Consider the following 57,671-nt stretch of genomic DNA (forward strand, 5'->3'; position numbering starts at 1 on the left):
AAGGTACCAAATCATCATAACTGGGAGGTAAAAGACTTAACTGCGACTGGTTATAGGTCTTAAATACAACTTTAGCTTTCATTACATGAAAATAACAAAAACCTCAAAAAAATCCAACAAAAAAGGCTGCCTTTTCAGACAGCCTCCTTTTAATAAAGGGTGATATGGTTTATTCAATTACCATTACATCAGCCCCACTTACTATTGTTGGATCATTTGATATTTTCATATCATCAATAGCAAAATCATTCCCACTTCTTTCGGTCTGGTCATTTTCCAAACGGAAATCTAGAACTCCATTGCTATCGGCTTTAAGTCTTAAACCAACTTTTAACCATCCTTCAGATTCGTCTGCTGAAATAATTTGTGGATTACTACTTCCATCTACAATTATATCACCAGACTCACCGCCAGTACGTACTACTAATCTTACGTCATTTTCACCTCCTGGGGTTACTGCTAAAATGTTTCTTAAATTGAATGAAACAAAATAGTCTGCTCCAGGACATACATCTTCCATCGTGGTAGCAAGATAAGCAGCCTGATCGGAATCGGGATCACCGTTAAATGCTAACATATTCCCATGGAATGTTTCATTAATCCAGTTGTCATGTACCAAGTTAGGATTAGTTGTCGGTGCGTAAAGTCCTTCTGGCCATAAAGAATTACTCACTATCGGAGCGGCTAAAGTATAATCAGTTCCATCCCAGGCTTTGAAGGCCATTGGATACGACCCATCAAAGTGGTTCGCGTATTTTACTGGTGCAGAAAACAAACATGGTTCTGAATCATCTTGATTAGAACAAGCTCCTTCTCTGAAATGGTAGTAATTGCTGGTTGAATCACCATTGCCATCTACTGAGTAATTTAAATCCCAAACATCGTCCTCATCGAATTCACCAACTCTTATTAATTTCTCACGGTTACCTTGATCATCTAACAACCAAACTTCTCCATAATAAACATCTATTTCATTTGGATCATCAGGTAATTGTACACAAACTGGTTCTGCATATTCATAAGTACCATATTCATCGCTACCTTCCAATAATTCATTTCCAGCTACAAATAATGGTGAACCTTTTGGATCCAGTGAATTTCCGCTATAATTCCATACCTCGAATTCAAATATTGCAGGTGTATGACGTCCGTCTTCATCGCATTCGTTTCCAAATAAACATAGATAAAGGATGTCTACCTCTTCAAAATCAAAGAATAGGTATCCGTATTTATTCACATAATGTTCATCATAACAAAGCACTTGTACATCTACATACTTCTTTTGTCCGTTATTTACGGAGAAAGCATCACTTGGTAAAGCATCATTTACAAAATTTTGATACTCAGCAGGCCCGTATTCTCCGCTTTCACTAGGAGCTAAATATAAAAGGGTATCGTCGGTTAGTTCACTGTCATCACCTCCAGATGCATAAACACCAAAGTAATTGATTCTATAAACCCCTTGTGGTAATTCTAATTCATCATTTGCTCCTTCTCCAGTTAACCAGGATCCATCATCTTGTGGAATTACAGGTACATCAAAATGGGATTTCCCATCTTTTTCATAAACTACATTCCCCGTAGCGCCTTCCAATAATTGAACACGTACAAAAACTTCTGCTTCACCTTCCTCTGGACATTCGGGTAAACCATTGTTGCCGGTACCAGGTGTGACTGATTGCTTAGTTAACATTTCTCGATTAAAATCCTCAAGTAGAGCTGTGAAACCAATTGCCCCCATCTCATCGCCAGCCGGTCCGTCAGGACTGTCTGGGTTGTCTTCCTTACTACAGGAAGTCATTACCATCGCTAATAGAGCGACATAAGCCAAATAAACTTTAAAGTTTTTCATAATAAAAAATTTAGATTAATTAATTAATAAAAGGTTGATTTATAAGCCTGTAAAAGAACCACCCAATGACAGGCTTATGGGTTTAATATGTTTATTATTCAGGTGTGCATATATTTTCGTCATTTACATTTTTTGCTGAGATCACTTCATAAAGTCCTTCGCCAAAGATTTGGCCCGGAAATAAGGGTACTGAACAACTGGTATGGAGATTATGAGTTGTTTCTGCAATTGTAAACTCCAGTTCCGTCCACACTGAAGGGATAGGATGTCCACCGTTTACGGCCTCCCCTGGCAAAAGTATCTCCTGACCTGGACTTACTTCGCCATTAAATATCTCGTAGGGAGCTTCCGGTCCATTATGCACTACAATCAAGCTTGCTGCAGAAGTCCCTAAATATTTTACCGTTAACTGTTTTATTTTACCGCCCTGGTCATTGTCACAAACCACACATGGGGGATCCTGAGGTTCTTCTTCACAAATTCCTTCGTTGGAGGTTACATCATTTAATAATTGGTACTGATCCGTAGTCTCACAACAAGCTTCTCTGAAGTGATAATAATAATGTTCTTGTTCTTGCTTGTATATTTCTGACAAAGCGGTAGCATTAAAACTTCCCTCCCTGATCAAAGTTTCGATATCATTTTCAACCAGCCATATTTTTGCATAAAATTCTTCCCCTTCTTCCAATTCGGGAAGTGGAAAACAAAGAGCATCGGCATAATAATGAGTACCGTTAACATCACTAAAAGATTTTCTTTCATTCTGTGCTACTACTAACAAATCCCCCTGGTCTGATTCTTTCCATACTTTGATTTTAAATTGAGCAGGCAGATGCTTTTGATTTTCATCGCAAACATTCCCATAGGTGCAGAGATAAATTAGATTGGTGGAATTAAAATCGAAGAATAAATATCCGAAAGCGAAAGCATAATGCTCCTCATAACAAAGGACCTCAATGGGCTGATAATATTTTACCCCTGGACGAATTTTAACCTCAATTGGAAGCGGGTTATCCACAAAATTATGATACTGAATACTTTGACTATAGTCCAAATCCCCCTCGGGAACCCGGGGTGCCATATAAATGATATCTTCCTGGTTATTTCCGGGTGCAGTAGCGACAGCAAAGTATTCTATCCTGTATTGTCCCTCTTCAAGTTCAAGGTCTGCAGACTCCTGGGTGAACCAGGCATCTAGATTTCCGTCACTATCCAGATCGGTTCCGTTTGGATTAACTTCTATTTCAATTTTATTGAGGTTAGAATCCCGATACCAGATCCAGGTCTCTCCCTCCTTTACTTTAATGGCTACTCTAACGTATAACGGATTTTCCTCTGAACATTCAGGAATGTCATAAGGGTCCAAAATACTTTGCTTCGTTAGTTGATTTCGGTTAGCCAAATCACTAAGAACACTTCCAAATGATAATTTACCTACATCGGTACTGGCTTCGGTTTCTTTACCTACTTCTTCTTTTGAACAGGAAATAATTAAAAATAAGGCTAGAAAAACAATAAAACTACTGCGTACAAAATTTTTCATCTTAATATAATATTAAGTTAAGCTTCTGAATTGCATCAGAAATATTCTAGTTAGAAAAATGTAGGGGAAAGATCGTAGGGAATTTTCAAGCTGGTAGGAGTTGCTCTCAAATCATAATACTAATTTAGAGTGAGGAAGGGGATGCTCTTATAGGGGTATTCCCGTAAGATTTACCAATTTGATGAAAAATCATTATTAGTCCGATTCCTACAAATTAATGTATAAAATTAGCATAACTAAAGACACTTTCCTTTTATTCTATCAGAGGCCTTAGGAAATATAGATAAAGCGCAAGCATAGTCGATTAACTATTCAGATTCTAAATTAAATAAAAATGCCTGGAATGGAATTTTTATTCTATATCCAGGTTACTTATATGAAATTAGAAATGTTTTAAACTAGGATTAGATACCTATTTTTAAAACAGTCAATGTGCAGCCAAACTTCCGATATTGGCGATATGATCTTTAATTTTATTGTCGCGTTGGTACCAAAAGAATTCACAATCCAAATTGGATTATGGAAAACTCGAAAACATCCCTCATAGGCATATAAGTAATACTATGGTCTGACAAATTAAGAGATGAAGCTTTAATAGAGAAAAGTTAAAGTTGAGAAAATCAAAAAAATAATCCCTGATACTATGTATTCGTTTTTCAGTTTTCTTGTCACCTGTGAATAATTTCTACACACTGTAGAAAACAGTATTCTCATTTTCCACATAAAAAAACCCGGACAGAATGCCCGGGTTGAATCGTGAATGAAGTCGATAATTATACAAAAAACCAATAACCATATTTGATCTCCACTTCTTTCCAGCCCCATTTCGAATTATAATACCATCTATCATAATTTCTAAGAACCGTCAGTCCATTCAAAGTGTAGTATTCTCCGTTAATATAGGTAGGTTTGGCCCCCTCTTCAGGATACATCGCTTTAACCCCTGCGATATCCCCTGATGAAAGTGCCGAACGTTGAACCTGGTAAGTACTTCCATTAGTTCTTGTTATTGTAGGTTCACCATTTGCAGAAAAGGAATAAGGACCATACATCATAATTGATCCAAAATCTAAACTGCTGGTAAATTCATTACCATCAAAGCCACTGGTTTCATAGGTATGAAAATTATGCTCGGTGCCACTTCGGATATTATCGAAATTAATAGTGATATAATTACTACGATCTACCCTACTCTGCTCATGCCACAGGCCTACTGCGTGACCTATTTCGTGAATGGTATTTCCAGTACTACAATATTCTGATAATGTGATGTTCTGTCTTCCTCCAATCATCCCTACATAGGAGGAACAACCAGACCCAGGGGTAAAATAAATATAATTGGACTCTCCTGACCTTTCAACAAATTTCAGGGGAGTATTATTCTCCCAGTGTTGAATCGCGTCATACACCCTGTCTTTATCAGCTAGCGTGGAGTTAATAGCAAAATAAACGGTATTATCCGGCCACATTCCTGAAGTACGGCCGGTACTTTTGTTCTGGGGAATAGCCGCTTTATTTTTATAAATAATAGATTGAGGGGACTTGCTGGTTTTATTTACAGGAATCATTATATCTCCCTGATACACATAATCTCCATTATGTTCTTCTACAGGCATTTTTTGACCAGCGTAATAAACTTGTGAAACGGGGCCCAGCTTGTCTGGAAATGCCATTTCTGATTTTTGATTTAAAATTTCTTCTGGGTTGAGTTGCGTTTCTGCATTTTCATTCTCTGAAATTGGATCTTTACTACATGCCAGAATCGCTAGAACAGGTAGTAACAAAAATTTACTTTTTCGCATAAGTAGGGTTTTACTTTTTAAGTTAAATTATTATAATTTTTAATTCTGGAGTTTGCAAAGGTCATTCCAAAAAAAATGGAATTTAATATCCTAAAATTTTAATAGTCAGATTCCTACAAGGATGAAAGAAAATTAATTTTAAAACGAATTGGGGGATTTTAAAATTAAAACAATCAAAAAATATTTAAGTTCTTAAAGCCTGTATTTTCAGCTGTCTTCGAAAATTTTTGGATTAAAACAATATGCAAAATTTCAGAAACTAGGGACCAACATAATATCTTATTCTTAATTTGTTAAATGTTTTAACAAAAAAAAGCTGTGCGAAATAAATTCGCACAGCCTACTTTGTAACCTTCAAGATTGAGGATTACAAAAACCCAGTGAATTAGTCACCCCCCGGTTATAAAATTACTGGGTTTGCCTTTAATTAAGATCCTGTGGACCTTGAACAAACGTTTGCTGAAAAACGTACAAATACACTTCCTGAAAAATCTGTTCCTATAGCCTCGTCAATATCAACAGCATCGATATTATCAGGAGCTGTCAGACCATATTCATAAACACAGGTGGTCTCCCCACCAAGTTCATCTGCAATTTCCAACCTATAATCTCTCAGATAAAATTCGGTGTTTGAATTAATCAACAAGACATCCCCGTTAACATCAAAAGAGATCAGGCCAAGAGCTACAGTAGGATTATCACTTATAAAAATCGGTATAGGTTGCGAGTTTGATATTTCTACCCATTCATTAAGGTCATTTACATCAGTACCGGCAATATAGACTCTTTCACAATCCCCAGATGATGGTATAGCAGGACATTCAGCCACCTGTTCTCCACAAGTAGGATCTGGATTTCTTACACAACCTTCATTTTCATTGTCATTAAGGATGTCATCTCCATCGATATCAGTATCACAACCATCTGGAGTCCCATCTTCGTCCAGATCTAAACTATCATCAAATCCTGGGCATTGATCTACTCCATTTAATACACCATCATTATCACAGTCATCAGCAGGGTTTTGAGGATCACATTCTCCATTTCCATTTCCCGGATCGCCACTGGCACAATTAAAGAATAAATGGAAATAATCTAGAGTTCCATCTTCACGAACTTTATCGGTAATATCTTCCCAGGACAGGTTGCGTATAATTTCCTTATCGGCTGGGTTTGGATAATTTCCTTCCCAATTGGATAAAGTTGCAATTATTTGAATGTAATTTGTTGTGCTGGTCTCATTATGCATTGGTGCAGGTATGGCAAAGCAGAACGGGTCCGCATAATAAATATCTGCATCATCATCAAAACCGTAATGATCATCTGGAAGAGCCATAGTCTCATATAACACCTTATCCTCACTTCCTCCGGTATATACAACTCTTATATCATAATTGGCAGTAAAATGCCTACCATCTTCATCACAGTAATTTGCAAAAATACATACCTCGTGCAATACTTCCGGAACAAGGTCAAAAAATTGATATCCATATAAATTTACCTCACGATCGTCAAAACATAGTACTTCTATATCCACATATTTTTTAGAACCCGCTCTTATGGTAAAATTGTAAGGAAGCCCCTGATTAACAAAATTTCCATATTCACTTGTTGTTGCAGGTGCTGCCCAAATTAAGGTTGATCCTTCATCCTCTGGGTCTCCGTCATACACTAAAAAGGTAGTAATGGAAACAGTAGCACTTTGGTCATCATCGTTAGCAACTGGAATTTTTAAACCTTCATCATAATCGGTGAAAAAGTTTCCGTCTTCGCTTAAAATTGGAACATTTATATTAATAACACCTTCCAGGTCAGTGCCTGAGTTATGTGTTAATTCTATATGAGCATAGGCCGGTGCTTCAGATGAACAGATGGCCATGCTTTGCTTAACAGCTGCCCGGTTTACAAATTCATTAAGGCTCGCTCCCAGACTTAACTCAGCAAAATCCTCTGAATCTTCATTGTTAATTACAGCACCTTCTTCTTCCTTAGTACATGAAGTCATAAAGAGTGAAAGAACGGCAATTAAAGCCAGATATTTTTTTAAAAGTCTCATAATTAAAGTTTTTTGGATTAAATATTTAGAATGGTTCATAAGAAACTATCAGGAGCATAAGGCTCCTGATAGTTTTTATCATTTTAGTAACACGCTACTGCATGAATAATAATGTAGAAATCCTCACTATAGGTTCTTTCCCAAGTGTAAGTCAAGGTGCCTTGGCTAACCTCATCATTCAGGTTATATTGACCAGGTGCAAAAACAGCATTACCTGATGGCGCAGCTTCACTTAAATTAATATGAAGGTCATCTAAACTCTTACCAGGGTCAAGTGTTATTACTAGAGAAATATCATCTCCGGCTACAGTGATTTCAGCAGTACCAATATGTTCGCCTTTAGAGGTGTCGTTTTGACCTGCTCCTGCCCAAATATCAAAAGTTTCACTAGAACCTTCTACGCTAGTCTGATAATGTTCAGCCCAGCCCCAGCGATTTGCATTTGCTAAGGTATTAAGTGGTGTATCACCTTCCATATAGGCGGTTTCACAAGTGTCACCTCCGGGTTCAGGACATCCATCATTGGATTCTGGACCAGCCTGGTAAGGACATTCATCAATACAGTCATTTAATCCATCACTATCAGCATCACCAGTACAATCTTGAATTGGACATCCTCCATCTAAAGGATCTCCTGCATCTTCTGGACAGGTATCACATCCATCTGGAACCCCGTCCTCATCCATATCATCGGAATCATCATAACCAGGACATATATCCTCTTCATTAGGTATGCAATCTCCATCAGTATCTTCAGGGGTTACTGGACAGTCTTGTGTTGGATCATCCCCACAATTGAAAAAGATATGTTCATAATCTATGGTTTGATTATCACCAAAATAGGCCTGAATATCGTTCCAGCTCAAGTAAATAATCTTAGGCTGTTCTGCTCCGGGAGTTCCGTAATTGTCATCCCAATCTGCTAAAGTAACGGTAACGCGTAAGTAATCATCAGTATCAGCCTCATCATACATAGGAGCGGGTATAGCCAAACATAATGGATCGGCATACCAATCTCCTGTATTATCATCCGCTGTATTTCCAGTAACAGGCGACTTATCTGAGTATAGATTTATCACCTGGTCACCCCTTAGGTAATCAATGTCTAAAGTATAATTGGCGGTATAGTGTCTTCCCGAATCTAGACAATAGTTGGCAAATACACAGAACTCATACAGCTCAATAGGAATAAGATCAAAGAACTGATAACCGTAAAGATTTACATCCCGATCATCAAAACATAAGACTTCTACATCAAGGTATTTTTTCGAACCAGCCCTTAAGTCAAAATCAATTGGTAAGGCATCATTTACAAAGTTCTTATACTCTCCTTCATCAGTAGGAGCTACCCAAATAGGTGAAATACCTTCTCCCGGTTCTTCTGCATATACCATAAATTTAGTCAGGCTTACTGCAGTGGTTGTTTGGTCAGCGGGAATTGGAATTTCTAAATCATCATCGTAATCAGTGAAATAAGTAGTCCCATCAAAAAGAATGGGTACTACGACATCCTCAGTTCCCATTTCGTGGGTCAATACTACCCATGCATACATAGGGGTACCATCAGAACATTCTGGGATTTCCTCTGAAATGGCCTGCCTGTTATCATTGACAAGGTCATTTAGAAGAGCACCTATAGAAATGCTCGCTACCTCCTCATTAACAGAGGGTTCGCTGGGCTCATCTTTACTACAGGATGTAAATAGCATCCCCGCAGCCACGAATGTGGCTAACATTAATTTTAATTTTTTCATCATTTCTATGTTTTAAAGTGAATTAAAAAGGTGCCCCATTCTGGGACACCCTTTAAATTTCTAATACTGGTCAAACTCACCACAGGCAAGTGGTGTCATATCTGATTCATGAAGTACAGCAGTCCTATTGGCTAGGTTAGCTGCGCTTACCTGAGCAGCAGTCAGAGTAAAGGTTCTTGTGTAGAAAAAGTTTCCTTCCCCATCTGCTTCTTCCCAAACACCTCCAGCATAATCAAGGGGCCAAAAAACTGGTCCAAAATCTGCACAAGTAGCATTTTGATGAATGTGCTGTGGAATATCTCCAGGAGTAAGTTCGGTAGCTGCAGTTGTAGCAGTTAACTTATTACCTTCCAACTTCAGGTATGCAAATCCAACGGCGTTAGAATCCCCTAAGTTCTTTAAACAGGCTTTGTAACGTTTAGCCTCAGTTTTAGGATCATCAAATGGTGGAGGGTTATCATCTCCACATCCGTAATTAAAGTGATAGTACTCCATTGTTTCGGCCTCATCATCATTGTAGAACAATTTAATTTCATCATCAGTGATTGGTCCGGAAAGAATTACCTCACCTGCATCGTCTGAGGTATACTCGTCGGTATTATTTAAGGTGATTTCAAAGAAATAAGTATCTGTACCTTCAGTATCTGGTAACCAGAAACATAATGGATCAGCATAGTAGTCGCCGGTACCCTCATCTTCTAAAACATCATTTGATACCTCGGTATAAAGTGGTTCTCCGGATGCTTCGGAACCTTTCCATACAGTTACTGTATAGCCTGCAACATAATGTCTACCATCTTCAGAAGGACAGAAGTTTCCGAACAAACAGAATTTCATAAGTGGTACGGGAACAAGATCAAAGAATTGGTAACCATAAAGATTTACCTCACGGTCATCAAAACACAATACTTCCACATCTACATACTTTTTAGATCCAGCACGTAAATCAAAATTTACTGGTAAGGCATCGTTAACAAAGTTCTCATATTCACTGCCTTCCTTTGGAGCCACCCAAATAGGAATACTCATATCATCCGGCTCCTCAGCATAAACCCAGAAATCGGTTAGGCTTACTGCGGTGGTTGTTTGATCCGCTGGAATTGGAATGGCTAGTTCCTCATCATAATCGGTAAAATAAGTAGTCCCATCAAATTTGATTGGCACCACCACATCTTCTTCTCCTAATTCATGGGTAAGTACTACTCTCGCGTACATTGGCGCATCATCAGAACACACAGGAATACTTTGCTTTAAAGCCGTCTGGTTTCTGATAAAATCATTTAAAACCGCTCCTAACGAAATGGTTGCCATTTCGTCACCCACCTGGGGATCAGTGTCGGTTTCATCCTTGCTACAGGAGGCAAAAAGCATCGCTACTATTGCGATACCTGTAAAGTAATTTTTAAAGTTTTTCATAACGTAAAAGTTTTGGTTAAAAAATATTTAAGAATGGTTAATAAAATATATACACAGTCTTTAAACAAAGAACAATTGTATTCAGTTTTAATAAGCTGGGGGGCTAAAAAAAGTAGAGAAGTGGGGTGACTACTTTTCGATTGAAATTCTAGTATAAATGTAGGTTAATTCTTTCCTAGAAAGCTATGGGGGTTTTCTCCCATATTCAACCTGAAATTGTTTTCTTATACTTTTTGATAATCTATAAGGTCATGACTTATGGCATAGATGATACTTTCCAGAATAGTATCAGAGTTGGTACGCTTAATAATATTGGAGCGGTGTTTTTCTATTGTCTTGGGAGAAATAAATAAAGCTTCAGAGATATCTTTAGTCTTATATCCTTTTATTAGTAATTCAATAATCTCCTTCTCTCTGTTGGTGAATTTAAAATCTGTAAGATGGCTATTTTGTTTAAAACACTCCTCTACATCTTCTGAAGAAGTTCCAATTCCATTAGTAATTACATCTTTTTCTTCCATAAAGTCTATAAACATGACAAACTGGTGTCCAAAATTTCTACTTAGCTTAGAAAATGTAATGCGTGCATTCCTCACTTTATCGTCTCTAAGCATTAAGGAAGTTTTCGTAGCGGCTTTTGTATGTTTCCCCCTGGCAAAATTCCGTAAGCTATCTTTAACCTTTTGTACATTCTCACATTTTATAAAATCAGTCAATTTTAGACCATCACTTTTTGTTAGCCTAAAACTTTGTTTAAAAGCATCATTCATAGCTACAATTTCATTCTGATCTAACAATAAAACCGGTTTTGACATAAGATTGAACATCCCCATAAAAGCATCTTTCCAAAAATTGGAAAGAGAACGATTAGAATAAACCATTTTTATGATTTTTCCACATAGGGATTCCATACTGGGCGAGTATATAAATTCATCTACGACTTTTCTGAATCTGCTTTCGGCTTCAGTCTGAAAACGGGCCTCGGCGTATACCACAAGCCAGGCCTTGGTAAGAAAATGATTAGATTTAAAATTGGCGATATTCTTAAAATTCTTACCTGATCTAAAAGAAGAATAATCTAATAGAATTACATCGGGCAATAGGTTAAGCGCAATGTTAAAACCCGTGTGCAAAGAATTCGAATGGGTTACTTCAAATTGCATACTCAGGCCCTCCTGGATACAATCTACCATACTTTGTTTGCTGGTAATAAGCAATAATTGCTTTTTCTCCGTTATCATACTACAACAATTTTGCGGCTGTTTAGCAGTTAGTTAAAAACGTGGAGTAAGTCCACTCGCCATTGAGGGGATAGATCAAAAACATTGGGCGTAAGGACCGGTGCTTTAATTATATCCCTTAGTAAGCATTATATAATGGGGGCAAAACTGAATGGGGGCAAAAAACAAACTATAATTAGGTTTTCATTCTCCGGGGGGTGGAAACTTGTAAGCATGAAGATTTGGTATTTCAAATATAGGGGATTAACCTTAATTCTTACAAAAAAATATAGTAATATTATACTGACAATCAATCAAATACAACTAGGATGAAAGTGATTATAAAGCCGACGATGGCTATATTTTTCAGATGGTAAAAAATTCATCAAGGGTACATTTATAATTGTGAATTAATTGAACTTCTAGTGGAATCTAAAATGCAATTAATAATAATGCATTTGATTTATAGTATAAAACATAACGCATTGCAGATAAGGCATGGCCTCATCGGAAATTCCTACTATCGATCTTACATTAATATGGTTTAAAATCATATCAGGAGAAATTATAAAAAAGCCATAAGATAACTTTCATCTTAAGCAAAGGCTAATCCTCACAGGAACCAGAGCGATAAAATTTCAATCTTTGCCTTTCTGATAATGCCTTTTATCTGAGTCTTTTGGACCTTAGACGGAAAAAATATCTAATATATTAAGGATGTTGCTAAACAGGGATTGCTATCAAAGGCCCAAACTTAGGAAAATCAATTCTCAAAATTGCCCGTGTATAAACTTATGTAAATAGAGAGGTATTAATTAAAGTCTTGTTACCAGGGACTCCAATCCTGTTAATAAATACTGATTAGAAAAATAACTAATTTGCTATGACTTTTGGATCCAGCTAATAGCTTAAAATTTTAAACCATAATTAACACTAGTAGAAACATCCTTTCTTTTTAGTTAGCAACACTTTAAGTACCTTTGCCCCCTTGATAAAAAATATGGCAAAAAGCGAAGAATATATAGAAGTTTTAGGGGCTCGCGTCCATAATCTCAAAAATATAGATGTTGATATTCCCAGGGAAAAACTGGTAGTCATTACAGGTCTTTCGGGTTCCGGAAAATCTTCCCTGGCTTTTGATACTATATATGCCGAAGGCCAGCGACGGTATATTGAAACCTTTTCTGCTTATGCCCGGCAGTTTCTAGGTGGCCTGGAACGGCCCGATGTGGATAAAATTGAAGGACTCTCCCCGGTGATTGCCATAGAGCAAAAAACAACCAGTAAAAATCCGCGGAGTACCGTTGGCACGATTACCGAAATATATGATTTCCTGCGACTTCTTTTCGCCCGTGCCGGCGATGCTTATAGTTATGAGACCGGTGAGCAAATGGTTAGTTATACCGATAACCAGATAAAAAACCTCATTTTAAAAGACTTCCAGGGCCAAAAGGTAAGTGTACTGGCTCCAGTTGTAAAATCCCGAAAAGGCCATTATCGTGAATTATTTGAGCAGATAGCTAAACAAGGATTTCTCAAAGCTCGCATTGATGGGGAAGTTCGTGATCTGGTTAAAGGATTGAAACTGGATCGGTATAAAATGCACGATATCGAAATTGTTATCGATCGCTTAAAGATTGATGATAAGACCGACGCGCAGAAGCGCCTTGATGAAAGTATTAAGACCGCTATGTACCACGGTAGCGATACCCTTATGATTCTGGACCAGGAAACCAAGAAAGTTCGTTACTTCAGTAGGAATTTAATGTGTCCGACCACGGGAATTTCCTATCCCAATCCTGAACCCAATACCTTCTCCTTTAATTCGCCCAAAGGTGCCTGCTCCAGTTGTAATGGAATTGGTACTTTGTACCAGGTAAATATTGATAAAATTATTCCCGATTATTCTAAATCGATTAAAAATGGAGCATTAGCGCCTCACGGTCCTCAAAAGAAAAACTGGGTTTTTTCTCAATTGGAATTGATTGCTGAAAGATGGGATTTTAAACTAACAGATCCGGTTTCTAAAATTCCGGAGGACGCGATGAAGTTCATTCTTTACGGTGGTAAAGAAACCTTTACCAAAGCATCCAAAAGTCTTGGAATAAACCGTGAGTTCAAGATTAATTTTGAAGGAGTTGCAACTTTTATTGAAACCACCTTTAATAATAATGATTCCACCTCTTTAAGACGCTGGGCAAAGGAATATATGGATAAAGTGGATTGTCCAGATTGTCAGGGAAAAAGACTTAAAAAAGAATCGCTTTATTTTAGAATAAATAATAAAAATATAGCGGAACTTTCTCTGATGGATATTGAAGACCTGGCAAAATGGTTTACTGGTTTAGAGAAAAAACTAAGCGAAAAACAAAACCAGATCGCGGCGGAAGTTATCAAAGAAATAAGGACCAGGATCGGTTTTCTAGTAGATGTTGGCCTGACCTATCTCTCACTAAATAGAGGGTCCAAATCACTTTCAGGCGGTGAAGCGCAGCGTATAAGGCTGGCCACCCAAATTGGCTCCCAACTGGTCGGGGTGCTTTATATTTTAGATGAACCCAGTATTGGATTGCATCAGCGGGATAATGAGAAACTCATTAATTCCCTCCTTTCCTTGCGAGATATTGGGAATTCAGTTATCGTCGTTGAGCACGATAAGGATATGATAGAACGCGCCGATTATGTTATTGACATTGGTCCCAGGGCAGGAAAACACGGGGGGGAGATCATAAGCAAAGGCACCCCTTCAGAATTGAAAACACACGATACTCTTACCGCTTCTTATCTAAACGGCTTGAAAGAAATTGAAATTCCAAAAGAAAGAAGAAAGGGAAATGGGAAGTATATAGAGCTTAAAGGTGCCACAGGCAATAACCTTAAGAATGTTTCGATCAAAATTCCATTGGGAAAAATGATCGCGGTAACCGGGGTTTCGGGAAGTGGAAAATCCACCCTGATCAATGAAACGCTTTATCCTATTATGAATGCCCACTATTTTAATGGCGTTAAAGAACCTAAACCTTATAAAACTATTAAAGGCCTGGATAATGCCGATAAAGTAATAGACATAAACCAAACGCCCATTGGCCGAACTCCAAGATCCAACCCTGCTACTTATACAGGGGTTTTCTCAGAAGTCAGGAGCTTATTTGCAAAAACGCCAGAAGCGCTGATAAGGGGGTATAAACCCGGACGATTCAGTTTCAATGTAAAAGGTGGAAGATGCGAAACCTGCAGAGGCGGGGGCCTTAGAGTTATAGAAATGAATTTCCTTCCCGATGTGTATGTAGAATGTGAAACCTGCCAGGGCAAACGTTTTAACCGGGAGACCCTGGAAATCCGTTACAAGGGAAAATCTATTGCCGATGTTTTAGAAATGACTATTAATGAGGCTACCAGCTTTTTTGAACCCATTCCTAAAATATACAGAAAGCTTAAAACCATCAAGGATGTTGGTTTAGGCTATATTACTTTAGGCCAGCAAAGTACTACACTTTCCGGTGGGGAAGCCCAACGAATTAAACTGGCTACTGAACTGTCCAAACGCGATACCGGCAATACTTTTTATATATTAGACGAACCTACCACCGGATTACATTTTGAAGACATTAGGGTACTGATGGATGTTTTAAACGAATTGACCGATAAAGGAAATACCGTTCTTATTATAGAACATAATATGGATGTGATCAAAATGGCCGATTATATTTTTGACATTGGGCCTGAAGGCGGTAAAAATGGCGGGCAGGTAATCGCAAAAGGAACACCGGAGGAAGTCGCACGATCGAAGAAAAGTTATACTGCTGAATTCCTCAAAAAAGAATTACACTAACAATACTAATAAATAATATGAGGACTAACCTTAAGAATAAAGCCTGGAATGAAATAAAAACAAACGACTCCTGGGCTATCTTTAAAATTATGGGCGAATTTGTAAATGGCTATGAAAAGCTGAGTCAAATTGGTCCCTGCGTTTCAATATTTGGTTCTGCGCGAACAAAACCAGACCAGAAATATTACAAGTTAGCGGAAAAGATTTCAAAAAAAATCGTAGAAAATGGTTATGGTGTGATCACCGGCGGTGGTCCCGGAATTATGGAAGCCGGTAATAAGGGGGCCCATCTTGGGGGCGGCACCTCCGTAGGCTTAAATATAGATTTGCCTTTCGAACAGCACGACAATCCTTATATTGACAACGATAAAAGTTTGGATTTTGATTACTTTTTTGTAAGAAAAGTAATGTTCGTAAAGTATTCTCAGGGCTTTGTAGTAATGCCGGGCGGCTTTGGTACTTTAGATGAACTATTTGAAGCCATCACCCTTATTCAGACCCATAAAATCGACAAATTTCCTATAATTTTAGTGGGAACGGATTTTTGGGGCGGCCTTGTAGACTGGGTCCAAAAAACGCTTCTGGACACCTTTCAAAATATAAGTGGCCCGGATATGGATTTGGTTCAGGTGGTAGATACCGAAGATGAAGTTATTGAAATTTTAAATGAATTCTACGGAGAATATAACCTTAGTCCTAACTTTTAAACAATTCTTAAGCAGGGAAAAAAACTTTGATTATATTTAGCTCAAATTCTGTGTGACGCTAAAAAACTTCCCCTTGAGATTTTATTTTATTTATTTATTTTTTTTTGTGGGAACAGGATGGAGTTTTGCTCAAAACTCCATCACACTGGATGCTCAATTAAACGATAGCACCCATACCTTTACTATTGATCAGCAACTGGTTTATGCCAATTCCAGCAGCGACACACTTACCCAAATCTATCTTAATGACTGGGCGAATGCTTTTAGTGAAAAAAATACACCCCTGGCCAAACGCTTTGCTGAAGAATTTGCACGCCGATTCAGGTTCGCCAAACAGGAAGAACGCGGTGCAACTTATATAGAGAGTATAACCAATTCTCAAAACGACTCTCTCATTTGGGAACGTCCAAAGGGTGCTCAGGATCTTATCAGGATTAAACTTTACGATCCCCTGTTACCCGGAGAAAAATTTACGATACATCTTGATTACCGCGTTAAAATCCCCGTTGATAACTTTACGCGCTATGGAGTTGATTCCGAAAATAATTACAAGCTCCGTTACTGGTATATTACCCCAGGAGTATACCAGGATGGAAAGTGGCAGGTTTACAGCCATAAAAATCTTGATGATCAGTATAACGCATTGCACGATGTGGAGGTCACCCTTACCACCCCGCCCCAATATTATGTTGGCAGTGCTCTAAATTTTGAAAGTGTAAAAACTACCAACGGTACTAAAACCGTGAGGTTAACCGGCAAAAACCAGTTAAACTCCAAGCTCTATTTAACAAACTCCTTTCTTTTTGAATCCCTTAAAACAAAAGAGCACGAGGTGCTTACCAATGTTGAGGATGATGAACTTCAACCGGAAATTAAAAGGATAATCCTTGATAGAATTCTCGATTTTTATAACAAAAAATTAGGCGAATATCCTCATAAGAATATTTTTGTAACCCGTGAAGATTATTTGAATAGTCCTATCTATGGTTTGAATCAATTACCCGGGTTTATCAGGCCGTTCCCGGATGGTTTTCAATACGATATAAAGCAGTTTAAAACCATCACTAATTATCTGCTTAAAAATTCAGTCCACATCAATCCCCGGAAAGAACAATGGGTTCAGGAAGCAATACTTGTTTCTTTAATGATCGATTATGTAAATGAATATTATCCCAAGATGAAGCTCCTTGGAAGTTTAAGTGACATTATAGGAATAAGATGGTTTCACGCGGCTGACCTGGAATTCAATGATCAATACCAGTTTATGTACATGAATATGGCCCGGATGAATCTGGATCAACCTCTTAATTTAGCCCAGGATTCCCTGGTGAAATTCAATAAGAATATTGCCAACGCCTATAAAGCCGGACTAGGTCTTAAGTATCTTGAAGATTATCTCGGTGATGAACCGGTACAAAAGGCGATAAAAGACTTTTATTCGCAGTATAAAATGCAGCCGGCCTCAGCAGAGAATTTTGAACAAATTCTTAAAAGACACGCCACTAAAGATATCTCGTGGTTTTTTGAGGATTATGTGGAATCAAATAATAAGATAGACTTCACTATTAAAAATTTAATTAAATCCAAGGATTCCCTAAAGGTTACCATAAAAAACAAAACAAAGACCAACTTTCCGGTTTCCTTGTATGGTCTGAAAGATGGCGAAATTGTTTTCAAGAAATGGATAGAAAACATTGACAACACCAAAACCATTGAAATTGCAAGACAGGATGTTGAAAGACTGGCACTAAATTATGAGCAAAAAATTCCTGAATTCAACCAGCGGGATAATTATAAGGCTGTTAGCAAACTTTTTAATAAACCGCTTCAGTTTAGATTATTTCAGGACATAGAAGACCCCCGGTATTCCCAGCTATTCTTTATGCCAGAATTTAGTTATAATTTATATGACGGTATTTCCATTGGTCCCAAACTTTATAATAAAACAGTACTTTCAAAGAATTTCAATTTCAATATTTCTCCTAAATATGGATTTAAAAGTGAAACCATAGTAGGCTCGGCAGCATTTAGCAACACCCACCAGTTTAAAAATAAAGAGCTCTATAAAATCACATACGGGATTGGAGGAACTCGCTATTCATACGGTTACAACCTTTTCTATGAAAAATACACTCCGTTTTTAAACTTTTCTTTCAGGAATAAAGATTTGCGTAATAATGAACGTCAAAACCTGTTGATTAGAAACATCAATGTAAAACGCGATATAGATCCAACTAAAAATTTAGAAGAGCCTAACTACAATGTCTTCAATATTAATTACCGGTATAGCAAACCCCATTTGGTGGATTATTATTCCGCTTCCTTCGATTTTCAGCTGGCTGAGAAATTCAGTAAAATTTCTATGAGCCTGGAATATCGAAAATTGTTTAAAAATAACCGTCAAATCAACCTTCGTTTTTTCAGCGGGACATTTCTTTACAGTGATAATATGGATACCGATTATTTCAGTTTTGCTCTGGATCGCCCTACCGATTACCTATTCGATTATAATTATTATGGAAGAAGTCAGGGATCTGGTTTATTCAGTCAACAAATTATTGTAGCTGAGGGTGGTTTTAAATCGCAGCTACAACCTGAATATGCCAACCAGTGGATTACAACATTAAATGCCAGCACCAATCTCTATAAATGGATTTTCATATATGGGGATGTAGGTCTGGTTAAAAACCAGCATGAAAACGCTGAATTTTTATACGATTCAGGTATTCGGTTGAGCCTGGTGGATGATTATTTTGAATTATTTTTTCCCGTCTACTCTAATTTAGGCTGGGAAGTAACCCAGGATAATTATGATCAAAAAATAAGGTTTATCGTTTCTTTGGATATAAATACTTTAATCAGGCTTTTTACCCGACGTTGGTATTAACAAAGTTTTAAACAGATAATTAATTCTTAGCATTCTGCATTTCAATTACATAAAAATCAATTTTTCCTTTTATTATTGTTATTTCGTTTCGATAATTATAATAAAAATACTTTAAAATACACTTTTCTTAAAATATTTTGATTTTAATGAATTGTGTACAATCGAAGTTTTCGTTACATTTGTTATTATTCAAAATAACGTTCATGCAAAGCGAAATACAAACGAAAGATTCAATTTCATTTGAAGATTTTAAAGCCGAGGTTCTGGCAGATTACGAGATAGCCTTTACCAGCCGTGAATGCAGCCTTTTAGGAAGGCGCGAGGTGCTTACTGGAAAGGCTAAATTCGGAATCTTTGGCGATGGAAAGGAAGTGCCACAACTCGCTATGGCCAAAGCTTTTAAAAATGGCGATTTCAGGTCTGGTTACTATCGGGATCAAACTTTTATGATGGCTATTGATCAGTTGAGCATAGAACAATTCTTTGCCGGTTTATATTCCGACTCCAACCTGGAAAATGAACCGATGTCCGGGGGAAGACAAATGGGAGGTCATTTTACCACCCATAGTCTTAATGAAGACGGAAGCTGGAAAAATTTGATGGAACAGAAAAACTCCAGTGCAGATATCTCCCCTACTGCCGGCCAGATGCCCAGGCTTTTAGGACTGGCACAGGCCTCGAAAATTTATAGACATGTAGAAGGGCTTTCTCCGGAGAAATTTTCAAATAACGGAAATGAGATTGCCTGGGGAACCATCGGAAACGCCAGTACCAGCGAAGGACATTTTTGGGAAACCATCAATGCAGCGGGTGTGCTTCAGGTACCTATGGTGATGAGTGTTTGGGATGACGAGTATGGAATCTCGGTTCATGCAAAACACCAGACGACCAAAGAAAATATTTCTGAGATCCTAAAAGGTTTCCAAAGAGATGAAGAGAATAAGGGTTACGAGATAATTGTGGTCAATGGCTGGGATTATGTAGGGCTGATGGAAGCCTATGAAAAAGCCGAAAAAATAGCCCGAGAAGAACATTCTCCTGTGCTCATTCATGTGGTAGAACTCACACAACCACAAGGCCACTCTACTTCCGGTTCTCACGAACGTTACAAAAACGAACAACGTTTATCCTGGGAACGGGAAAACGATTGCAACGTAAAACTTAGAAAATGGATCATCGAAAACAATATCAGTTCTGACCAGGAGCTGCAGGAGATTGAAAAGGAAATAAAACGCAAGGTTAGAGAAGGAAAAAGAACCGCCTGGAACAATTATTTAGAACCTACAAAAGCCCGGCAAAAACAACTGCTTGCCATACTTTCAAAATTAGCGAAAACCACCGATCAAAAAGACGCGGTTATTAAATTTGCAAAGGAACTTAACGGCAAAAAAGAACCCCTTAAAAGAGATCTTGCCCTTGCGGCCCGGAAGACTTTAAGAGCCATTAGAAAAGAAAATTCTGAAGAAAAATCTAAACTTCTGGAATGGTTCAGCGATTTCGAAAAGGCTATGGCTGAGGATTACAACAGTCATTTATATATGGAATCAACCGATCTTCAATCAGAAGTTTTGCCGCAATATGATCATGATGCCTCCGAAGTTGACGGAAGGATTATTCTACGTGATAACTTCGACCAAATTTTCGAAAATAGGCCTGAAGCCCTGATTTTTGGAGAAGATGCCGGTGAAATAGGAGATGTAAACCAGGGACTGGAAGGATTACAAAAAAAGTATGGAAAACTGCGGGTTGCCGATGTAGGTATTAGAGAGGCTAGCATTCTTGGACAGGGAATTGGAATGGCTATGAGAGGTTTAAGACCTATTGCTGAAATTCAATACCTGGACTATGTCATGTATGCCCTACAGGGAATGAGCGACGATCTGGCCACATTACAATACCGTACTAAAGGAAAACAAAAGGCTCCGCTTATTATAAGAACCCGTGGTCATCGTTTGGAAGGAATCTGGCATAGTGGCTCACAGATGGGTGGAATCCTAAACCTGGTACGCGGAATGTATGTTTTGGTACCCAGAAATATGACCAAAGCTGCAGGATTTTATAATACTTTACTCGAACAGGACACTCCTGCCCTTTTGGTAGAATGCCTAAACGGATACCGCTTAAAAGAAAAAAAACCCAGCAACTTATCAGAACTTAGGACTCCCATCGGAAAAGTGGAAACGGTAAGAGAAGGAAGTGATATTACCTTAGTTTCGTATGGTTCAACCTTAAGAATTGTAGCCCAAACCGCCGAAGAATTAAATGAATTCGGGATTAAGGCCGAGGTGATTGATGTACAATCCTTACTTCCATTTGATTTGGACCACGATATTGTAAAAAGTGTGGAAAAAACTAACCGACTTCTGGTTATAGACGAGGATGTTCCTGGAGGAGCTTCTGCCTTTATTCTAGATAAGGTATTAAACGAGCAAAATGCATGGAGATACCTCGATAGTAAACCACAAACCCTTACTGCGAAAGAACACCGTCCTGCTTATGGCACCGATGGGGATTATTTTAGCAAACCTTCTGCAGAAGACATTTTTGAAAAGGTTTATGCTATTTTTAACGAAGTAAACCCGGAAGAATACCCGGCGATACGGTAAACCTTGTTAATTGTTCAAAGCAAAAATCCCAGGGTAAATTTAGTCCTGGGATTTTTTTTAGTTTTAGCTATAATCCTTAAAGCCAGTTAAACTCACTTATTTTGAAGCCGGTAAAACAATCATCCACACAGCCCTTCTCAAAAAAGCCACAATCAGAAATTAACCCAGCCTGATCAGTATTAAAGAAAACCTCGTGCTGCTCTCTACTGACCTTTAAATATTCCGAAATACAGGTTTCATATAACTGGTCTATAAGCAAAGGCTCAAAACCTTCAGCGTTTCTACCGATTTGATCTCCGGTTTCCGTATAAGACTCTATTTCAACTTCTATCATTTCACCTTCCTCATTGAAGGTCTGCTGGAAATAAAGATATTCCCTTTTGCTAATAAGCCCATCTTTCACACTTAGGACTGTTCGGCTTCCATATCCGGACCAGGAAATAAAACTAGTGGTATAACGGTAGGATTCCCCATTGATAGCTTTAAGTTCAATCCAGGCATCCTTACTGTCGCTAAAGCTGGTTCCGCTCTCCCCCTTTATTTGACGGTATTCATTCTCGTTCTTGGAGCACGAAAACAGAACCAAAATAAATAAAATGCCAAAGGAAAAATTGAAGAATTTCATATAAATCATTTTTTAGTCTATATAAAAGATGACAAAAAGTAGAAAAGGTTGCGTTGCTTTCGAAAATTAATGATCTTATCAATGTATTTTAGCAGTTACATCCAGTTTTTCGAACTTACTTCAGCTTTATACAATACATAATTTACATATGGTAATATATCCTTGGTAACCGCGTAAAACCTAAGGTCACCCCCGGCTGTATGGAAAACCACATTGACCAGGTTTTTTCTTTTATACCAGATGGGTTGGTTTACACTTATGGATTGTATTTTAAACAGTTCCAGGGTTTCTTCTGTCTTATTCCAAAATCCTGTTTTCTTCTGTAAAAATTCTTCACTGATAATGAGTTTCCGGGCCTTAAATGCCAGGATTTGTACAATTATGGCCAGAACAATATAAATAGCCGATACTACTAAGGCAGCCCATAATGAGAGGGTTATAAAACCGGTGACATACCATAGGGCCAGGAAAAGCAAAACCGGAATCATGACCAGGAAAATTTTACGAAAGAGTAATAATTTATCAGGCCTGAAAGTAGTGTTAAATCGGGTTTTGGCAGATTCAGGATATAAAAAATATTTTATTTTTTTTACGATTTCTTCTCCGAGTCCCGGGATCTTTATTTTATTCTTTTTAAGTTCATTCTCACTACTGGATAAGAAAAGTTGAGCCTCAAAAAGATTTAATCTTTTCTGTACCGGATTGGTATTAATTCGCATTAACTGAAGCCTTCTGGGTTGAAGCGAAACCTTTGTATTGGTCTTCAAACCCATCTCCACCTCTATTTTATCTTTATTCTGCTGAATCTTAAGGCCATAGTACTTAATAAAGACTTCAATAATAGTAATACAAATACTCAACAGCAAAAGCAGCAGAAAAAGAACCGTTAAAAACCCTATGGATTGTAAAACGCCGGAAAACTGATCAAAGTATACTTGAACATCTTCCATGCGATCCTTAAAATAGGTATTTATCCTATTGTAAATAGTCATTACAAAGGCGAAGATCAAGGACAGGCCCCTTAAGTAATTTGTACTGATGCCAATCTTGAGTAGCGTGAGAATTCCAACCTTATGGGTCCACATACCCCCATCACCTTCCTCTGCTTGTGTAGATTCTACTTGCGATGTTGGTGTCTGGGTCTTTTCAGCTTTTGCTTTTAAAAGAATTTCAGACAGCCTGTTGGCGTCTTTTCCTGAAATAGCTTTTATCTCTACTTCTTTTTGGTTACTTCCGGCTGTATCGATTACAAGGCTGTAAACCTTTATTATCCGTTGCAAAATGGATCGCTTAAAGTAAACCTGTTGAATTTTATTAAAAGGAATAGCGGTGTTTTCGGTAGAAAAAATTCCTTTTTCCAGAACGAATTCTTCCCGATTATAATCTATATAATAAACAAATTTGCGGTAATATAAATAACTATAGATTAAGGTTGATATACCCAATAGTAACAATCCCAGGCCAGTATATACTAAAGTGGTCCTACTGGGGCCACTTATTAATAAATATGCACCCAGGGCCCAAAAGGTCCTGAAAATTTTATAAAGACTGGAGAAAAAGATAAGAAGAACCCCGGCTTTGGATTGATGTTGTGCGGTATGATATGCTTTAGGATTCATCCTGGGTGATCTTAACTGCGATGGCTTCTTTTAGCCGGACTGCCTTTTCCGGTTCCAGTCCGGGGATGGTGATATCACTCCCACTTCCACCGGCGGTAAAAATATTAAGGCTGGAAATGCCTAAAACTTTATCCCAGACCCCTCTTGAAATCGATGCGTGCTGCACCCTATTAAATGGGATAACCGTAGCCTTATTAAAGATAAACCCCCTTTTATAAATAATATCCTTCTCCCGTAAAGCAAAACCCAGGCTTTGAAGGAGCTTGTAATTATTCCAAAACCTAAGTACAAAAGCGAGTATTAAAATTGTAAAAATAATCGCTACCTGTAGAAGATTTAATTGAAAGAACCAGAAGACTCCAAGCCCAATTAACAAGACGAGCATAAAAATGCCCGTCTGAATATGGAGTTTAATAAGATATTTAGGCGATACTGAGGAAAAATCCACCGATTCATACCTGGGCAGAGAAGTTAAATCTACTTGCTTATTACTAAATTCTTTGCCTATGGTATCCATTTCTTGTCAAAATTGGGTTTTCTCTTTTCCAGAAATGCATCACGGCCTTCTTTGGCTTCATCAGTCATATAAGCAAGGCGCGTAACTTCTCCCGCAAAAACCTGCTGACCTACCATGCCGTCATCGGTCATATTCATTGCGAATTTTAGCATTTTTATAGAAGTAGGCGACTTGGCCATAATTTCCTGTGCCCACTCATAAGCAGTGGCTTCCAGCTCATCGTGCGGAATTACGGCATTTACCATTCCCATCTCATAGGCTTCCTGGGCTGAATAGTTTCTTCCCAAAAAAAAGATTTCCCGAGCTTTTTTCTGACCAACCATTTTGGCCAAATATGCGGACCCATACCCAGCATCAAAACTGGTAACATCGGCATCTGTTTGTTTAAAAATGGCGTTTTCCTTACTGGCCAGGCTTAGATCACAAACCACGTGCAAACTATGCCCGCCACCAACAGCCCAGCCGGGAACCACGCAAATCACAGCCTTGGGCATAAACCTTATTAGACGCTGAACCTCAAGAATATTCAACCGGTGATAACCATCCTCGCCCACATAGCCCTGATGTCCACGTGCTTTTTGATCACCCCCGCTACAAAATGCCCATTTGCCATCCTTGGGGGATGGTCCTTCAGCAGAGAGTAAGACACAGCCAATCGATGTATCCTCGTGAGCATCATGAAAGGCATCTAAAAGTTCGGAGGTAGTTTTAGGCCTGAATGCATTGCGAACCTCGGGTCGGTTAAAAGCAATCCTTGCCACACCACCTGATTTTTTATAAGTTATATCTTCGTATTGCTTTACTGTTTTCCAGTTGATTTCACTCATAAGTCTTTATTTTATTCAAAAATAAGCTTTTCAATTTATCTTAATATCTTTGCGCAACAAATAGATTTGCATTGTTTTTGTTGTACTAAATACAAAAGTCGTAAAATGAATTTTCGTATCCTTTTCCTAAGCCTGTTTTTCTTTAGCATAACCACAGTCTCTGCCCAGGAGTACTGGGATATGGGTGATTTTGAAATCAGCAATTACAGCATAGAACCTTCGTGGAGCGACCTTAGTTTTGGACAACAATTCTTTAAAGGCGATTTTGATCTTCCCAGTGGCGAATTTCTAAATGTTGACGATAATAAACCTTCAAGCGTAGATATGGTAGGAATTCTCGAGCAACAGCGAAATATGCAAAAACCCACTGTCGATATTGGCTCTCCATTACCTACAAGGACGCAAAAGAAAAAAGCTTTTGAGATTACCAACAACTATAGAATAAGGGATAAAGACGAGGTCTATAACGATGCTCTTAATTCCAATCCCTATTATCAAAATCAGCGGATTTATCAAAATGCACTACACCGGCAGACACAACGAAGGATGTATTATAACTCCTATTATTCCCCTGCCAGCGGTCGTTACTTCTACTAATTTTCGTTTTGGTTCAGGTAAAGCCCGTCGTCCTTAATTTCGATTTTTCTTTGTTTATAAAGATTCCCGGCGGCACGCTTGAAACTCTTTTTACTGATCCCCAACTGACTGTGTATTGCTTCCGGAGAGGATTTATCAGTAAGGTTTAAATAACCATCATTTTGCTTTAATTTATCGAGGATCAATTCAGCGTTTGGCTCAATACTCCTATAACCCGGTCTTTGCAAGCTCACATCTATTTTCCCATCAGGACGGGTTTTAGTGATAAACCCACGCATTTCATCGCCTACATTTATTTCCTGGAAAACATCATCGTGATAAATCAAACCCAAATGCAATTGATTGATGATTACATTGTACCCTAAATCGCTTTTATTACTAATTATAAGGTCTACCTCTTCAAAAGGCTCAACAGTCAGCTCCGAATTATCTAAAAATGCGTGTACTTTACTGGAAGCTACCAAACGATCAGTATCTTCATCCAAATAGCAAAAAATAAGGTAGCGCCCACCTTTTTTCATCGGGTAGGCCTGCTCTTTAAAGGGAACAAATAAATGTTTCTCCAGTCCCCAGTCCAAAAAGGCACCAAATTCAGTTACCTCAGCACATTTTAGAAAAGCGAATTCATCTAGTTTCACCAAAGGCTCTAAAGTGGTAGCTACCGGTCTTTCTTCGTGATCCAGGTAAACGAAAACATCGATTTCATCACCAATTTCAAAGGTTTCAGGAATATATTTGTTCGGAAGTAAAACTTCATCTCCTTGAGTATCTGTTAAGAAAAGTCCAGGTTCGGTTTCCCTGACAATATTAAGTGTATGATTTTCGCCGATTCTAAGCATAATCTAAATTTTGAGTGCAAAGATACTTTATATTTTACGGCTTTTGCATAAAAGGGAAAAATCCGTTCTTCCTCTTGAAAAACGGATTTCTAAAATATTCCTTGCTTCAATTATTTAAAAACACTTTCCTTTTTAAAATATTTAGTAAGCAGGTAATAAACCACCGCGCGGTATTTATTACGGTTAGACTTTCCGTACTTCTCCATCACGGCATTTAATCCCACATCCAGTTTTTCGTCATCCTTTAAGCCCAGTTTTTTAATAAGGAAATTTCGCTTAATAGTTTCCAATTCGGTTTCTGAAGAACCAGAAACGGTTTCAGCATCAGTTCTAAAAATACTGGGTCCGCAGGATTCGGTTACCTTTCTCAGCAGATCCACATCGGGCTCCTCCCCCGTTTTGTCTTTTACATCCTGGATGTATTTCCCTACTTTTTCATCGGTTTTTGTACTCATAATTACAATATTTTGGATTATTCCTTACCAAGTTACCGAAATGAGTATTTTTCTGCGAATTTAAAATCTTAAGATTTCATAAAATTGAAATATTCCAGCAGTACTTCATCATTGACTGTTCTGGGAGTGAAAATTTCCAAAAGTTTAGGTTGGGGCGAATCATTAAAGAAATTCTTTAAATGCATCTTGATGTCTTCCGGACTTTTAGCCGACTGATATTGCAAGCCATACATTTGGCTTAAAAATTTTGCCTGAAGCTGGTGGGTGGTTTCGAAATAAGTTTCAAAATTCTCGGTATTCTTATTTCCAGGTAAAATCCTGAAGATACCGCCACCATTGTTATTTAAAATAATTATCCTAAAACTGCTGGGGATATAATTATTCCATAACGCGTTACTATCATAGAAAAAGCTTAGATCACCAGAAATCATAAGGGTGGGCTCACGGTTCACGCAGGCTGCTCCAACAGCGGTAGAAATGCTACCGTCAATTCCGCTGGTACCGCGATTGCAAAAAATACGCAGGCTTTCCTTCCATCTAAATAATTGCGCATAACGAATGGTAGAACTATTCCCCAGGTGCACCATATATTTATCAGGAACCTGTGGCACGATTTCCTGCATCGCCTTCAGGTCAGAATAAGGAATTTCGTTCATATATTCCCTATGCCGAATTTGGCGTTTGTTTTTTACTTGTTTCCAAAATGTACCATAATCACTTTCATTTTTTTCAGTGAGTGGAAAAAAATGTGAAAAGAAGGAATTTACCGTTGTTTCAAAATGCTTGTTAAGGCAGAAAAAAGTATTATAAGCTTTCTTGGAATCAATATGCCAGTGTTGCTGTGGTTGATAATTTCTTAAGAAGGCTTTGATTTTTTTGGAAACGATCATTCCTCCAAAGGTGAGCAAAATTTCAGGCTGCAGGGCTTTGAATAATTCCTCGCGGTTTTCGTCCTTTTCGATGGGTCCGATCAAGGTATCTATCCGTGTAAAAAATTCGGAATGATTTAAATTGGAAGTTGTTTCCGTAAGGACAATAACCGAATCATCCTGTGCGAGTTCTTCCAAAAACTTCTTTTCTACAGCCCCAGGCTGGGCAACACCCACTATCACCATTTTCCGTTTAGCCTTGTTCCATAGAGCAGCATAGCTGGCCAACTGGTTCTCGGTATAGGTTCGCTCCTTAATTTCCGGTAAAATCTCAATGGGATTCACCTCTGCATCCTCTACAAGATCATACAAAGGTTCGTAAAACGGCACGTTAATATGAACCGGCCCTTTTCCTTCTATCGCTTTATTGAGTGCAAGATTGATCTCCCTTTCATTATGTTTTTGAGATTCGAATTGTTTTTGCTGAAGTTTTTTATCCCTCGCCTGGAAATCCAGCACCAACTCGGAATGCAAATTGGCTGAATATAAAATATGATTTTCAAATACGTTCTTCTGTCTAATGGTTTGTCCATCACCAATATCTATTCGTTCTATGGGACGGTCGGCGGAAATAATGACCAAAGGAATATCACTGTAAAAAGCCTCGGCAATGGCCGGATAGTAATTGAGTAAGGCAGAGCCCGAGGTGCAGACAAGCGCCACAGGCTTTTGCAATTGCTGGGCCATTCCCAGTGCAAAAAAAGCCGCACAACGTTCATCCACAATACTATAAGGTTTAATGTCCCGATGGTGCGTAAATCCTATAGTTAGAGGGGCGTTCCTGGAACCCGGGGAAATTACTACGTGATGTATGTTTTTAGCAACGCAAAGGGCTACAATAGATCTGGCAACAGGTATTTTGGAATATTTCACAAAGTTTATTTTGTAGACTCCGCAGCCCCGGATAGTATTCCAGAGAAACTGCCGAGAGCTTTTCTATTTAGTAAGTTATATAATCAATCTGGACCTATTCCAGGTCCCGAGCTAAAAAGCAATTCAATAGTATCAAAATTACGATTTCAAAAAGATTTTAGCTGCAGGATTTGCGCTTATTTAACAAGCACTGATTTAATCGTATAGGATTTGTTGACGGTCTCCTGCCATTCCTTTGGAGGATCGGAATCTTTGGTGATACCGCCTCCAATAAATAACCGAGCTTTCCCCGCATCGAGTTTCATACAACGTAGGTTCACAAATAAGGAAGTATGCTTTACAATGCTTGCATAGGCCTGGTTCTCCTGGTTTTTACGGTTTCCATTTCGTTTGATCTCTTTTTTCATATTTAATTCACCTAAAAAGCCCGAATAGAATTCCCGATTATAGGCTTCATTTTTCAAGATAAATTTCCTTGATTTTTCTTTGGGAAGCCCACAGACAGCAGGTGTTGGATGTAAAGCTAAAATAAGCTCTTTTAGAGTGGAACTTTTTGGTTCCAGCATGCCTGTTATATCGGTTTGCAGATGCAACAAATTTCCAGCTTTGCTGGTGTAAGGTTCTGATCTATGAATCGTTCCAGCGACTTTATCCTTTAAATTTTCCAGGATTGCCTGGGTTACAATTTGCTGTTCCTCGATCTCCTTATCTTCCCAATTTACATTAATAGTTCCCTGAAAGGACTGGGTTCCGGCAAGGGCCATTGTTCTAAATTTACCGCGTTCTACACGCAAAAGAACTTCCGGGGTGGCGCCAAGCCAAATGCCTGTTTGAGGGTGAAACCATAAATACACAAAAGCAGTTTCATATTTCTTTAGCAGATTCTTAAAAATTTCCAGGGCTTCAAGAGCGGTTTGCACATCTTCCTTTCGTGAGAGGACCACTTTTTTGAATTCGCCTTGCCTTATGGCATCAATTGCTTTCTGCACTAATTCTTCATGTTGAATTTTTGCTTTGGCATTGGTATAGGCCGGTGGGAATTCCTGGTCTTTTTCCTTATCCCTGTTAGCATTTTCGGAAGGAAATTCAGTAACAATACTTTCAGCTTTCTCCAAGGGAATTATAAGCACCTTTTCAGCGATATCAAATGGGGCAAAAATAAAACCACTTTGGCTAAAATCTGAGGTTTCATAAATTTCAGCTGAATCCTGAAGTAAAGCCCTGGTGAGCCCACTTTTGAGTTTAGGATCCCTGTAGGCCACCAAAGGCCTTCCATTATTAATTTGCGTTTCTAATCTTTTAAAAAATTCTTCCTTATTCATTTCTATCTCTTTTTAGGCAATGCTATAGTAGTAAGTTTAACGATAGAAACCAGGTTCTCGGCTTCATCGGTAATCCTGATCTCCCATAGTTGTGTGGTGCGGCCTTTATGAAGAAAAGTTGCTTTGGCAAAGACAAATCCTTCCGCCTTACTTTTTAAATGATTCGCTGAAATTTCAATGCCGCGGATAAAGAACTCTTTAGTATTTAGAAAAACATAACTAGCCATACTTCCTACACTCTCAGCTAAAGCCACGCTAGCTCCGCCGTGCAAAACCCCATCGGGTTGGTGCACTTTTGGGGTAACCGGCATTTTGGCGATCAAATAATCGTCCCCAACTTCCGTAAATTCAATATCCAGGGTTTCCATAAGTGTGTTTTTACACATCTCTTTCGAAAGCTCCAGGATTTCCTCTTTGGTCATAGCAATAAGATTGGTTTCTTTGTAAAAATACAAAACCGGCCCAGAAAAATGAGTACCGAAAAGCAGCTTTCTTATCAGATCACCAACACCTACAGTGTTTTAAACGATTTTACCAGTAAAACAAAAACAGTTTGGCTGGTTTGCCACGGAATTGGTTATTTAAGCCGATATTTTCTCAGGCATTTTCATCATTTAGATGCCGAAGAAAATTACATTATCGCTCCCCAGGCTCAAGCTAAGTATTATCTTAACAATGAATATAAGCATGTTGGCGCTTCCTGGCTTACTAAAGAACGCACACAAATGGAAAGCGAAAATGTCCTGAATTATCTGGACGAAGTTTACAAAGCTGAAAATCTTGAAAACTCATCCAGATTAATTATTTTAGGTTATTCCCAGGGTGTTTCGGTAGCAAGCAGGTGGATAGCAAAGAGAAAGATCCCCTGTGATGAATATATAATGCATTCGGGGAAGTTACCTGCAGAATTAACCAGGGAGGATTTTCAGTTTTTAAATAAAACAAACTTTACGTTTATCTACGGAACTGAAGATGCGTATCTTAAAAACGGAATTATTAAAGTGGAAGAAAAAAGATTAAACGAATTATTTCCCAGTAATTTAAAGATCAGAACCTATAAAGGGGGACACGAGATAAACACTAAATTTATTGCTGAATTTGCTTAAATTGATTTCTGGACTATCCCGTTCTAATAAAATCATGGTGCGGGGCATTGAATCTAATTTAAATGGAACAAAAAACTACTTCTAAAACCTCCATTTTAAAAAGTATTGGGCCTGGCTTTTTACTTGCAGGTGCAGCCATTGGGGTTTCCCATTTGGTCCAGGCCACAAGGGCCGGTGCGGATTATGGATTTGTCTTAATTTGGGTTTTAATTATTGCCTGTATTTCAAAATATCCATTCCTTGAATTTGGGCCAAGGTTTGCCGCGGCCACTGGAAATCACTTGATAAGTGGTTATAAAAAACTCGGGAATTTTCCTTACTGGACCTATATTATAATTACAATAGGTAGTATGTTTATTATCCAGGCCGCAGTAACTATTGTAACGGCTGGCCTGGCGGAACGTTTATTCAATTTTGGCTGGTCTCTGTTTTTATGGAGCGGAGTAATTCTGGTAGCCTGTATCGTCCTGCTTTTAATTGGAAAATACCCAGGACTCGATAAGAGTATGAAAATCATTGTGACCCTATTAACCCTGGCCACGCTCGCGGCGGTAATAATGGCTCTTGGAGCAGGAACAATAAACCAAGTTGCCCATACAGAACCACCTTCCCTATGGACCACGGCCAGTTTGGGTTTTATCATCGCTTTTATGGGCTGGATGCCTATTCCCTTAGATGCTTCTGTTTGGCATTCTATATGGACCAAAGAAAAGGCGATCCAGAACAATCAGAAGATTTCTGTAAGAGGTGCTTTTGCCGATTTTAATGTAGGCTATCTTTCTGCCGCCTTTATCGGCTTGCTATTCTTTCTACTCGGGGTTTTAGTTATGTATGGCAGTGGCACTTCATTTTCGAGCAATAGTGTGGAGTTCTCGGGTCAGTTGGTAGAGCTTTACGGAAAAACCCTTGGAAAGTGGAGTAAGCCTTTAATCTCGGTAGCGGCTTTTATAACCATGCTCAGTACGGTGTTAACCGTCACCGATGCCTACCCCAGGGTGATTTCTGAATTAAAAATTCGTAATAAAGATAAGGTCGAAGACAAAAAAATAAAATGGCAAATCTACAAGATCTCCATTTTCATTATTCCGGTGCTATCACTTTCAATTTTGTATTTTCTCTCGGGCTCATTTACAATTTTAGTAGATTTCGCCGCAGGACTTTCATTTCTATCCGCCCCATTTCTGGCATGGTTTAATTACAAACTGGTCACCGGTACACAAATGCCAAAAGAACAGCGGCTGGGCCAAACTTATAAGATTTTCAGCCTCCTGTGTTTTGCTCTTTTAGTCGTTTTTAATTTTGTGTATTTATATTATACTTTTGTGGCTTAGAGAAATTAAATATAATCCTCAAAATGAGAATATTGCTCTTCAGCCAGGAATGTAATATCTCCTTTATACGAAGCTTTAAGGTGGTACCTATGGATTAATAATGGGATACAGTCTGATATTTTTTGGTAGCAATAACTTCAAAATCATCTTCTATTTTTTTATAAGCACCTCATTCAAGATTACTTATAGCAACCCAGTAACCTTCAGATCTGATTACAAAAAATAGTTTAGTAACGGTATCTATACCACCAACTAAATTACTAACTCCTAATATTTCATTGATTACCTGCGTTTCTCCATTGTGTATCGCAATTAAAAAATCATAGCAGTCTAAACCGACCAAACCCTTACAATGCTTAATCCAAATCAAAACAACGCTCTTTTGCCGGTGTACCACCTTCAGGAAATCTTGGATATTAATAATTCCCCGCTATAAGTTATAACGGCTCTTCCTAGAAAACTAATAATTCCAGCTAAGTCTAAACTGGAATAATTTACTTCCCTTTCTTCAAATTCTTGGAACTTTTTAAAGTCAAGATTTATTTCATTAGCAATAAATCCTCCTCTTTTTCACACGCAAATAGAAAGCAGGCACAAACAAATAGTATAATTTTTTTCATCATGTTGGTATTTATATAATAGATGTAATACCTACCAAATGGTTGCCTGTTAAAATGAAAAAAGCGCAATCCTCCAATATTCTGGAAAATTGCGCTTTTAATTTTATAAGCAATTCACTTAATTTTCAAAATGCAATGCGATTTGAAAACTGGTGCTATGCTTACTTAACCTCTTCAAAATCTACATCTTCAACATCGTCTCCACTTTTGGCGTTGCCTCCGTCTTTTTTATCGCCCTGGGCTCCTGTTGCACCTTGTTGTGGTCCTGCCTGGCCTCCCTGAGCCTCAGCCTGTGCTTTATACATTTCTTCAGAAGCTGTTTTCCAGGCTTCGTTCAATTTATCTAAAGCTGGGGTGATTTGATCCAGTTCCTTAGTTTCATAAGCTTTTTTCAACTCTTCTAAAGCTTCTTCTACCGGCTTTTTCTTGTCTTCAGAAATCTTATCTCCAAATTCTTTCAACTGCTTCTCAGTTTGGAAGATCATAGCATCAGCTTCATTAAGCTTATCTACCTTTTCTTTGGTCTTCTTATCGCTTTCAGCATTTGCTTCAGCTTCTTTCTTCATTTTCTCTATTTCCTCTTCGGTTAATCCTGAAGAAGCCTCGATACGAATATCCTGAGATTTTCCGGTTGCTTTATCTGTAGCACTTACCTTGATGATACCATTGGCATCGATATCAAAGGTTACTTCAATTTGAGGCGTTCCTCTTGGTGCCGGTGGAATTCCGTCTAAATGGAATCTACCAATTGTTTTATTATCTGCCGCCATTGGACGTTCCCCCTGTAATACGTGTATTTCTACCGAAGGTTGATTATCGGCTGCAGTAGAGAAGGTCTGGGATTTTTTGGTCGGAATCGTGGTATTAGATTCTATCAACTTCGTGTTAACACCTCCCATAGTTTCAATACCTAAAGAAAGTGGGGTAACATCTAGTAGCAATACATCTTTTACATCTCCTGTCAAAACACCACCCTGAATAGCTGCACCAATGGCAACAACCTCGTCTGGGTTTACTCCTTTTGAAGGTTTCTTACCAAAGAAGGCCTCTACCTCTTCCTGAATTTTAGGAATACGGGTAGACCCCCCAACAAGAATTACTTCGTCGATATCACTTTTTGAAAGTCCCGCATCGCTAAGGGCCTTTTTAACAGGTTCCATAGAACGGGTTACTAAATCAGACGCTAATTGCTCGAATTTTGAACGGCTAATGGTCTCCACAAGGTGTTTTGGTCCACTTGAGGTTGCCGTTACATATGGTAAATTGATCTCGGTTTGAGTAGAAGAAGACAACTCGATTTTAGCCTTTTCCGCAGCTTCTTTCAAACGCTGAAGTGCCATTGGATCTTTTCTTAAATCAATATCTTCCGCTTTTTGAAAGGTATCTGCAAGGTAGTCGATCAGTACCTCGTCGAAATCGTCACCACCAAGGTGGGTATCCCCATTGGTAGATAAAACTTCAAATACCCCGTCACCTAATTCAAGAATAGAAATATCGAAAGTACCACCTCCAAGGTCATATACAGCGATTTTCTGGTCCTGAGATTTTTTATCAAGCCCATAAGCAAGTGCTGCTGCAGTCGGTTCGTTGATAATTCGGCTTACTTTCAAACCGGCGATCTCTCCGGCTTCTTTTGTAGCCTGGCGCTGAGAATCGTTAAAATAAGCTGGTACGGTAATTACCGCTTCAGTTACATCCTGACCCAGGTAATCCTCTGCCGTTTTCTTCATTTTTTGAAGAACCATAGCAGAAAGCTCCTGAGGAGTGTATTTTCTTCCGTCAACATCTACGCGGGGCGTATCATTATCACCTTTCACTACTTTATAAGGAACCCTTCCTGCTTCTTTAGAAGATTCGGAGTATTTGTTCCCCATAAAACGTTTAATTGACGAAATTGTTTTAGTAGGGTTAGTTACTGCCTGACGCTTGGCCGGGTCACCCACTTTTATTTCGCCACCTTCCACAAATGCGATCACAGAAGGTGTTGTTCTTTTTCCTTCGGCATTAGGTATTACCGTAGGCTCGTTACCTTCCATTACGGCGACGCAAGAGTTAGTAGTACCTAAGTCAATTCCAATTATTTTACTCATAACTTTATAGGTTGAATTTTATATTATTGATTTCAATTCTTCGGGGTGTTAAAGTCAATCATTATGCCAGCGGAAAACTTATGACATGTTGTCATTTTATCTCCGAACCACTTGCCAAATCTGCGCTTTGGTAGGGAGTAAATAATTTTAATATTTCTTCAATTCTTTCGCCATCAAACTAACAAATCCTTATTTTTGCAGTAAAACTGGAGTTAAACGATGCGAAAAATTGAATGTATTAGCGTTTTTGATATGTTGAAAGTGGGGGTGGGTCCTTCGAGTTCTCATACTTTAGGTCCCTGGCGTGCTGCCCAACGCTGGATTGCTGAATTAAAGCAAAAAGGCACTTTCCATCAGGTTCAGCACATTCATATCGATCTTTATGGCTCCCTTTCCCTTACTGGAATAGGTCACGCAACTGATATTGCCACTATTCTGGGGCTATGCGGCCATGATCCGGTAACTATGGATATCTCTACAATTGATGCAGAAATTCAGAAGATTCGCCAGACAGGGAAACTACAATTCAACGCTGAACGGGAAATCGATTTCAGCACGGAAGATGATGTAAAATTCAATCGCAAGTTTCTTGAATTTCATCCCAACGGAATGACCTTTCGTGCAAAACTGACAAACGGTAAAAAATCCTCGTCTTCGTTTTATTCCATCGGCGGAGGATTCGTTGTAAAAAAAGAGCGGAAAAACGCCAGCAGGAAAATGAAAAGCTTTCTGGAATTTCCTTTTCCTATAGAGAAAGCAACAGAGCTCCTTGCCTACTGCAAGGCCGAAAATAAACTTATTTCTGAAATCGTCCTGGAAAATGAAAAATCCCTTAGAAGCCCGGAAGAAATAAATTCGGGTTTGAAGCAAATATGGGACGTGATGCTAGAGTCCATGTATATTGGATGCCATACCGAAGGTACACTTCCCGGCGGACTTAATGTCAAACGTCGGTCCTTTGAAATGCATCAGCGCCTTATTGCTGATGAAAAATATGATTCGCCCGAGCAATGGATCAGTGCCATTAGAAGAACCGAAGTTAAATTCAGACAAATTCTTAAATGGGTAAGCTGTTTTGCCATTAGTGTAAATGAAGTAAATGCTTCCCTTGGACGAGTAGTTACCGCACCAACAAACGGTAGCGCGGGTACCGTGCCCTCGGTTATGATGTATTATATGGTCATAGAAAATCACCAAGCCACTTTTGAAGATATGAAACGTTTTATGCTTGTGGCCGGTGAAATTGGTAGCCTCTTTAAAAAAGGCGCCACAATTTCTGCTGCCATGGGCGGTTGCCAGGCTGAAATTGGTGTATCCTCGGCAATGGCTGCCGGCGGATTAACCGAACTGCTGGGGGGAACCCCAGAACAAGTCTTAATGGCTGCAGAAATAGCCATGGAACATCATCTGGGTTTAACCTGTGATCCTATTGCCGGTTTGGTTCAGGTACCTTGTATTGAAAGAAATGCTATGGGAGCCATCAAAGCCATCAACGCCGCAGAAATCGCACTGGAAAGTGATGCCACCAAAGCAAAGGTACCTTTGGATAAAGTTATTGAAACCATGTGGGACACTGCAAAAGATATGAACTCCAAATACAAGGAAACCTCAGAAGGCGGACTCGCAGTCAAAGTGAATTTAAGCGATTGTTAAACCCCCAGGCCAGAAAGTGGTAGCGAACTGGGAAATTTTTATCATAAAAACATTTCATAATCTACTGCTTAATGAAAAGACAGTTTTAAATTGCGGTGATATTTAAAACAAAAACTTTGCAGTTCCCTAAAATCCCACCCAAAGTCAGCAATCTCTTTCGCAACTATTGGTTGATGCTTGGCACCTATTTCCTGTTTTTCTTTTTACTGGGGTTTTTAAACACTTTTTTACCTGAATTAGACCTGGAAAAATACCAACAGACAGAATTGTTTGACCTGATGGATGAGAATCCCTTGGCATTTGTGATTATGGCAGTAATCATCGCACCGCTGCTGGAAGAAAGTATATTCCGAACACTTATAAAGCCATCTTTTACTGAAATCTATATTTTTATTTGTGCAGTGATTGCTTTCGTCGGCCTGGGTTTTATTCCACAAGAAGCGCATTCCCTTCTCAAATATACCCTGGTAATTATATCGGCAATAATAATCTTTCTTTTTTTACAATCTTTAAAACCTGCCCGGCCATTTCGCAGATTCCGTATTTTCCTGTACCGAAATTACAAAGTGCTCTGGTTGCTTACCTCGCTGATTTTCGGCCTGGTTCACATCTGGAATTACGTGGAAGGCTGGCAATTCGATATGATTTTATTCCTCCTAATTTTTCCCCGGATTATCGCAGGTTATTTTTTTGGGAAAATCAAAATCGAAAATGGAAATCTTATCTGGCCCATCACCATGCACGCCATGAATAACGGCATTGTAGTATTCTTCATACTTCCGAAGCTTTTATAAACTTTTTTAACATAGGGTTAAAACAGAAGCCTTTATGCATTTTGTAACTTCAAGTTTCAAAAAAAATTCAAGTTATGAAAGCAGTACAGGTAAAAGAAAAAGGTGGTGATTTTAAGGTTGTAGAAATAGATAAACCTTCACCAAAAGAGAATGAAGTATTAATTAAGGTAGAAGCTTGCGGTATCTGCCACAGCGATGCTTTTGTTAAAGAAGGTGCATTTCCAGGTATTGAGTACCCCCGCGTTCCTGGGCACGAAGTGGTGGGAATTGTACAGGAAGTAGGTGCTCGCGTGAAAAACTGGAAAAAAGGTCAACGCGTCGGGATAGGCTGGCACGGTGGCCATTGTTTTCAATGTGAACCCTGCAGACGTGGGGATTTTATTAGCTGTGAAAATGCGAAAATCAGTGGGATCTCCTATGATGGCGGTTATGCTGAATATATGACCGCACCACAGGAAGCCGTTGCGAGTATTCCAGAAGAATTGTCTTCGGCGGAGGCTGCCCCCCTGCTCTGCGCCGGGATTACGGTTTTTAACGCTTTACGAAATTCAGGAATTACAGCCGGGGATACAGTTGCGATCCAGGGAATTGGCGGCCTTGGGCATTTAGCCATTCAATATGCCGCGAAAATGGGTATGCGTACCGTGGCAATTTCTACCAGCGACAGCAAAAAAGAACTGGCCAAAGAATTGGGCGCGCACCATTTTATAAATGCGAAACAAACTGATGCTTCCAGGGAATTACAAAATATGGGAGGTGCAAAATTAATACTGGCTACCGCTCCCCACAGCGAAGCGATCACTTCTGTAATCGGAGGACTAGGAATTGATGGAAAACTACTAATGGTAGCTGCCACCGGAGATCCTATTGAAGTCTCCCCAATGGAACTTTTAATGGGAAGAAAATCTGTTGCCGGTTGGCCAAGTGGTACTGCAATTGATTCTGAAGATACTTTGAAATTTAGCGCAATGACCGGAACACTTCCAAAAATTGAAGAGTTTCCTCTGGATAAAGTAAGTGAAGCTTATGAAAAGATGATCACTAATAAAGCACGTTTCAGAGTGGTGCTAAAACCATAATTTTTTCCAATTTTTTTATTTCAGCCGTGAACTTATGAAATTATTTCTGAGTTTCGCGGCTTATTACTTTTACCGCAACTATCTTTACCTGAAAATTAAAAAATGAATTCCTACATTTTTAAATTTAGCATTATCGCCTTCATTTTCTTTTCATTTTCCAGTTGTAAAAATCAGGAAAATGAGACTGTTAAAGCACCTGAGGAAAATAATAAGGAAACTAAAAAATCCTATTTTGATAATTACATGGAAGAAATTGCAGAAATTGAAGAACGTGATTCAGTTTCAACTGCCGGGATGCTTAAAATAGAAGGTGGCCAGTACAAAATGGGTGGTAATTCCAAGCAGGCCCGTAGAGACGAATTTCCCCAGCATACAGAAACTATCAAAGGGCTATGGGTAGACAAAACCGAGGTCACCAACGCTGAATTTCGGGAATTTGTAGATGCAACCGGCTACGTAACCACGGCAGAGCGTAGTTTTGAAATTAACGGAAAAACATACCCCCCAGGGGCGATGACCTTTGATCCCGATAATCCGCAAAGATGGTGGAAATTTAAAAAAGGAGCCAACTGGAAACATCCACAAGGTCCTGGAAGCTCTATTGAAGGAAAAGAAAATCATCCCGTGGTGCAGGTTTCCTGGTACGATGCGATGGCTTATGCTAAATGGGCAGGAAAACGTTTACCAACTGAAGCAGAATTTGAATATTTGGCTCGGGGAGGTAAAGAAAACCAAATTTATCACTGGGGAAACGATTTTAAAAAGGCTACCGAATTTGTTAATTTTCATCAGGGTGAATTTCCTATAAACAATGAAATAAAAGATGGTTTTGAGGATACAGCGCCGGTAAAGAGTTTACCTGCTAACGGGTTCGGACTTTATGAAATTTCAGGAAACACCTGGGAGTGGGTTTTGGACACTTATTATCCTAATGCCTATACAAGGTTGGCACAACGAACCGATGGTTATTTTAAAGAATATTTCAATAACAAACAGCAAAAAGTAATTCGAGGGGGTTCTTTTTTATGCAGTGAGTCTTATTGTAGCGGATACCGCAATGCAGCAAGAATGAGCTCTACCCCCGAAAGCGGTTTGGAACACCTGGGGTTCCGCTGTGTAAAAGATTTAGAATAATCATGGACATCCCAGTTTACTGCGGGTATCAACAAGGTAAATTATCTTCCATTGACTTTCGGATTTCATCAACTGGAAAGTATTCACGCCACAATGACTTAACTGGTCATTTACATAGAAGGAATACGGTGTGCTTACATTAGCAATCATTCCATTTATATTAATTTCAAACCCATGTAATTCCTCTTTGAATTTTATGGATTCATCAATGGAGACGATAGATTTCAAAAAGCTTGCATATGCTATGCTGGAAAGACTGGTATTTCCGACCGAATCAATTGCAACCGACTGCATTTTGATTTGGGGATGCGCAAGGATTTTCAAGGTCGCTGAATCTTGAGCGTGAAAAGCCACAAAGAATTCCTGAATTAAATTCTCGATATTTTCCTTATCCATATCCTGACTCCAGCTTAATTGTCCTAAGAGAAAAAAACAAATTAGGTATAACTTCTTCATTTGAATATATTTATTCCTGCAAACTTAGTATTTTAAAACGCCATGTTAATCTTTTGAACTATGAAACCAATATCCATTATTAGTCTTTATCTCTTTATAAGTGTCTCGTTTATAAATTTAGAAATAAATGCTCAAGATGAACATAACAAAAAGATTGTAGGATATATTCTCGGGGGTAATGTAGAGGAAAAATTTGATGAAATTTCTCCCCAAAAACTCACCCATATAAACTATGCATTTGCCAATATTAAAGAAGGAAAAATTGTAGCAGGAAATCCTAAAGACAAAAAACGATTGGAAAAAATAAACCTTTTAAAAAAGGATAATCCTGATTTAAAAATCCTAATTTCTGTTGGGGGATGGAGCTGGTCTGGTGGTTTTTCAAAGGCAGTAGCCACCCCGGCTGCCAGGGAGAAATTTGCTAATAGTGGAATTTCTTTTCTTCAAAAACATAAAATTGATGGAATAGATTTAGATTGGGAATATCCCGGGCAACCAGGCGCTGGAAATCCTCACACCCCTGAGGATAAACAAAACTTCACTTCTATTTTAAAGCTTTTCAGAAAAAAATTAGATTCCCTGGGTCAAATAGACCAGGAAAAATATTTGCTCACCATCGCTACCGCTGCAAACCAACAATACCTTGATCACGTAGAATTAGAAAAAATTCATCCTTACCTGGATTTTATAAATATTATGAGTTACGACTACCAGGGTGGTTGGAATGATCTTACCTCACATCATACCAATTTATATGTTTCAAATACTGATCCTGAACAATACAAACAAAGCACTCAAATTGCTGTAAAAGAGCATTTAAATGCCGGAGCACCTTCGGAGAAACTAATTGTTGGCGTTGCCTTTTATGGAAGAGGCTGGCACGATACTAAAAAGGAAAATAACGGATTACATCAGCCTGCCATGGGAAATGCTTTCAGTATAAATTATCGGGAAATTAAAGATAGTTTACAATCCGGAAATTATAAATATCATTGGGATAAGCAGGCAAACGCTCCTTACTTATGGCGGGAAGATACCGGTACATTTATCACCTATGACGACCCTGAATCTATAAAGAAAAAAGCAAAATTCATTAAACAGAATAATCTTGGCGGTGCGATGTTTTGGCAGTATCATGGGGATGATGGCCAGCTGCTGGAGGCCTTATATACTGAACTTAAAAAACAATAAAGGCGGCTCGGGCCTGAAAACCGACTGTTTTTGTACTTTTACCATCCAAAATTAAAGATATGTCTGTAGCTAAAAAAGAATATAAAAGAGTCACCACGAAATCACTGGTGGATATGAAAAAGAATGGAGAGAAGATTGCGATGCTGACTTCTTATGATTATTCCATGGCCAAAATTGTTGATGGGGCCGGAATTGACGTGATTTTAGTAGGAGATTCTGCCAGCAATGTGATGGCAGGGCACGAAACCACGCTTCCAATTACTTTAGACCAAATGATTTATCATGCAACCAGCGTGGTAAGAGCTATAAATCGTGCTCTTGTCGTGGTAGATCTTCCTTTTGGAAGTTATCAAAGTGACCCAAAAGAAGCCCTACGATCCGCTATTAGAATTATGAAGGAAAGCGGCGGACATGCGGTAAAGCTTGAAGGGGGAAAAGAGATTAAAGAATCCCTCAAACGTATCCTTCATGCTGGAATCCCGGTTATGGGACACTTAGGCCTAACCCCCCAATCTATCTATAAGTTTGGAACTTACACCGTTAGGGCTAAAGAAGAGGAGGAAGCAGAAAAACTAAAATCCGATGCAATATTACTGGAACGTCTGGGTTGCTTTGCGGTAGTTTTAGAAAAAGTTCCGGCAAAACTAGCCAGAGAAGTCGCTGAAAGTATACGCATTCCTGTTATAGGAATTGGCGCGGGAAACGGAGTTGATGGCCAGGTCCTGGTTATACAAGATATGCTGGGAATGACCCATGAGTTTAACCCGAGATTTCTTAGAAGGTATGCCGATCTGCACACGGAAATGACCAAGGCTTTTGAAGATTATCGTGATGATGTTAAAAGCAAAAGCTTTCCCTCTGATAATGAACAATATTAATTCACTACCCAGTGGGTAATTGTAGTTTTCAATACAAATAAAACAGCTAGTTTGGGAAAAATAATTTCGGATAAAAATAACCTCCAGGTGCTCTATGAAGACAATCATATCATTGTAGTCAATAAACGCCCAGGAGATATAGTGCAGGGCGATAAAACCGGTGATACACCCCTTAGTGAAGTTGTAAAATCTTACCTCAAGGAAAAATACAATAAACCCGGGGATGCTTATTTAGGGGTTGTTCATCGTCTGGATAGACCAACCAGTGGAATTGTATTGTTTTCTAAAACCTCGAAAGCACTTCCGCGACTAAATAAGCTTTTTCAGAAAAAGGAGGCACAAAAAACATATTGGGCAATTGTTAAAAATGTACCAGCCCAAAAGTCCGGTACTTTAGTTCATTTTCTAAAAAGAAATCCAAAACAAAATAAATCCTACCCGCATATAAAAGAAGTACCCGATAGTAAAGAGGCGGTTTTGGAATATCGAATCATAAGGCAACTCGATAATTACTACTTGTTGGAAATCGATTTGCATACCGGCAGACATCACCAAATAAGGAGTCAGCTTTCCGCCATTGGGTGTCCCATAAAGGGCGATCTTAAATATGGATTTGACCGAAGCAATAAAGACGCCAGCATTCATTTACATGCCAGGGCCCTTAAATTTATTCATCCTGTAAAAAAGGAAGAAATTCATATTATTGCCCCACCACCTGAGGAGGTCCTCTGGAATAACTGTATTAATTAAATTACTTTAACCAACTATGAAACATTTTATCTTAAGCCTACTTTTCACCGCATTTTCATTTTCCCTTTGCGCCCAGGATACCATCTATATGGATAAAGATTTTCAGAACCTGGATTCTAAACGGAATGCTGAATATTTCAAAATTATTTCCCCTACTCCTGATAAAAATGCCGAATTCTTAAGAACGACCTATTTATTGGATGGAACAAAACAAGCGGAGCAGTCTTATGATCTAAAAGGAGAGGTGAAAGTTTATAATGGAATGCATAAACATTATTATGAATCCGGGGAATTATTTTACCAGCTGGAATTTAAAAATGGAAAAAAGCACGGGAACTTAATTGCATATTGGAAAAACGGAAGAAAGAGACGTCATGACGTATTTAAAAGAGATAAATTAATGCAAGGGAAAGTGTGGAATAGCCAGGGAGAAGAAATTAATTATTTTAAACATTACATCCCTGCTTCATTTCCAGGAGAAGAAGAAAATCTATATGCCTTCCTAAAAGAGCATATCTATATTCCTCAGGAACAAAAACAAGGTATTGCAGTTAAGGTGACTCTTATTTTCACCATAAACACCGAAGGTTATCTCTCCGAAATACAGATTGTAGAAGGAGCGCCTCACAGGTATAATGCCGAAGCGGTAAGGGTGGTAAGTAATATGCCAAAATGGAAGCCCACCAGGCATTTTGGAAAAGCAATGGCTACCAGATATACTTTGCCAATAATATTCCAGAAATAACTAGCGGCTTACCAAAGCAACTTTTTCCGCGATCACCTCCGCCACCGGACGATTTTCTATTTTGCTTTCCAACCAGGAAATGATATCCAGGTAGAGAAACGCCCTGCGTTCATATGGGTGGTCCTCAAATCCTTTTAATTTACTGTGAAGCCTTTTAAATTCATCTTTGATTTGCAGTGGAGAAACTTCCGGCAGATTTCGAAGAAAACGAATCATTTCTTTCTGAACTTCATGCAAATCATTCATTTTGATCAAAAATTTGTAGGTAGATTTAACCAGGCGATCCAAATGATAATCCAGCCCCGCTTCATAATGAGCAACCAGGCTTAATATTCGCGCAAAGCACATCAGGTCTTCCCGCATTTCCAGTGATTTATTATTAATGATTTTATTAAGGAATTCAATGCACTTTTTGTTGTTCCCGTCTCCAAAATAAAGACAAGCAATTTTATAATAAAACACCATAATATGATGCTCATCAATACGATCCTGATATTTTTTGATCCTCTTCTGGATCTTCTCCACCAATTCATCACCATTTGCAAAATTACCCTGCATAAAACGCAGGTTCAGCTTATTGGAATATAAATAAAGAAAAGCGAGTGCTTTAATATTATCATCATCCGGAATTTGGGCATCCTTTAGCATGCCTTCAAGATTTTTAAGAGTCTTTTCAAATAAATTGGTATGGTTGAGATAAAATAAAGATTCAAGCAAATAATGATTCCCTTTTAAATAAGAAACGGGATGAATAGGTACCAGGTGCTTATGATCGTTAAAAAGATCTATCCATTTCATGGAATAGCGGTAGCACGAGAGAAAATCCTGGGTGATAAAGCTAAACCACAAATGAGCTTTATACAGCCAAAGCTTTTCCCGGAAACCTATATTTCTTATTTGGTACTCAGGGAGATTTTGATTAAAATAATTTCTAATGCTATCGGCTTCTTCCTGGGTTCTTGCATAGCCCATTTTTAAGAAAATAGCATATAGCTGTAAAGATAGATTTGAAAGTTTGCTAGAGATTAAATTTAGATCGCTAAGGTCCCTAGTTTGCTGAATAAGACTTTCAGCCCGGTTTCCTATACTTCGGGTGATGTACTGAGACTCTATAATTTTTTCAAGTTCCAGGATCTCATAAGCCAGGTTTTTCTCTTCATATTCCAGGGCTTGCCCCTTTATTTTATCAAGTAGCTTGAGACTCTGTTTATATAAACCCTTACGATAAAGTATATAAGCAAAATCAAACTGTTCCCTTATTTGTACCGGAATACTCTGGTGTGCGGGATTCAACCTTAAACTAATAAGTATCTGTTTGTATAAATGCGCTTTTACGTTTGATAATTGCTGCTTACTGATTTTTGTTTTAAGAAGAATTTCCTTTTCATTATACTTTTTAAGCTTAGTCATTACCTTAAACAAATTCAGAAATTTACTATCGGTATTTACACCAATTCTTCCAACATATAACGAAAATTGACGCTTTTCCGAAGGGGAAAGTGACTTTATCAAGGAAAATAAGTTATCAGTTAAATCATTAGTCATTGTAACAGAATAGTTTACAAACCTCTGATTTACAGAGGCCTTACAATTTATTTTTTAGTTTAATTATCGTAATGACCCATTAAGCAAAGCTCACGAGTGTATAGATTAACAATACTTTAGTTAAAGATAAAGTAAAATAAATCTCTTATGAGCACAGAAAAGGTAGAAATTTTTGACACGACGTTACGAGACGGAGAGCAGGTTCCAGGATGTAAATTGAATACAGCCCAAAAACTCAAAATCGCTGCACGCCTTGATGAGCTGGGAGTAGATGTTATCGAGGCAGGTTTTCCTGTTTCCAGTCCTGGCGATTTTCAATCGGTTTATGAAATCTCCAAGCTGGCTAAGAATGCCGCCGTATGCGGTCTCACCCGTGCTGTTAAAAAAGATATCGAAGTTGCTGCTGAAGCCTTAAAATATGCCAAAAAACCGCGTATCCATACCGGGATTGGCACTTCAGATCCACATATCAAATACAAATTCAATTCTACAAGAGAAGAAATAATTGTGCGTGGTGTAGCCGCAGTTAAACACGCAAAGAATTTTGTAGATGATGTAGAATTTTATGCTGAGGATGCCGGAAGAACAGACAATGAATTCCTTGCCAGGGTATGTACCGAAATGATCAAAGCTGGTGCAACGGTATTGAACATTCCCGATACAACCGGATATTGTCTTCCTGATGAATACGGAAGAAAAATAAAATATTTAAAAGACAATGTAAAGGATATCGATAAAGTGATACTTTCCTGCCACTGCCATAACGATTTAGGTCTTGCCACCGCAAACGCTATTTCAGGAGTAATGAATGGAGCCCGCCAGATAGAATGTACTATTAACGGTATTGGTGAACGCGCCGGAAATACTGCTTTAGAAGAGGTCGTTATGATATTAAGACAACACCCAACCTTAAATTTAAACACGCAGATAGACCCGAAATTCCTTTTCGACACCAGTTGTATGGTTTCTCGAGAAATGGGAATGTTCGTGCAGCCAAATAAGGCAATTGTAGGGGCCAATGCTTTTGCTCATAGCTCAGGAATTCACCAGGACGGTGTGATTAAAAACCGGGAGACTTATGAAATTATAGACCCTGCGGAAGTTGGGGTTACCGAATCTGCAATCGTACTTACTGCAAGAAGCGGAAGGGCAGCTTTGGCTTATAAGGCCAAGAAAATGGGTTATAATTTAACAAAACTTCAGTTAGACGAAGTTTATGCAGAATTTCTGAATTATGCTGACGCCAGAAGATGTGTGGAAGACAATGATATTCACGAGATTATGGAAATTTCAGAAAGAAAAATTAGAGCCATTGCCTAATAATCCAGCAGGATTTTTGGAAAATAAAATGGGCTCACAGCAACAACAAAGACAGTCTGAGAGAAGTTCCCGACCTGGGATTGAAGTTATATGAAAATGAAAAAAACATTATTCGATAAAATTTGGGATGCACACGTGGTAGAATCCATACCAAACGGGCCCGATATATTATATATTGATAAACACCTGATCCATGAAGTCACCAGCCCCCAGGCATTCAATGAGCTAAAAGAACGCGGGATATCCCTATTTAGGCCTGACCGAACTGTAGCTACGGCAGATCATAATACTCCTACGCAAAATCAACATTTGCCGGTTAAAGATCTGTTGTCCAGAAAACAACTGAAAGAGTTAACTCAAAATTGCGAAGAAAATAATATTACCCTTTACGGTCTGGGCCATCCTTATAATGGAATTGTTCATGTTATGGCTCCAGAATTGGGAATTACTCAGCCCGGAATGACGATGGTTTGTGGAGATAGCCACACCTCTACTCACGGTGCTTTCGGGACCATTGCCTTCGGAATTGGCACCAGCCAGGTTTCCCAGGTTTTCGCCAGCCAATGCGTTTTGGTTCAGAAGCCTAAAAGACTACGTGTCAATGTGAATGGTAAACTCAAAAAAGGGGTTTTACCAAAAGATGTAATTCTTTATATAATCAGTAAGCTGGGAACAAATTCCGGGACAGGATATTTCTGCGAATATGCCGGGAATGTTTTTGAAGAGATGTCTATGGAAGGCCGAATGACGGTTTGCAACATGAGCATAGAAATGGGAGCCCGTGGAGGATTGATCGCGCCTGACGAAACGACCTTTGAATATGTAAAAGGAAAAGAATTCGCACCTAAAGCAGAAGAATTTGATAATATAAAAACTTATTGGGAAACGCTAAAAACCGATAAGGATGCTGAGTTTGATCAGGAATATTCTTTTGATGCTGAGGATATTGAACCTATGGTTACCTACGGAACCAACCCTGGGATGGGTATTAAAATCACAGGTTCCATCCCGATGGAAGGCGGAAAAAGCGATGCAAAGGCTTTGGCCTATATGGGATTTAAACCCGGTGAAACATTACTAGAGAAAACTATAAACTGGATCTTCATCGGTAGTTGTACCAATTCAAGAATTGAAGATTTCCGACAGGCAGCTGCCTATATCAAAGGCAAACAAAAGGCTGCAAATGTAAATGCTCTTATTGTTCCTGGTTCTCGTCAGGTCGCCGCACAAATTGAAGCCGAAGGTTTACGAGAAGTATTTGAAAATGCAGGTTTTACCCTCAGACAACCGGGTTGCTCAGCTTGTTTGGCTATGAACGACGATAAAATTCCTCCTGGTGAATATTGTGTTTCCACAAGTAACCGAAATTTTGAAGGAAGACAGGGACAGGGTTCCAGGACTATATTAGCCAGTCCTTTAACCGCAGCAGCAACGGCTATTTCCGGTAAATTAACCGACTTCACAAAACACCTTAATTAAGATGGAAAAATTTATCACCTTAACCGATACAGCGGTTCCCTTGGAAGTTGAAAATGTGGATACCGACCAGATTATCCCGGCCAGGTTTCTCAAAGCTACCGATAAAGCTGGGTTTGGAGAAAATCTCTTTCGTGACTGGCGTTTTGATAAAAATGATGAACCAAATCCGGATTTCACCCTTAACAAACCGGAATATTCAGGATCTATTTTGGTCGCTGGAGATAATTTTGGTTGTGGATCCAGTAGAGAACACGCGGCCTGGGCATTAAAAGCCTATGGATTTAAAGTAGTTGTATCCAGTTATTTTGCAGATATCTTTAAAGGCAATGCACTTAACAATGGGTTACTGCCGGTTCAGGTGAGCCCGGAGTTTTTGAATCAACTTTTTTTGGAAATCATTCAGGATCCCCACGTGGAAATTAAGATAGATCTGGAAGGCCAGAAAATTGGAATTCCAAAGAAAAACATCTCAGAACATTTTGAGATTGATCCCTATAAGAAGACCTGTATGATCAATGGTTTTGACGATATAGATTTTCTTGTAAGCAAACTCGATGCAATAAAAGATTTCGAAAAGAAAAAATCACAAAAAATACAAGCTTCCACACCCTTGTAGTTTTAAAAAAAAATAAAAATTGACCCGATACCATCGGAAAACCACACATAAAGAAGAAAGAAATGAAATTAAAAATAGCAGTCTTGCCCGGAGACGGGATAGGCCCCGAAATTACACAGCAATCAGTTAAAGTTTTAAAAGCTGTAGCAGATCGATTCGATCACCACTTTCAATTTGAAGACGCCTTGGTAGGTGCGGCAGCAATAGACTTGCTGGACAATCCGTTACCTGAAGCTACGCTGGAATTGTGCAAGAAATCTGATGCTGTGTTATTTGGGGCAATTGGACACCCAAAATATGACAATAATCCTGATGCAAAAGTAAGACCTGAGCAGGGTCTCTTGCAATTAAGGAAAGGCCTTGGGCTTTTTGCTAATATTAGACCCGTAAAAGCCTACGACAAACTCATAGAACAATCACCATTAAAGGCTGATCGCATTGCCGGTGCAGATATGGTAATCTACCGGGAACTTACCGGTGGCATCTATTTTGGTGATAAATATACCGCTGAAGATGGTCAGAGCGCTACCGATGTATGCAGCTACTCCGTAGAAGAAATTTCCCGGGTGGCTCACCTGGCTTTTAAAGCCGCACAGAAGCGTTCAAAAAAACTAACCCTGGTCGATAAAGCGAACGTTTTGGAAACTTCAAGACTATGGCGAAAAACAGTAACCGCAATTGGCAAAGAATATCCCGAAGTAGCACTTGACTTCCTTTTTGTCGATAATGCCGCGATGCAAATGATCCTTAATCCAACACAATTTGACGTGATCCTTACCGAAAATATGTTTGGTGATATTCTTTCTGATGAAGCCAGCGTTATTGGTGGGAGCATAGGCTTGTTAGCATCTGCATCAGTAGGAAAGGAAAACGCCATGTTTGAACCAATTCATGGTTCTTATCCCCAGGCAACCGGGAAGGGAATTGCAAACCCAGTAGCCTCTATTTTATCAGCTGCCATGCTTTTGGAGCATTTCGGGCTCAATGAGGAAGCTGAAGCGGTTAGAAAAGCAGTAGAACTTAGTATTAAACTCAATGTTTGCACCATAGATATTAACAAAGACAACCATTATACCACCGAAAAAGTGGGTGATTTCCTTGAGGGGCTTATCAGTGAAGTTGATAATATTAGTATCAACAATGAAAACCTTAATCTCGGGCAAATGACTATTATATAAGAATTTTTTTCTTCATTTATGTTTTGGGCCTCTCGCATTTCGTGTGGTTTTGCGGGAGGTTTTTTTAGTGATACCCGCCAAACAGGAATTTATCCAACTCCTGTTTGGCGTTGGTAGAACTATCCCGAGAAACCCCCTTCTTTACACCTGGTCTTTTTTACTTCTGATTTGCTCCAATCCAAGATTATCCTTGCTTCCCAGATGGGAATGTTTTTTAGCCTCGCCCGCTTCATAAGTTCCTGCCTGAACCTCCTGGCCAATAATTTGATAGGCTTCTCTAAAAGATTTTCCCTGCATTACCAAATCATTGATACTATCTACCGTAAATAAGTATTTATATTTATCATCCTGTAAATCGATATCCTTAACCTTAATTAAAGCAATAGCGTGAATAAAGACATCCAGGATCTCTTTAATATTTTCCACGGCATATATACTATTCTCTTTAATTAATTGATAATCCCGGTGATACCCGCTAGGCAAATTATTGGTAATGAGAACCATCTCATTGGCGATACTCTGGAGTTTATTACATTTTCCACGAATCAACTCAAAAACATCGGGGTTCTTCTTATGGGGCATAATACTGGATCCTGTAGTGAGTTCATCCGGAAAAGCGATGAAATCAAAATTCTGACTCATATATAAACAAATATCCATCGCAAACCTGGAAAGGGTATTAGAGACCGAGGCAATGTTGGAGGTGATGGTTCGCTCGCATTTTCCCCTACCCAATTGCGCTGCTACTACATTATATTTTAAAGTTGAAAATCCCAGTTCCTTTGTGGTGAATTCCCGGTCTATTGGAAATGAAGAACCATAACCTGCAGCAGAACCCAATGGGTTTTGGTCCACAACTTTTAATCCTGCGTTAAGTAAATAAAGGTCGTCTATAAGCAATTCAGCATAAGCTGAAAACCATAAACCAAAACTTGATGGCATCGCTACCTGTAAATGTGTATACCCAGGCAGCAGTTTTTGCTTGTGCTGCTCTGCCAGTTTTAAAAGAAGGTCAATCAGCTGCTTGGTTTTACCTGAGATTTCCTGCAGATTATCCTTAAAATATAATTGCATGGCCACTAAAACCTGGTCATTTCTAGAGCGTGCTGTATGGATTTTTTTTCCGGTATCACCCAGTGATTTGGTCAATTCAAATTCAATTTTAGAATGTACATCTTCAAAATCTTCTTCGATCACAAAAGTACCCTGTTCAAGTTGTTGCTGAAGTTTAGCAAGTTCCCTTTCAATATCTTTAACTTCTCCTGAGGTGAGAATGCTGACTTTTCCAAGCATTCGGGCGTGTGCCTTTGATGCTCTTAAATCATATTGAGCAATATGCATATCCAACTCCCGGTCATTTCCGACCGTGAAATTTTCAATCTTTTTATCTATAGTTAATCCTTTATCCCAGAGTTTCATATTTTTTCTTTTGCTTCTGCCGGATTTCTCCGATGATTTTAAAACCTTTATGGTTTTCATTTATTCTTAAAAGCCTTTCCAAGCAGTTTTATATAAGTATCAATCCCTTCTTCTATTTCCCTGATATAAATAAACTCATCCGCCGAATGGGATCTTGTCGAATCCCCAGGACCTAATTTTAAGGAAGGGCAATTTAGCATCGCCTGGTCTGACAGGGTTGGGGAACCATAAGTTTCCATACCCAGTGCAATGCCTGCTTTTATTAAATCATGGTCCTTTGCAATGGAAGAAGAATTCAAACGAAGCGAGCGTGCTGTAATTTTATCCACAGGTGCATTTTCCTGTAAAATCTGATTAATTTCCGTATTGGAATAAGCATCATTTACCCGAACATCAATAACCATATCTACGTGTCCAGGTACTACATTGTGCTGGCTACCGGCATTGATTTGGGTCACAGTGAGTTTTACCTTTCCAAGGGCCTTAGATTCCCTGGGAAAATCAAACTTCTCAAACCATTTTAAAACATCGGCGGTTTTATAAATGGCATTGTTTTCATTGGGGTGCGCCGCGTGCGAGGGAGTTCCCATTACTTTAGCATCAAAAACAATCAGTCCTTTTTCAGCAATGGCCAGTTGCATCAAGGTAGGCTCCCCCACAATAGCAACATCAATTTTTGGCATTTTTGGCAACATACAGGCAATCCCGTTTTTCCCATTTATTTCCTCTTCCCCTGTTCCTGCAAAAATAAGGTTATAGTTCAGGTCTTTTGCCAGGTAATACCAGGTAAATGTGGCGAGTAAGGAAACAAGGCAACCGCCAGCATCATTGCTGCCCAAACCATATAATTTCCCATCTTCAATTTCAGGTTCAAAAGGATCACGAGTATAAGCGGAATTTGGTTTTACCGTATCGTGATGCGAATTTAACAGCAGAGAGGGTTTGGAGGAATCGAAATATTTATTGGTCGCCCAGACATTGTTTAAGTGCCTATAAAAGGTCATCTCCTTTTCTTTAAACCACCCCTCAAGCAATTCAGCAGTTTTATCTTCTTCCCCTGAAAAAGACTGTGTCTTAATAAGCCTTTTGAGTAAGTCTATAGCGTCATTCTGTAATTCTTTGAGCTTCATCAGTTACTTATTTTTGTATAAACAGAATCTTTCTGTAATAACCTGAAATCCCCAAGAAATATGTGCTCCACACCATTTTCTAATGCCTGGAAACAGTTGTGAAGTTTTGGCAACATTCCATCGCTAATTATTTTTTCTTGAAGTAATTCCTGATATTTTTTCCAGGAAATTTTTTCGATTACCGAATCATCGTCATCAGAATCGGCCAGCACGCCTTTTTTCTCAAAACAATAATAAAGTTCGGTTTGGTATAATGAACTCATGGCTTTGGCGATTTCGGCGGCCACAGAATCTCCATTGGTATTTAAAAGCAGCCCGTCTTGCGTACAGGAAATTGCTGAAAAAACCGGGGTTATGTTTTGTTTAAGGATTGAATTGATAAATTCCGAATTCACCTTCTCTACATCTCCCACGAAGCCGTAATCTACTTCTTTAACGGGACGTTTTTTTGAAATGATACTAAGGCCGTCCGCACCACTAAGCCCTATGGCATTATTGTGAAGAGCCTGGAGTCCTGCGACAATATTTTTATTGATGTACCCGCCATAAACCATGGTAATGACCTTGATGGAATCGGCATCGGTAATTCGTCTTCCCTGGTACATTTGGGTTTTGTAACCGAGTTTTCCAGCGATTTCAGTAGCCAGGTTCCCACCCCCGTGAACCAGGATCTTTGGGCCATCCAGGGCGACAAAATCTCCAAGGAAAGCTTTGAACTTTTCCTTATCCTCGATAAGCTTTCCTCCTATTTTAACTATTTTTAAAACTTCCTTTTTCATAACGCTATTTTCCCGTAAGCTTATTGGACCTCTCAGGCATTTTTCCCTAAATCCACTTCCTTTACTGTTTCCTCCAGGATGCTTTTTAAAACCGCCTGTGCAGCAAAAGTTCTGTTTCCCGCTTGTTTGATAACCACTGAACTATCTGAATCCAGAACATCATCAGCAATCACCATATTTCGTCTTACAGGCAAACAATGCATCACCTTTGCATTATTGGTTTTTAATAATTTTTCTGCTGAAAAAGTCCAATTTCGGTCTTCGCTCAATTTCTGTCCATAGCTTTGATAACTGCTCCAGTTTTTTACATATACAAAGTCGGCATCAATTAAAGCTTCTTCCTGATTATGAATTACTAGAACATCCTTCGTGATTTCCGGGTTTAAATCATATCCCTGTGGATTGGTGATCACAAAATCTACCTCGAGCCTTTGCATTATTTCAGCAAAAGAATTAGGCACGCTTTGCGGCAATACCCTGGGGTGTGGCGCCCAGCTCAGGACAACTTTCGGCCTATCCTTCTTTTTTAATTCAGAAATCGTAATGGCATCGGTCAGGGCTTGAAGCGGATGCCCGGTTGCACTTTCTAGGTTCACCACGGGGACTGAAGCATATTTTTTAAAACTATTCAAAACAATCTCAGCTTCATCTTTTTCTTTATCCTGCAAATCAGGAAATGCCCGGACAGCAATGATATCACAATACTGGGATAAAACTGCGGCGGCTTCCTTGATATGTTCTGCCTTATCGGAATTCATCACTGCTCCGTCTTCAAACTCTAATTTCCAGCTGTCACTTCCGGCATTCATCACCATTACTTCCATTCCCAGCAATCTGCCTGCCTTTTCAGTACTTAATCTCGTTCGCAGGCTAGGATTAAAAAATAGCATCCCCAGGGTTTTTCCCTTGCCAATCTCCAGGGCAGTTTTTGCTTTTTTTAGTTCCAATGCTTCAGTGATCAATTGCTGCAGATCTTTTATATCTGATAAATCTGTGTAATTTTTCATGTAATTGTTTTTCCAATGGTTCTGGCAGCACATCAGTATTAATCTTCAATATCATTTAATCCCGTATCAATTATTGCGGTACTGCGCTGGCAAATTATATTTATTTTAAAACAATTTTCAAAGCTTTAAATAGCTTATCAAATTGCTCTTTATTAATATTTAAAGGGGGCAATATCCGCAGGAGTTTCTTGTTTGCGGAAGCACCGGTAAAGATTTGATGTTTATAAAGGATTTCTTTTCTTATCTGGGCGATCTCAAAATCGAATTCCAGGCCGATCATCAGTCCCCGTCCTTTAATTTGTTTTATCTGGGGAATTTCAGCTGCTTTCTCCTGTACGTATTCAAAGAGTTCCTTTGCATTTTTTAAAAGGTTTTCTTTTTCAAGAACCTTTAAAACCGCAATTCCCGCTGCACAGGCTAAATGGTTTCCCCCGAAGGTTGTCCCCAACATTCCTGATTTTGCCTTAATGGATTTGTCGATTAAAATCCCCCCAATTGGAAAACCATTGCCCATACCTTTTGCTATGGAAATGATATCAGGGCGAATATTGTGTTTTTGAAATGCAAAAAAATCGCCTGTTCTTCCATAACCTGCCTGTACTTCATCGGCAATTAAAACCGAACGATATGTTTGGCACAATTCCGCGGTTTTTTGATAAAATTCAGCAGAGGCCTCCTCCAGGCCACCCACCCCCTGAATTACTTCAAAAATAACCGCAGCCACATCGCCCTTTCTAAGTTCATTTTCAAGGGCCTGGGTATCCTCAAAAGCAAGTTTGGTCGCTTTGTGATTTTGGTTAAAGGGAGCTTTAATATTTTCGTTGTCTGTTACCGCCACTACACCGGAAGTCCTTCCATGAAATGCTTTGTCAAAATAGATTATTCTATCCTTTCTGGTATGGAAAGAAGCCACTTTTAAAGCGTTTTCATTTGCTTCAGCACCAGAGTTACATAGAAATAAGCTATAATCTTTTATCCCGGAGAGCTTTTCTAGTTGATCGGCAAGTTCCTGTTGTAAGGGGTTCTTAACTGAATTGGAATAAAAACCCAGCCTGGCAACCTGTTTGGAAATCGCATTGACGTATGTGGGATGGGAATGCCCGATAGAAATTACGGCGTGACCTCCATAAAGGTCGAGATACTTTTTTCCTTCGTTATCAAAAACATAGGCGCCCTGACCCTTTACCGGGATAATATCGTAAAGGGGATAAACATCAAATAGTTGCATAGTTAATCAGTTGTTATGGTGTTTATTTTTTTAAAGGAAGCCTGGATACCTTTTATAAGCGAAGAACTCAACCCGTTGTGTTCCATTTCATTAAGGCCTTCTATGGTGCAACCACGCGGGGTGGTTACCTTATCGATTTCTTCTTCCGGGTGCTTCCCGGATTCTATAAGCAAACTGGAAGCTCCCAAACAGGTTTGCATCGCCAGCTGCTGCGCGTCTTTGGCATCAAAACCAAGTTGTACCGCGCCTTGAGTAGTGGCACGTATGAGTCGCATCCAAAAAGCAACTCCACTGGCACAGATTACTGTTGCAGCCTGCATTTTATTTTCTGCAATAATGATACTGGTCCCTAAACGATTGAAGATAGCCTCGGCAATTGCGATACGTTTCTTACCATTTTCATTGCTACATAGACAGGTCATGGATTTCCCAACGGCGATAGCCGTGTTGGGCATGGAACGAACAATAAACCGTTGCTCCCCGACTATGGCTTCAATTGCAGCTATCTTGAAACCAGTAATAGTGGAAATAAGTACGTGCTTTTCGTGAAGCTCATCTTTTATTTCCTCCAGAATCCGTTCCATTTGCGTGGGTTGCACCGCGAAAATAAGGATATCGGAATTTTGCACCGCTTCCCGGTTATCGCTGGTGACTTTAACCTTAGCGTATTCTTCATAATCCTGAATGTCTTCAGTTTTCCTCTTGGTTAGGTATAAGGTGGTAAAAGCATTGGTTACAATTAGTCCTTTTGCAATAGAAAGTCCCAGGTTTCCAGCTCCGATAATGGCTATTTTCATCTTTAAGATTTTATTTTTTTACTTTATCTACTTATCTAATCTCTCCAAAGGAATTTAATTTTTCCTTTAAAAATAACTGGCTTTGAGTTTCAGACCAGCAGTTTCCTCAAAACCAAAGATCAAATTCATATTTTGAACGGCTTGTCCGGAAGCGCCTTTTAGCAAATTATCGATCACACTGGTTATAAGTAATTTATTGCCGAATTTTTGTAATCTCAAAAGACATTTATTGGTATTCACTACTTGTTTCAAATGCAATTCCTCCTCCCTGAGAAAAGTAAAAACTGAATCTTTATAGGCTTCAGAATATATTTTCCTGGCTTGTTCTAAACTACCTGTAAATTTAGTATATGCTGTAGCGTGAATTCCTCTGGAAAAATTTCCCCGGTTCGGAATAAAATTTATTTCCGGCAGATGACCAGGCTGAAGGATTTTCAAGCTCTGTCCAATTTCATTTAAATGCTGATGTTCAAAAGCTTTATAACTGGAAAAATTATTATCCCTCCAGCTAAAATGAGTTGTAGCTGAAAGAGAGGTTCCTGCACCTGTTGCTCCGGTCACCGCGTTTATATGTAAATCATCCAGAAACAAGCCGGCATTAGCAAGTGGCAGTATAGCCAGACTAATTGCTGTAGCGAAGCATCCCGGGTTAGCTATAAAACTAGCTTTTTTGATCTTATCCCTATTGAACTCTGGCAAACCATACACAAATGAGTGTTCTCCACTCATTCTATAATCAGTACTTAAATCAATGATTTTTGTTTTTTCTGAGAACGTATTTCCCGCAAGGAATTTCACCGAATTACCATGCCCAAGACACAGAAAAACGACGTTTACATTTTTATTAATATCACCGCTAAACTGAAGCTCAGTTTCCCCCAGCAAATCCTGATGTACTCCCGCCACCAGTTTCCCGGGCTGGGAGGTACTATATACAAAATCCAACTCTACCTCGGGATGGTGCATTAAAATCCTGATAAGTTCTCCGGCAGTATAACCGGCACCTCCAATTATTCCTGCTGTAATCATTCTCCTGTTTTTACGTGTTGATATATCTTACCGGCATTC

Annotated in this window: 46 protein-coding genes (1 of these 46 running past the window's edge); 19 read left to right on the plus strand and 27 right to left on the minus strand. The window is 38.9% G+C overall.

The window, feature by feature from the left end:
• Positions 1–169 precede the first annotated feature (169 nt).
• The 7 genes from DET49_RS09275 to DET49_RS09305 form a co-directional block, all read right to left on the minus strand.
• Positions 170–1,852, minus strand: coding sequence for a hypothetical protein (locus DET49_RS09275; RefSeq protein WP_133547823.1), 1,683 nt, complete (start codon positions 1,850–1,852; stop codon positions 170–172).
• A gap of 94 nt (positions 1,853–1,946) precedes the next feature.
• Positions 1,947–3,395: a hypothetical protein gene (locus DET49_RS09280; protein WP_133547824.1), complete on the minus strand. Its 1,449-nt coding sequence runs from the start codon at positions 3,393–3,395 to the stop codon at positions 1,947–1,949.
• A gap of 773 nt (positions 3,396–4,168) precedes the next feature.
• Positions 4,169–5,197 carry a M12 family metallopeptidase gene (locus tag DET49_RS09285; RefSeq protein ID WP_133547825.1) on the minus strand — a complete coding sequence of 343 codons (1,029 nt, stop codon included), beginning with the start codon at positions 5,195–5,197 and terminating at the stop codon, positions 4,169–4,171.
• A gap of 427 nt (positions 5,198–5,624) precedes the next feature.
• Positions 5,625–7,253: a hypothetical protein gene (locus DET49_RS09290; protein ID WP_133547826.1), complete on the minus strand. Its 1,629-nt coding sequence runs from the start codon at positions 7,251–7,253 to the stop codon at positions 5,625–5,627.
• 83 nt (positions 7,254–7,336) lie between these two features.
• Positions 7,337–9,010: a hypothetical protein gene (locus DET49_RS09295; RefSeq protein WP_133547827.1), complete on the minus strand. Its 1,674-nt coding sequence runs from the start codon at positions 9,008–9,010 to the stop codon at positions 7,337–7,339.
• A gap of 57 nt (positions 9,011–9,067) precedes the next feature.
• Positions 9,068–10,423 carry a hypothetical protein gene (locus DET49_RS09300; RefSeq protein WP_133547828.1) on the minus strand — a complete coding sequence of 452 codons (1,356 nt, stop codon included), beginning with the start codon at positions 10,421–10,423 and terminating at the stop codon, positions 9,068–9,070.
• A gap of 224 nt (positions 10,424–10,647) precedes the next feature.
• Entirely contained in the window at positions 10,648–11,664 is a 1,017-nt protein-coding gene (locus DET49_RS09305; RefSeq protein ID WP_133547829.1) for a response regulator transcription factor, read from the minus strand.
• A 979-nt stretch (positions 11,665–12,643) separates the two neighbouring features.
• On the opposite strand from DET49_RS09305, the gene uvrA reads away from it, so the two are divergent.
• The 4 genes from uvrA (at position 12,644) to DET49_RS09325 (ending at position 21,675) form a co-directional block, all read left to right on the plus strand.
• Entirely contained in the window at positions 12,644–15,475 is a 2,832-nt protein-coding gene (gene uvrA / locus DET49_RS09310) for an excinuclease ABC subunit UvrA (protein ID WP_133547830.1), read from the plus strand.
• A gap of 17 nt (positions 15,476–15,492) precedes the next feature.
• Positions 15,493–16,182 carry a TIGR00730 family Rossman fold protein gene (locus DET49_RS09315; protein WP_133547831.1) on the plus strand — a complete coding sequence of 230 codons (690 nt, stop codon included), beginning with the start codon at positions 15,493–15,495 and terminating at the stop codon, positions 16,180–16,182.
• 73 nt (positions 16,183–16,255) lie between these two features.
• Positions 16,256–19,069, plus strand: a complete 2,814-nt coding sequence (locus tag DET49_RS09320) for a metalloprotease (RefSeq protein WP_243729594.1) — start codon at positions 16,256–16,258, stop codon at positions 19,067–19,069.
• Between the two features lie 203 nt (positions 19,070–19,272).
• The gene (locus tag DET49_RS09325) at positions 19,273–21,675 is read left to right on the plus strand and encodes a thiamine pyrophosphate-dependent enzyme (protein ID WP_133547832.1); all 2,403 of its coding nucleotides are present in this window, start codon (positions 19,273–19,275) and stop codon (positions 21,673–21,675) included.
• Between the two features lie 76 nt (positions 21,676–21,751).
• Here DET49_RS09325 and DET49_RS09330 read toward each other — a convergent pair whose 3' ends face one another.
• The 4 genes from DET49_RS09330 to DET49_RS09345 all read right to left on the minus strand — a co-directional run bounded on the left by DET49_RS09330 (position 21,752) and on the right by DET49_RS09345 (position 25,263).
• Positions 21,752–22,300 (minus strand): hypothetical protein, encoded by a 549-nt coding sequence (locus DET49_RS09330; RefSeq protein WP_133547833.1) that lies wholly within the window; start codon positions 22,298–22,300, stop codon positions 21,752–21,754.
• A gap of 95 nt (positions 22,301–22,395) precedes the next feature.
• Positions 22,396–23,919 carry a PH domain-containing protein gene (locus tag DET49_RS09335; RefSeq protein ID WP_133547834.1) on the minus strand — a complete coding sequence of 508 codons (1,524 nt, stop codon included), beginning with the start codon at positions 23,917–23,919 and terminating at the stop codon, positions 22,396–22,398.
• Positions 23,909–24,436 carry a PH domain-containing protein gene (locus tag DET49_RS09340; RefSeq protein ID WP_133547835.1) on the minus strand — a complete coding sequence of 176 codons (528 nt, stop codon included), beginning with the start codon at positions 24,434–24,436 and terminating at the stop codon, positions 23,909–23,911. The genes DET49_RS09335 and DET49_RS09340 overlap by 11 nt, the downstream gene beginning before the upstream one ends.
• Positions 24,424–25,263 (minus strand): 1,4-dihydroxy-2-naphthoyl-CoA synthase, encoded by an 840-nt coding sequence (locus tag DET49_RS09345; protein WP_133547836.1) that lies wholly within the window; start codon positions 25,261–25,263, stop codon positions 24,424–24,426. Before DET49_RS09345 ends, DET49_RS09340 begins: the two co-directional genes overlap by 13 nt.
• A 105-nt stretch (positions 25,264–25,368) precedes the next feature.
• Between DET49_RS09345 and DET49_RS09350 the strand changes: the two genes are divergently transcribed.
• A complete protein-coding gene (locus DET49_RS09350; RefSeq protein ID WP_133547837.1) occupies positions 25,369–25,860 on the plus strand; it encodes a hypothetical protein in 492 nt (163 codons plus the stop codon).
• On the opposite strand, the gene DET49_RS09355 is transcribed toward DET49_RS09350, so the two are convergent.
• From DET49_RS09355 to DET49_RS09375, 5 genes are all read right to left on the minus strand, one after another.
• Complete coding sequence (locus tag DET49_RS09355; RefSeq protein ID WP_133547838.1) at positions 25,857–26,699, minus strand: S1 RNA-binding domain-containing protein; 843 nt, start codon at positions 26,697–26,699, stop codon at positions 25,857–25,859. The genes DET49_RS09350 and DET49_RS09355 overlap by 4 nt on opposite strands.
• Before the next feature lie 110 nt (positions 26,700–26,809).
• Positions 26,810–27,154, minus strand: coding sequence for a DUF2853 family protein (locus tag DET49_RS09360; RefSeq protein ID WP_133547839.1), 345 nt, complete (start codon positions 27,152–27,154; stop codon positions 26,810–26,812).
• A 68-nt stretch (positions 27,155–27,222) separates the two neighbouring features.
• Entirely contained in the window at positions 27,223–28,956 is a 1,734-nt protein-coding gene (gene menD, locus DET49_RS09365) for a 2-succinyl-5-enolpyruvyl-6-hydroxy-3-cyclohexene-1-carboxylic-acid synthase (RefSeq protein ID WP_133547840.1), read from the minus strand.
• 176 nt (positions 28,957–29,132) lie between these two features.
• Entirely contained in the window at positions 29,133–30,278 is a 1,146-nt protein-coding gene (locus tag DET49_RS09370) for a chorismate-binding protein (RefSeq protein ID WP_133547841.1), read from the minus strand.
• A 2-nt stretch (positions 30,279–30,280) separates the two neighbouring features.
• The gene (locus DET49_RS09375) at positions 30,281–30,700 is read right to left on the minus strand and encodes a PaaI family thioesterase (protein ID WP_133547842.1); all 420 of its coding nucleotides are present in this window, start codon (positions 30,698–30,700) and stop codon (positions 30,281–30,283) included.
• 48 nt (positions 30,701–30,748) lie between these two features.
• On the opposite strand from DET49_RS09375, the gene DET49_RS09380 reads away from it, so the two are divergent.
• Together DET49_RS09380 and DET49_RS09385 are read left to right on the plus strand one after the other, a co-directional pair.
• Positions 30,749–31,384, plus strand: coding sequence for an alpha/beta hydrolase (locus tag DET49_RS09380; RefSeq protein ID WP_133547843.1), 636 nt, complete (start codon positions 30,749–30,751; stop codon positions 31,382–31,384).
• Between the two features lie 62 nt (positions 31,385–31,446).
• Positions 31,447–32,715, plus strand: coding sequence for an NRAMP family divalent metal transporter (locus DET49_RS09385; protein ID WP_133547844.1), 1,269 nt, complete (start codon positions 31,447–31,449; stop codon positions 32,713–32,715).
• 781 nt (positions 32,716–33,496) lie between these two features.
• Here the strand turns inward: DET49_RS09385 and dnaK are convergent.
• Positions 33,497–35,425 carry a molecular chaperone DnaK gene (gene dnaK / locus DET49_RS09390; RefSeq protein WP_133547845.1) on the minus strand — a complete coding sequence of 643 codons (1,929 nt, stop codon included), beginning with the start codon at positions 35,423–35,425 and terminating at the stop codon, positions 33,497–33,499.
• 219 nt (positions 35,426–35,644) lie between these two features.
• Between dnaK and DET49_RS09395 the strand changes: the two genes are divergently transcribed.
• From DET49_RS09395 to DET49_RS09410, 4 genes are all read left to right on the plus strand, one after another.
• Positions 35,645–37,078 (plus strand): L-serine ammonia-lyase, encoded by a 1,434-nt coding sequence (locus DET49_RS09395; RefSeq protein WP_133547846.1) that lies wholly within the window; start codon positions 35,645–35,647, stop codon positions 37,076–37,078.
• 116 nt (positions 37,079–37,194) lie between these two features.
• Positions 37,195–37,872 carry a CPBP family intramembrane glutamic endopeptidase gene (locus DET49_RS09400; RefSeq protein WP_243729597.1) on the plus strand — a complete coding sequence of 226 codons (678 nt, stop codon included), beginning with the start codon at positions 37,195–37,197 and terminating at the stop codon, positions 37,870–37,872.
• Between the two features lie 74 nt (positions 37,873–37,946).
• Positions 37,947–38,951: an alcohol dehydrogenase gene (locus DET49_RS09405; protein WP_133547847.1), complete on the plus strand. Its 1,005-nt coding sequence runs from the start codon at positions 37,947–37,949 to the stop codon at positions 38,949–38,951.
• A gap of 102 nt (positions 38,952–39,053) precedes the next feature.
• On the plus strand, positions 39,054–40,085 hold the full coding sequence (locus DET49_RS09410; protein WP_133547848.1) for a formylglycine-generating enzyme family protein: 1,032 nt from the start codon (positions 39,054–39,056) through the stop codon (positions 40,083–40,085).
• On the opposite strand, the gene DET49_RS09415 is transcribed toward DET49_RS09410, so the two are convergent.
• On the minus strand, positions 40,086–40,541 hold the full coding sequence (locus DET49_RS09415; RefSeq protein WP_133547849.1) for a nuclear transport factor 2 family protein: 456 nt from the start codon (positions 40,539–40,541) through the stop codon (positions 40,086–40,088).
• A gap of 60 nt (positions 40,542–40,601) precedes the next feature.
• Between DET49_RS09415 and DET49_RS09420 the strand changes: the two genes are divergently transcribed.
• From DET49_RS09420 to DET49_RS09435, 4 genes are read left to right on the plus strand one after another with little or no spacing between them, the layout of a single operon-like run.
• A complete protein-coding gene (locus DET49_RS09420; protein WP_133547850.1) occupies positions 40,602–41,732 on the plus strand; it encodes a glycoside hydrolase family 18 protein in 1,131 nt (376 codons plus the stop codon).
• A 59-nt stretch (positions 41,733–41,791) separates the two neighbouring features.
• Positions 41,792–42,610 carry a 3-methyl-2-oxobutanoate hydroxymethyltransferase gene (panB, locus tag DET49_RS09425; protein WP_133547851.1) on the plus strand — a complete coding sequence of 273 codons (819 nt, stop codon included), beginning with the start codon at positions 41,792–41,794 and terminating at the stop codon, positions 42,608–42,610.
• Between the two features lie 51 nt (positions 42,611–42,661).
• Positions 42,662–43,360: an RluA family pseudouridine synthase gene (locus DET49_RS09430; protein ID WP_133547852.1), complete on the plus strand. Its 699-nt coding sequence runs from the start codon at positions 42,662–42,664 to the stop codon at positions 43,358–43,360.
• Positions 43,361–43,376: 16 nt separating this feature from the next.
• A complete protein-coding gene (locus DET49_RS09435) occupies positions 43,377–44,105 on the plus strand; it encodes a TonB family protein (RefSeq protein ID WP_133547853.1) in 729 nt (242 codons plus the stop codon).
• On the opposite strand, the gene DET49_RS09440 is transcribed toward DET49_RS09435, so the two are convergent.
• Positions 44,106–45,650 (minus strand): hypothetical protein, encoded by a 1,545-nt coding sequence (locus tag DET49_RS09440; RefSeq protein WP_133547854.1) that lies wholly within the window; start codon positions 45,648–45,650, stop codon positions 44,106–44,108. It lies immediately after the preceding gene.
• Positions 45,651–45,797: 147 nt separating this feature from the next.
• Between DET49_RS09440 and DET49_RS09445 the strand changes: the two genes are divergently transcribed.
• The 4 genes from DET49_RS09445 (at position 45,798) to leuB (ending at position 50,243) form a co-directional block, all read left to right on the plus strand.
• Positions 45,798–46,970, plus strand: a complete 1,173-nt coding sequence (locus DET49_RS09445; RefSeq protein ID WP_133547855.1) for a 2-isopropylmalate synthase — start codon at positions 45,798–45,800, stop codon at positions 46,968–46,970.
• A gap of 96 nt (positions 46,971–47,066) precedes the next feature.
• Entirely contained in the window at positions 47,067–48,449 is a 1,383-nt protein-coding gene (gene leuC / locus DET49_RS09450) for a 3-isopropylmalate dehydratase large subunit (protein ID WP_133547856.1), read from the plus strand.
• A 1-nt stretch (position 48,450) separates the two neighbouring features.
• Positions 48,451–49,065, plus strand: a complete 615-nt coding sequence (leuD, locus tag DET49_RS09455; protein ID WP_133547857.1) for a 3-isopropylmalate dehydratase small subunit — start codon at positions 48,451–48,453, stop codon at positions 49,063–49,065.
• 62 nt (positions 49,066–49,127) lie between these two features.
• Positions 49,128–50,243 carry a 3-isopropylmalate dehydrogenase gene (leuB, locus tag DET49_RS09460; RefSeq protein WP_133547858.1) on the plus strand — a complete coding sequence of 372 codons (1,116 nt, stop codon included), beginning with the start codon at positions 49,128–49,130 and terminating at the stop codon, positions 50,241–50,243.
• Between the two features lie 141 nt (positions 50,244–50,384).
• Here leuB and argH read toward each other — a convergent pair whose 3' ends face one another.
• The 8 genes from argH to DET49_RS09500 form a co-directional block, all read right to left on the minus strand.
• The gene (argH, locus tag DET49_RS09465; protein ID WP_133547859.1) at positions 50,385–51,662 is read right to left on the minus strand and encodes an argininosuccinate lyase; all 1,278 of its coding nucleotides are present in this window, start codon (positions 51,660–51,662) and stop codon (positions 50,385–50,387) included.
• A gap of 56 nt (positions 51,663–51,718) precedes the next feature.
• The gene (locus DET49_RS09470) at positions 51,719–52,792 is read right to left on the minus strand and encodes a M20 family metallo-hydrolase (protein ID WP_133547860.1); all 1,074 of its coding nucleotides are present in this window, start codon (positions 52,790–52,792) and stop codon (positions 51,719–51,721) included.
• Entirely contained in the window at positions 52,792–53,571 is a 780-nt protein-coding gene (gene argB / locus DET49_RS09475) for an acetylglutamate kinase (protein ID WP_133547861.1), read from the minus strand. Before argB ends, DET49_RS09470 begins: the two co-directional genes overlap by 1 nt.
• 32 nt (positions 53,572–53,603) lie before the next feature.
• Positions 53,604–54,578 carry an N-acetylornithine carbamoyltransferase gene (locus tag DET49_RS09480; protein WP_133547862.1) on the minus strand — a complete coding sequence of 325 codons (975 nt, stop codon included), beginning with the start codon at positions 54,576–54,578 and terminating at the stop codon, positions 53,604–53,606.
• 100 nt (positions 54,579–54,678) lie between these two features.
• Positions 54,679–55,806, minus strand: coding sequence for an aspartate aminotransferase family protein (locus DET49_RS09485; protein ID WP_133547863.1), 1,128 nt, complete (start codon positions 55,804–55,806; stop codon positions 54,679–54,681).
• A gap of 2 nt (positions 55,807–55,808) precedes the next feature.
• Complete coding sequence (gene proC / locus DET49_RS09490) at positions 55,809–56,603, minus strand: pyrroline-5-carboxylate reductase (RefSeq protein WP_133547864.1); 795 nt, start codon at positions 56,601–56,603, stop codon at positions 55,809–55,811.
• Positions 56,604–56,669: 66 nt separating this feature from the next.
• The gene (argC, locus tag DET49_RS09495; RefSeq protein ID WP_133547865.1) at positions 56,670–57,632 is read right to left on the minus strand and encodes an N-acetyl-gamma-glutamyl-phosphate reductase; all 963 of its coding nucleotides are present in this window, start codon (positions 57,630–57,632) and stop codon (positions 56,670–56,672) included.
• Positions 57,629–57,671, minus strand: partial view of an argininosuccinate synthase gene (locus DET49_RS09500; RefSeq protein WP_133547866.1) — the final stretch only. Its footprint extends 1,145 nt past the window's final position; only the last 43 of its 1,188 coding nucleotides appear in the window; its start codon lies beyond the right edge, outside the window — the gene reads right to left on this strand; it ends in the stop codon at positions 57,629–57,631. The genes argC and DET49_RS09500 overlap by 4 nt, the downstream gene beginning before the upstream one ends.

This window comes from Salegentibacter sp. 24 (genome assembly GCF_004362395.1).
Classification (GTDB): domain Bacteria; phylum Bacteroidota; class Bacteroidia; order Flavobacteriales; family Flavobacteriaceae; genus Salegentibacter.

What these genes read in the sequence shown, in the direction of transcription:
- DET49_RS09275 (WP_133547823.1), bottom strand. Translation starts at nt 1,852, where the DNA reads ATGAAAAACTTTAAAGTTTATTTGGCTTATGTCGCTCTATTAGCGATG.
- DET49_RS09280 (WP_133547824.1), bottom strand. Translation starts at nt 3,395, where the DNA reads ATGAAAAATTTTGTACGCAGTAGTTTTATTGTTTTTCTAGCCTTATTT.
- DET49_RS09285 (WP_133547825.1), bottom strand. Translation starts at nt 5,197, where the DNA reads ATGCGAAAAAGTAAATTTTTGTTACTACCTGTTCTAGCGATTCTGGCA.
- DET49_RS09290 (WP_133547826.1), bottom strand. Translation starts at nt 7,253, where the DNA reads ATGAGACTTTTAAAAAAATATCTGGCTTTAATTGCCGTTCTTTCACTC.
- DET49_RS09295 (WP_133547827.1), bottom strand. Translation starts at nt 9,010, where the DNA reads ATGATGAAAAAATTAAAATTAATGTTAGCCACATTCGTGGCTGCGGGG.
- DET49_RS09300 (WP_133547828.1), bottom strand. Translation starts at nt 10,423, where the DNA reads ATGAAAAACTTTAAAAATTACTTTACAGGTATCGCAATAGTAGCGATG.
- DET49_RS09305 (WP_133547829.1), bottom strand. Translation starts at nt 11,664, where the DNA reads ATGATAACGGAGAAAAAGCAATTATTGCTTATTACCAGCAAACAAAGT.
- uvrA (WP_133547830.1), top strand. Translation starts at nt 12,644, where the DNA reads ATGGCAAAAAGCGAAGAATATATAGAAGTTTTAGGGGCTCGCGTCCAT.
- DET49_RS09315 (WP_133547831.1), top strand. Translation starts at nt 15,493, where the DNA reads ATGAGGACTAACCTTAAGAATAAAGCCTGGAATGAAATAAAAACAAAC.
- DET49_RS09325 (WP_133547832.1), top strand. Translation starts at nt 19,273, where the DNA reads ATGCAAAGCGAAATACAAACGAAAGATTCAATTTCATTTGAAGATTTT.
- DET49_RS09330 (WP_133547833.1), bottom strand. Translation starts at nt 22,300, where the DNA reads ATGAAATTCTTCAATTTTTCCTTTGGCATTTTATTTATTTTGGTTCTG.
- DET49_RS09335 (WP_133547834.1), bottom strand. Translation starts at nt 23,919, where the DNA reads ATGAATCCTAAAGCATATCATACCGCACAACATCAATCCAAAGCCGGG.
- DET49_RS09340 (WP_133547835.1), bottom strand. Translation starts at nt 24,436, where the DNA reads ATGGATACCATAGGCAAAGAATTTAGTAATAAGCAAGTAGATTTAACT.
- DET49_RS09345 (WP_133547836.1), bottom strand. Translation starts at nt 25,263, where the DNA reads ATGAGTGAAATCAACTGGAAAACAGTAAAGCAATACGAAGATATAACT.
- DET49_RS09350 (WP_133547837.1), top strand. Translation starts at nt 25,369, where the DNA reads ATGAATTTTCGTATCCTTTTCCTAAGCCTGTTTTTCTTTAGCATAACC.
- DET49_RS09355 (WP_133547838.1), bottom strand. Translation starts at nt 26,699, where the DNA reads ATGCTTAGAATCGGCGAAAATCATACACTTAATATTGTCAGGGAAACC.
- DET49_RS09360 (WP_133547839.1), bottom strand. Translation starts at nt 27,154, where the DNA reads ATGAGTACAAAAACCGATGAAAAAGTAGGGAAATACATCCAGGATGTA.
- DET49_RS09370 (WP_133547841.1), bottom strand. Translation starts at nt 30,278, where the DNA reads ATGAATAAGGAAGAATTTTTTAAAAGATTAGAAACGCAAATTAATAAT.
- DET49_RS09375 (WP_133547842.1), bottom strand. Translation starts at nt 30,700, where the DNA reads ATGACCAAAGAGGAAATCCTGGAGCTTTCGAAAGAGATGTGTAAAAAC.
- DET49_RS09380 (WP_133547843.1), top strand. Translation starts at nt 30,749, where the DNA reads ATGAGTACCGAAAAGCAGCTTTCTTATCAGATCACCAACACCTACAGT.
- DET49_RS09385 (WP_133547844.1), top strand. Translation starts at nt 31,447, where the DNA reads ATGGAACAAAAAACTACTTCTAAAACCTCCATTTTAAAAAGTATTGGG.
- dnaK (WP_133547845.1), bottom strand. Translation starts at nt 35,425, where the DNA reads ATGAGTAAAATAATTGGAATTGACTTAGGTACTACTAACTCTTGCGTC.
- DET49_RS09395 (WP_133547846.1), top strand. Translation starts at nt 35,645, where the DNA reads ATGCGAAAAATTGAATGTATTAGCGTTTTTGATATGTTGAAAGTGGGG.
- DET49_RS09405 (WP_133547847.1), top strand. Translation starts at nt 37,947, where the DNA reads ATGAAAGCAGTACAGGTAAAAGAAAAAGGTGGTGATTTTAAGGTTGTA.
- DET49_RS09410 (WP_133547848.1), top strand. Translation starts at nt 39,054, where the DNA reads ATGAATTCCTACATTTTTAAATTTAGCATTATCGCCTTCATTTTCTTT.
- DET49_RS09415 (WP_133547849.1), bottom strand. Translation starts at nt 40,541, where the DNA reads ATGAAGAAGTTATACCTAATTTGTTTTTTTCTCTTAGGACAATTAAGC.
- DET49_RS09420 (WP_133547850.1), top strand. Translation starts at nt 40,602, where the DNA reads ATGAAACCAATATCCATTATTAGTCTTTATCTCTTTATAAGTGTCTCG.
- panB (WP_133547851.1), top strand. Translation starts at nt 41,792, where the DNA reads ATGTCTGTAGCTAAAAAAGAATATAAAAGAGTCACCACGAAATCACTG.
- DET49_RS09435 (WP_133547853.1), top strand. Translation starts at nt 43,377, where the DNA reads ATGAAACATTTTATCTTAAGCCTACTTTTCACCGCATTTTCATTTTCC.
- DET49_RS09440 (WP_133547854.1), bottom strand. Translation starts at nt 45,650, where the DNA reads ATGACTAATGATTTAACTGATAACTTATTTTCCTTGATAAAGTCACTT.
- DET49_RS09445 (WP_133547855.1), top strand. Translation starts at nt 45,798, where the DNA reads ATGAGCACAGAAAAGGTAGAAATTTTTGACACGACGTTACGAGACGGA.
- leuC (WP_133547856.1), top strand. Translation starts at nt 47,067, where the DNA reads ATGAAAAAAACATTATTCGATAAAATTTGGGATGCACACGTGGTAGAA.
- leuD (WP_133547857.1), top strand. Translation starts at nt 48,451, where the DNA reads ATGGAAAAATTTATCACCTTAACCGATACAGCGGTTCCCTTGGAAGTT.
- leuB (WP_133547858.1), top strand. Translation starts at nt 49,128, where the DNA reads ATGAAATTAAAAATAGCAGTCTTGCCCGGAGACGGGATAGGCCCCGAA.
- argH (WP_133547859.1), bottom strand. Translation starts at nt 51,662, where the DNA reads ATGAAACTCTGGGATAAAGGATTAACTATAGATAAAAAGATTGAAAAT.
- DET49_RS09470 (WP_133547860.1), bottom strand. Translation starts at nt 52,792, where the DNA reads ATGAAGCTCAAAGAATTACAGAATGACGCTATAGACTTACTCAAAAGG.
- argB (WP_133547861.1), bottom strand. Translation starts at nt 53,571, where the DNA reads ATGAAAAAGGAAGTTTTAAAAATAGTTAAAATAGGAGGAAAGCTTATC.
- DET49_RS09480 (WP_133547862.1), bottom strand. Translation starts at nt 54,578, where the DNA reads ATGAAAAATTACACAGATTTATCAGATATAAAAGATCTGCAGCAATTG.
- DET49_RS09485 (WP_133547863.1), bottom strand. Translation starts at nt 55,806, where the DNA reads ATGCAACTATTTGATGTTTATCCCCTTTACGATATTATCCCGGTAAAG.
- proC (WP_133547864.1), bottom strand. Translation starts at nt 56,603, where the DNA reads ATGAAAATAGCCATTATCGGAGCTGGAAACCTGGGACTTTCTATTGCA.
- argC (WP_133547865.1), bottom strand. Translation starts at nt 57,632, where the DNA reads ATGATTACAGCAGGAATAATTGGAGGTGCCGGTTATACTGCCGGAGAA.